The following is a 55,972-nucleotide window of genomic DNA, read 5'->3' as shown; positions in this document are numbered from 1 at the left end:
GCACATATATCTGGAGTCCGCAGGAAGATATGTAGATGCGCCCCTCCGAGGCGCATAAAGCCCCTGTTCTTTGCGCAGCTGTTAGCTCCTTATCTTCCTTAGCTATTCTAGTTATTATTGATTATCAACGTCGATGGAGCCGTTGAGCGTCTTGATAGTGACAATGGCTGCATTAGGATCGTTGGTTGCAGTATTCAGATGATTGTTTACATCGCCGTGCATAGTATTTGTAGACACTGCGGCAACATCACCTTTGGGCAAACGCACGCTGACACTACCGTTATAGGTCTCGAAATCATAGCTGCCTTTAGGGTCAAGCGAGCCATCGAAGCGGATCGGCCCATTGGCGGTCTTCAACGTCGAACCATCGTGCAGGGTAGTGTTGTTAACGCTGATTTCGCCATCGCCAGCTGAGATATTTAATTTGCCAGTCACCCCGTCGATATCCACAGGGCCGATGGGCATATCGACAGTGAGCTGCATATCCTTTGGTACTGTTAGATCGATATTTCCACCGTCGTTTGAGCCAAAGTCTGATTTGCCAGACATGACCTGCTGCAGCGTGATGACGCCATTATCGCTGCTCCCCTTGACGTTTATATTGCCGCTAGTATTCACCTGCACCTGGCTTGTATTGCCAGTATGGATATGTACGTTGCCTTTTATACCATGAAATATCAACTGGCTACCAGTATAGCTAAATGAGGTGGTAACTGGCTGAGGTTTGCTCTCCATATTCATTGGGTGATGAACACTCCTCACGGAGGCGCTCGCCCCCCACACTAAAGCCAGCACCACAATGATGCCGATAATCCAGTTACGCGTGCGGTGCGTGCGTCGAGGCGGCCGGGGCCTTAGTTTTTCACCCTGACCATAGGAAGCAGTATATCCATCAGGGGGAACTGGTGAATAATACTCCTGTGGCCCCACAGGCTGCTCGCGCGGATCACGATTGATATCGCGCTGAACCTGGCTTTCAGCATAATATTGAGGAGCATACGGGCGCTCCTGCGGCCACTTCTCATCGAACTGGGATTGCTGCTGGGACATGATCGCCCTCCATGCGCTATATTATTCTCTACCAAGCAATCATAAGTCAGTTATAGCTTGTATTGTTTGCAAAATAATAACCGTGACAAGAACTATACGGTTAGCAACTGGTTGAGTTACAAAAAAGGCCAGCGGTCATATGGGCGAGAAATAAGAGCTGAAAAACCAGGTGAGAGAAATTGTATCGCGATAAGCACAAAAAAAGTGGGCCAACTATCAATGTGGCCCACTGGTGGAAAACTATCAGCCTGGGTAGGAAGCGTTTGGGAACGCCACTCACGCACAGGCTGGCTCCGGAGATTTTAGATTTTACAACAGGCCGTCCTGGCCGGATTGCGGGTCATTAACATTGTTGTTACTGCTGCCGCCGCCGAAAGCTCCGCCCAGGTTGCCCATGCGGCTGGCGGCCTCGTTCTCCAGTTGCCTCTGCAAGCCATCCAGAATGCCTGAAACTGCCTGCTTGGCCTCTGGCGTAAAGCGCTCTCCTCCAGGCACGCGACCGGCATATTGATCGATGACATCTCCAATATGATCTTCGAGCTGCTGGCGAGCAGCGTGCAGGGAATCGTCAATAAAGCCCTCTTGTTGTGGATTACCCTGGTTTTGCATCGCTATCCCTCCTACTTGATAATAGAATCTAAAGCTTTTCTTCTATTACGTTCAGGAGGCCCGCCACGCTTCTGGCTCAGGAATAGTCAGTCCATTAAGGCTTCGGCTCTTGCTGGATAAGGGTGCCATCCTCGCCGATCTTAAATATCTGGGCAGCCTCATCAATGTACTGACCATCGGGGGTAATCTGGAATGTGCTGGCAAAGCCCGGTTGCGCGCCAATGGCGCTGATGCTCTTCTGGTAGATGCCCGGCTCTAGATCCGCCAGGTAGTCACCGCCCGTGACGCCACTTGCCAGCACCACATTTTTCCAGCTTGCATCTTGCTGGTTGCTGGAAGCCTGTCGATCGATACGGAACTCACCCGCCGCTGGCAGGCGCAAATCCACTGGAATGTTAACACGTACTTTCATGGGAACACGCCCCTCCCTCTATAATCCTATATTATCTATCCCATTGCTATAGCCGAAAAATAGGAAAATATTATCCTATTGCTCATTAGACTCAAGTATTTCCGCATAAATTCCAGATATACCACAAAATCATAATGCATCTTATATCGATATAAGATGCATTTTACTCTCCTGGCAACCTTATTATACCATGCTCGTCAATTTCCGCACAACGTCCAAATGAGCGATCTATTTTTTCGCGTCTCCGGCTATACTTCTAACGCGTCTGTTTTGTTGTGCCTGTCTCATCACTGTTAGAAAGATACATGCATGTCTCTGCAACAACATTTGCGTCTAACTATTCAACGGCTCTACTCTAGTGGTAGACTCATCTGGTCCGTTGTGCGACTGACCTGGCTGGCCTGTCCACTGCTGGTGGCGGTCATCCTCTTGCTGCTGGCGCTTGAAAGCCTGCTCCCACCCTTGAATCTCTGGCTAACTCGTTGCGTACTGGATAGCATTACCGCCATGATGCACGTCGGCTCGTCGTCCGATCCGCTGGCGACGCGGCTTCCGCTGGCATGGTGGATCGCGCTCGCGGCGCTGAGCATTATCCTCAATCAACTGATCCAGTTGACGGGTCAGAGCCTGCAACACCTGGCCTCCGACCGCGTGACCACGTTTGTGGATCTGCGGATCATCCAAGTCACTAATCGCTGGCAAGGTTTAACGCGTTTTGAAGATCCTACGCTGGCCGACGATCTGATGCGCATCCGTACATCTGCTAATCAGGTTGGCCTGACGTTGGTGATTAAGGGGACAAGAGGCATCGTCAATCTCTTGACGTTACTGACGGTCACAATCATGCTCTGGCAGTGGCAGCCGCTGCTCACGCTGCTGCTGTTGCTGGCATCGCTGCCCACGGCGCTCCTGTTCACCGCCTACTACATAAATGTGGCGCGCCACCTCTACTGGCTGACGCCGCACACGCGTCGCCTCGAATACTACCGCAATACCGTGTTGACCCCCGAGCCCGCCAGGGATGTGCGCTTATATGGGCTGGGACCTTTTTTTCAGAACTGCTACCAACAACTCTATGAGCAGAGCATGGAGCAATTTGAGCACCTGCAACGCCGCTCAGCTGTGCGCATGACGATGGCCCAGGTTCTCTCTACGGCAACGGCGGGCGTCTGCTTCCTCTGGCTGGTCTGGCAGGCGCTCCACGGACAACTGAGCATCGGCGGGCTGGTGCTCTATAGCGGCGCGGTCCTGTTGCTGCAACAGACTCTGCTCGCAAGCGTCGACGTGCTCCAGGCCTTGCCCCAGGAACTGCCCTTCCTACCGGCACTCTTCCGCGTGCTGAAGGCGCCACCAGATCTGCCTGCGGTCCAGCAGCCACTGCCAGCGCCGCGTCCAATGCGCCACGGCATCGCTTTTGAGCATGTCAGCTTTACCTATCCGGGCCAGGCAGAGCCGACCCTGCGGGACGTCTCGTTTCAACTGGCCCCCGGCGAGAACGTGGCCCTGGTTGGCCATAATGGCGCTGGCAAGACCACCATCGTCAAGCTCTTGCTGCGCCTCTATGATCCTACCGAGGGGCGCATCCTCCTGGATGGTCAGGATCTACGCACGTATGACCTGGCCGCGCTGCGCCGGGAGTTCGGGGCGATCTTTCAGGATTTTGTGCACTACGACCTGACGCTGGGCGAAAATATCGCGCTGGGTCAGATCGATGCCCTGGCCGATCAGGAAAGATTACTCCAAGCTGCCAGGCAGGCGAATGCCGGAACGCTGGTAGAGGAGTTATCGCAAGGACTGGATACGCTGCTCGGGCGCTCATTCGGAGGACAGGAGCTGTCGGGTGGACAATGGCAGAAGGTCGCGCTGGCCCGCGCTTTCGTGCGCGATTGCCAGTTGCTGGTGCTGGATGAGCCGACCGCCGCACTGGATGTGCAGACCGAATATGAGCTCTACCAGCGCTTCCATGAACTTACGCATGAACGCATGACCATCCTGATCAGCCATCGCTTCTCCACTGTACGCATGGCCGATCGCATGCTCTACCTGGCCGCTGGTCGTATCCAGGAAACGGGCAGCCACGAAGAGCTGATGGCTCTGAACGGCGAGTATGCGCGCCTGTATCGACTGCAGGCCTCACAGTATCTGGCAGAACAAGCATCCGAGGTGCAAGCATGAAGAAGATGAGCCGCTCGCTGGCTACGGTGATTCAGGACCTGAGCACCCTGCGCCGTGGTCTCGCCCTGCTTTTTACGGCCGCCCCGCTGGCGGCCATCTGCTATCTGGGCTTTATACTGACCGATGGCCTGGCGCCGGTGCTTCAGGTCTGGCTGCTCAAGCTGGTCGTCGATTCACTGACAGGAACGCCCGCACAACCCGCGCGCACCATGCTCTACGCGGGCTGCTATGCCGCGACCCTGATCGTACCGGGACTACAGCAAGCCACCGAGGGTATGCTGATCTCCAGCCTGCAGCGCCGGGCAGCCGCGACCATCGATCGACATATCATGCAGGCAGCCAGCCGGCTGGTGGATCTACAAAAAGTTGAGGGTCCTGGCTTTCAGGACGAGGCGCGCTTGCTGCAAGAGGCGCTACAGCCCCTCTACTGGACCTGGGTGCGCATACGCAATGGCAGCCGGATGACGATCGCGCTGCTTGGATTGCTGTTGCTGCTGGCGCGCTTACAGCCGCTCTTCCCGCTGCTTCTGCTGCTGGCCAGCATTCCACATCTGCTGGCGGAGCGACGCGGCAATCAGGCCATGTGGCAATCGATGGCCGATCGCTCACGACCAGCGCGTGAGATGGACATGTATGTGGGACTCCTCACCGAGCCAACCGCCGCCAAGGAAATACGCGTTTTCGGGCTGGGAGACTTCTTTCTGCGCCGCTTTCAGGCACGCGCCGAGCAGGCCCTGCGCGAGCTGACGCGGCTGCGGCTGGCCGAGATCCGCTACGCCCTGCTCTGTGGCGGCCTCTACATCCTGGTCCTGGGAGGCGGTTTCTGGTATGTGGCGGCCCAGACGGCGGCGGGGCACCTCACGCTGGGAGACGTCGCCCTCTACCTCAACAGCGTCATCCAGGCCCAGGGACGCCTGGCCATCATAGCGGCGGCCGGCGGTGAACTCTACTCATCTATCCTCTGGATGCGCCGCCTGTTCACCTTTGCAGACCAGGCCCAACCAGCCATCCCGCTGGCCAACCCGGGACTAAGCGCTCCAGCCACTCCACAAACGGGCATCCAGCTCCAGCAGGTCAGCTTTAGCTATGCCGAACAGGCCGCTCCTGTACTACATGAAATATATGCCCTGCTGCCCGCCGGCAAGTTGACCGCACTGATAGGCGTCAACGGGGCGGGCAAAAGCACGCTGGTCAAGCTGCTGGCGCGCCTCTACGATCCCGGCAGCGGCGCCATTCTCCTGGACGGACAGGACCTGCGCACCTACGAGCTCGACTCGCTGCGCGGCCAGCTCGCAACGGTGCCGCAGGACTTCGCGCACTTCGCCCTGACCCTGCGCGAGAACATCAGCATCGGTGGCCTGAACAGCAAACAGCAACCGCTCTCGGTCGAGGAGGCCGCCCACTGGTCAGGGGCCGACGAAGTCGCGTGCAAGCTCCCTGACGGCTACGACACCCCACTCACCAGGCGCTTCGATGGTGGCAGCGAGCTCTCAGGCGGCGAGTGGCAGAAGATCGCCCTGGCCCGCAGCTTTATTCGCCAGGCTCCCCTGCTCATCCTGGATGAACCCAGCTCAGCACTGGACGCCGATGCCGAACACCAACTCTTCGAGCGCATCAAAACCCTGGCCAAAGGTAAGACCGCGCTCATGATCAGCCATCGCCTCTCCACCGTGCGCCAGGCCGATCAAATCCTGGTCCTCGACCGCCAGCGCATCGTCGAGTCTGGCACCCACGACCAGCTACTCGCAACCGGTGGCCACTACGCCACCCTCTACGAAATGCAGGCAGGCCGCTACCGCGACAAACCTGAGCGCAGGGAATTCCCATAGGTCCGGACCTTGCGCCCAATACTTTCAACTTTAGACCAAGGTACAAAAACTCTTGAGACAAAAGAGGGGGCCAATGAGCAAAAGAAGTTCGCTGTTCGTCACACAGAAAAAGACCATATATTCTGGTTGTGATGAAAGGAACTTCTTCATGCCTAGTTTACCCATCAAAACCCGGATGACAAGATCTGCTGCCTGATTGATATGAATGTCTTCGAGGCCTGTTTTCCCTCCTCGCTCATCGAGGACATTCTCGCCATCCGTGTTCCCTACGAGCGTGGTGACGGCTGGCGGCGAGTATCTCCTATTCGCCAAAGGCAATCAACCCACCTTGCCGGGGGATCTGCGCCTCTTTTTTCGCGAACCTCCGCTTGATTGCCGCGATTGGCGAGAGGCCAAGATCGTGAACAATTGCGCTTGGTAAAGGCCGTCACTCCGTTCACGAAAAGGGATGTTGGTGCAACTGGAGGATACCAGGTGCAAGCGCGCATATGAAACTCTTTGAAGAAAGGGCTCCCTGTCAATTTGGCAAGGACCCCTTTCTTCAAATCCAGTGGCATATTTGGGTTGGTAGATCAGCCTTAATCTAGCCCTTTTCCCTGTGCGGGGTACCCTTTGCCTGTGGTAATGAGGTCGTGCAAACTCTCGGTGATTAAAGATCCCCAGGCGCCTGAACAGTTATTGTAACACGCGAAGGTAGGAACCAGGCCAACATGCGTAAAGAGAAGTTCGGTTTTGTCGTCCTTCCTGGTAATCTCAAAGACTATATTCGTGTCTGTCCACTCGTCTTTATCTTCGACGAAGTTAAGCTGGCTATCCAGGACGTGCCAGGCAACCTTTTTCTCTGGCACCAATTCAGTGATCTTCTGCGTGCTGTAGTGAATATCCTTGTAGCGGTATGTAAACTCCACGCCGAGTTTATCGGTACTTCCGTTTATTTCTCCTGCCCACCAGCCGCGAACATTGTTCACAGCTGCAAAGACTTCTGCGGGAGATTGGTCTACGGTAAAGGTTATAGTGTAATTTTGATTATTCATGGCTCAATCCTTTCAGAAAGAGACACTACTATTCTGTCTCTTTTCTGGTTATCTAGTTGACCTGATCTACTCTTGTTCATACAATACATGTTTGAGCGAAACGACGAACGGCATCCAGATGAGTCGCATCAGAGAAATCAGCGGGCTCTCATACGACTCTCGCGCAGTCTCGTGATCTTCTCGATGTGCTGGGCCCCTCGAAATGAAAGGGTGGATCTCTGTGCCAGGGAGCTTACTCCTCCCTGGCGCTATGATCTTTCACCTGCGCAGATGGTGTGCTTGGTTCCTCAAGCAGATAGCTCCGCAGGGCCGCGAGACGCTGATCCCATTGGGCTTCAATGGCCCCAATCCAGGTCGTGACGGTCTGTAACGCCTCTGGCCGTGGCACATACCGCCGCTCCCGACCCGTCTCGCGGGCCGTGACGAGACCGGCCTGCTCTAAGGTCACCAGGTGCTTGATGATTGCTTGACGCGTGATAGGCAAACGGGTGGCAAAGCCCGCTGCTGTCCCTGAGCCTTCTTCACACAAGTGTTGCAACAACAGACGACGCGTGGGATCAGCGAGAGCCAGAAAGACTCGCTGCGTCTGTGAATCAGTCATCACCTGTTTCTCCTCTTTTCTTGGTGAACTGCGCTTGTGCATCACCTCCAACAAGCAATACAAACGGGCCAGGACCGCTCAGGCACTACACGACTTCCTGGCTCTGGAGGTAAGCACGCAACCCGTTCAGGCACCCTTGCCAGCCATCCTGGTTGCCGCGATAGAGTTCCTCTGCCGGAACAGGCTGAGGCTGGGAAGCAAACCCCGACTCAACCAGCGTCAAAAGAGTCCCCTCGGCACGTTCTTCCAGGGTAATTTCCACCAATGTGCTGGGTACGATGTCAAATGTGATCTCGGGGTGACCAATAGCATAGGAAGGCCAGCGAAAGGCAAAACGCTGTATTGGCTCGATCACCTCGATCGTACCAGGATAGGGGCAAGGTTTATTTTCCCAGCGAAGTTGGATGGCACCGCCCACGCGAAAATCCATACCACTCACTACCCCAAACCAGTGGGCAAGCTGTTCTGGTTTCGTGACGGCATCCCAGACACGCTCACGCGGGACGGGCAAAAGTATGGTTCGTTCGATACGATCAGAAAGGGTCATAGGATCTCCTCTCAAGTGACGCGAAATGCGCATGTCTTTTTTATATACGCAACTTTCAGGTTGCTTATTCGAGAGTATACCAGAAAAAACCGCAATAAGCAACCCCGAAGTTGCGTTTTTTCGGGGGATCAGAAACAAGAGCAAGATTCGAGAAGTTGTGGGAGCGAACCTATCTGGCTATGAGCCGAATACTGTTGGTATTTACATATAGAGTTGCAACAGGGTGATAGAGTATGCCTAGTACTCAAGGGGCAGTTCTATCAATTCATCATTGGACAAAGGGAGAAACACATGGAAGAACGAGACGAACGAGACGCGCCAAAGATCGGTGAATGTTCCTTTATCGGTAGGCAGGCCGTGGGCGGGAAACCCGCCCACACGGAATCGAAGGAGGACAGGGGAACCGGGTTGGAATCGATACCGCGCCTCCAACTACCTATGCCAGACCTTCAGTTGGTCCGCCTCGACCATGCGCCTGCCCTGCTTGCGTTCGAGCGGGAGAATCGGGCCTACTTCGCGGCGGTGATACCGGATCGGGGGGACGAGTTCTTCGCCGAGTTCGACACGCGGCATGCGCAACTGCTCGAGCGGCAGGCAGCCGGGACGGATTACTTCCACTTGCTGGTGGCCGAGGGCGGCGAGGTGGTGGGGCGGGTGAACCTGGCCGAAGTGGCAGACGGGTCGGCGGAACTCGGGTACCGGATCGCGCAGAAGGCCGCGGGGCAGGGACTGGCCACAGCGACGGTGCGCAAGGTGCGTGAGCTCGCCGTCACAGAGTACGGACTCGCCAGGCTGCGCGCGAGAGTCACGCTGGACAATCCGGCCTCGCGCAAGGTGCTTGAGCACAACGGATTCGTCGCCGTCGGTGAGCTAACGCTCAACGGCAAGCCAGCCATGTCCTACATCTGCGAACTTCGGTGACGCGTTGAGGTGCTCAACCTTCGCGCCAAAATCCCACCCTTCGCACCAAAAAGTGTCTAACCTTCGCGCAAATTACCATTAACAACAAGGCACGCGAAAAATCAAGAAGAAAAGCGATACGTAGGTGCAGACGTTAACGTCTGCATCTACGTATCGCTTTTCTTTTCGCTGCTTTTATCTCTATTATGCTTAAATGAAATTTATTGTTTCTGTAACTCGATTTTTCCTGGTAAAAATAACATGTGGGAATAGAACCACAGCGATATTGTTTATCATATGTGAAGTTCTACTCATCATTTTATGTAACCTTCTTTTACCTACGAGCTGGCATAATGCAGCATAAAACGAATAGCGAAAGGATGACCACATGGGAAATACAGAAATGCAAGGCAAGGTCTGCCTGGTCACCGGGGCAAACAATGGCATTGGTAAGATAACAGCACTGGAGTTAGCCCAACGCGGAGCGACTGTGATCCTGGTTAGCCGCAACCGGGCCAAAGGCGAGGCGGCGCAAGCCGAGATTAAGAGGCTGAGCGGCAACGATAAGGTAGATCTGCTTATCGCCGACATGTCTTCGCTGGCCTCGGTGCGCCAGCTGGCACAGGAGGTCAAGGCAAAGTATCCACAACTGCATGTCCTGCTCAATAACGCAGGCGCCATGTATACGAAGCGCCAGGAATCCGTCGATGGCATTGAGAACTCCTTTGCCACCAACTATGTCGGCCCCTTTCTGTTGACCAACTTGCTGCTCGACCTGCTCAAGGCCAGCGCGCCCGCTCGCATCATCAATGTCAGCTCGATGGCCCACAAAATGGGCAAGATAGACTTCGACGACCTGCAGAGCGAGAAGAGCTACGGCGCCATGCGCGTCTATGGGTCCGCCAAGCTGGCCCTGACGCTCTTTACCTATGAGTTGGCCCGCCGCCTCGCAGGCACAGGCGTCACCGTCAACAATCTCCATCCCGGGGTCGTGGGGACCGGCTTCTTCGGCGATGGCTTGCTTGGTCGCCTGAGCAAGCTCGTCATGCTCACACCCGAAAAGGGAGCCCAGACCTCAATCTATCTGGCCACCTCACCCGACGTCGCCAACGTCACCGGCAAATATTTTGAGAAGAGCAAAGCTACTCCCTCCTCCAAAGCTTCCTACGACGAGCAAGCCGCCAAAAAGCTCTGGCAGATCACTGAACAACTGATCGAACAGAAATCCACCCAGAGCGCAAGCGCATAAACACAAATAATAGTCTGCGCAACTTTTTTGCCCATAGTAGGCGAGAATTACGTGTTTTTTAGAGGATATTGTCGGCGAGGGAGGGCACGTTTTTTGGTACGTGCCCTCCCTCGCCGAGGGTAGCACGAAGTCGCGTTATTGCGAGACGCGCAGCACGATTTTCCCGCGCACACAGGAATTACCAGTGGAGCTTGATATGAGAATATCTCCATCGAAACAATCATGGTATGGCTGCGACAAAACCTCACTCCCCTGGTCCAACAATTCCTGACCGTTGTGCGTAACGTATTGAAAAGCCACGCCAGGTAACGAGAAAACGTAGGTGGCCTTAGACGAGCTTTTTGCTCTATAATAGAGGTATGCCAACTATTTATTTAGAAACTTTGATAAAAGCTCCTGTTGAGCGTTGCTTCGATCTCTCGATCAGCGTTGATACCCATAGTGGTTCTATGAGCCACACGCGTGAGCGTGCTATCGCGGGCGTGACATCAGGTTTGATGCAGTTGGGAGATGTCGTGACCTGGGAGGCGGTGCATTTTGGGGTGAAGCAGCACCTGACCTCGAAGATCACCGCCTATGAGCGGCCAACGCGCTTCGTTGATGAAATGGTACAGGGCATCTTTCAAGAGATTATGCATATACACGAATTCCGTTCTCTGACCAACGGTAGTACCTTGATGTGCGACACCTTCACCTTCCGTGCTCCTCTAGGGATACTCGGCAGGCTGGCCGAGGTGTTCTTCCTCACTCACTATATGCATAAACTCCTGCTGGACAGAAATCAATATATCCAACAGCTCGCCGAGAAAGACACTTAGAGAGCTATGCCTCTCCACCATTCCATCGCGCAAAAGCAACAATAAAAGAGAAAATATGACGATGGCCGCAATTTTAGTGTTGCGTTTGCGTATCTGGTTCGCATGTGGCAATCAGAGTTACGGATGACTCGTGAGGCTGCGAGATGCCTGCATCGCGAAACCCGTAGCGCTCATAAAGCCGCAGCGCGGGATTTTTGCGATCAACGGAGAGGCTGAGGGCTGGCCTGCCCTGCTCAGATGCGGCACGCAGGAGGACCTGCAGCAGCGCACCCCCAACGCCCAATCCACGAGCTTTCTCGTGCACCCCAATCGTCAGCTCTGGAATGGTAGCTGCGACAAAGCCATATCCAGGCGCGTCAGTGGGAAAGAGCCGATACCAGGCCGCACCGAGCGGCACCTGCCGGGCATCAACGGCAATCCAGCCAGTATCTCCTTCTCTCCCCAGCCAGCCAGATATTTCTGGTTGGTTGGTAAGGAAAGAGCCTGCTCGCGTCCAATCGCACGCATCGTCTCGTCAACGGCGACCGCTTCGTACAGCATATCCCAGAGAAACGTCAAATCTCCAGCCTCGACCGGTCGTAGAGTATATATAGAGGACAAAGAAACTTCCTTTCAGCCAAACAACTTTTGCTTGTTTATACAAATATGTTTCCGCATTCTCCACTAAATCGCTTTTAGCGTCAACCACTAGATGGAATCTGTTGATTCCTCTCTACACAACCAGATCAAGGCCAGCGCGTTCTTTACTTTGGCTGGCAAGCCATCAGGATATTGCCATCGGGGTCTTTGAAGGCGAAGAAATAGACGCTACCGATGTCCTGAATCTCGCTGCAAATCTCTGCTTGCTTCTCGCGCAGGAAGTGATACATAGCCTGAATATCTTCTGTTTCCAGCAGGAAGAGTGGATGCCGCCCATCAGCCTCCGTCAGCGCAGTATTGGCGTCAAGCATCAATCCCAACCCCTCAGGCTGCAATGGTAGATCATAAATAGTTCCTTCGTGACTGGGAGTAGAAACAGGCGTTCCCAGCAGATCACTATACCATTGAATGGCATTCGACATGTTTGAGACATGGACACAAATACTGCGCACACGGTTCACAGGCTTATACACTATCGTTTCTCCTTATGTTATGTGTGGAGAAGAAAAATGCATCTCCTCCACAATGCTCGGCAAGCATACGAAACATGCTCGCACACTCACACTATTCCTCCGGCCACCCAAAAAGAGGAAGAGTTTCTGCCAGTGCTTAGCAGTATTGCTGCCACAGTTGCAAGGCGGTATTATCCATGCGATAATCTCTGCTAATATCTGCTACAGCATATATATTGAGAAGGATTATTCATGCAAAATAACTCTTTTGAGAGCATACAGCACACTCTACTAAAAAATAATCTCCAGCTTACATTGCGCCCAGCTCGACCTGAGGATGCGGAGCAACTACTTGTTTTTGTTGAGCAGATAGCGGGCGAGAGCGAGAATATTACTTTCGGTCCAGGTGAGTTTGGGATGACCGTAGAGGAGGAACGAGCTTTTCTCCAGCAGGTCGCTACGATCCCAACCAGCCTTTATCTGGTCGCCGAGGTTGCGGGCGAGATCGCCGGGACGCTGACCTTTAGCACTGGCAAACGTTCGCGCATACGACATGCAGGAGAGTTTGGCGTCAGCGTTTTGCGCAAATACTGGAACCTTGGCATTGGCCGCCATCTGCTCACATACTTGATTAGCTGGGCCAGGCAGACGCGGATTATTCGAAAAATTAATTTGCGCGTGCGCGTCGATAATCTGGCGGCCATTCATCTCTATGAAAAGGCCGGCTTCGTCCAGGAGGGGCGCATCAGCCGCGAGTTCTACCTGCACGACCAGTTCATCGATGTGTATCATATGGGCCTGGAGATTGATCCTCTGCCAGAAACGTAGACAATCACACGATAACAGCTTGCGAATTGCTCAGTGCATTTTTACGTGCAGTGAGCAGATGAAATATTTATTCATTTAAATATTTACACGCATTAGTACTATGCTGTATTGCCTGCCAAATGAGCATCTGTTATAATTCACAACTGTATGCGCCAGCGAGGTCATTGCATTTATACATAACTATGCAATAATTATAAGCCTCAGCATCTTATTACGCGTAAATATTGTACTGCGTCTCTTCTTGTAGAAATCTGTGATTTTTACAGGATATATACACGGTATTGCAAATATAGTGTCTTCATCTAAGTATGTCTCTATTTATTTTGCGATATGGCGTTGTGGAGGAAAAGCGCATGGTTCGTTTAGTCGTCTGGTTAATATATCGTTTCCTGGGCCCAAAAGTCGGCCGCATCATTTCAGGTTCCATCTGTGCTCTATTCGGATTGATCATTTGTTTCGGTCACAATGTACTTCTGGGACTCTTTCTACTTGCCGTTGGACTTATCTTACTGGGACTTGGCATCTTTAAAACGGGTTCATCTTCGCGGGCCGGCGCGGCTGGTTTTGGGCAGCCTCAAACATTTGGTCAAAATGGGCAACCTGCCTATCCCTCCCAACCAGCCACTTCTTATGGCCAGTACCCGGCTCAACAGCCCAATCCATATGGTCAGTATCCTGCTCAGCAGCAGCCTTCATCCCCATATGGTCAGTATCCTGCTCAGCAGCAGCAACCAGCCAATCCGTATGCGCCACAATATCCTGCTCAGCAGCCCAATCCATATGGCCAGGCTCCTTATGGTCAGTACCCGGCTCAATCTGGAGCCAGCTATGGGCAGACTCCCTATGGCCAGCCACCTGCTCAATCCGGAGCGGGCTATGGACAGGCTCCTTATAGCCAGCCAGGCAATAATGCATACGCACAGCCACAGGCGTCCTATCCACCAATGCAGTCAACACCGTATGAACAGCAACCGCGGCCATATCCTGAGCAATAAAAAATAGACATTTGTGCTCAAAACTCAAAAAAAGGACCTTCTGTGTAAAAGAGTTTTCTTTTACGCAGAAGATCTTTGTCTATCAAAACACTCCACCCTGGAGCTTCCCACATATGCACCTGGCAAACTCACCACACATGCACCTGGTAGTAGAAAACTGGCGGAGTGTAAAAAAATGGCGATTATTAGATACAAAAACACTATTAGCGTTGATTGCGTAAGTCACCAGCGCTGTTCTACTAGCTCTGGCCCTGATTGAATCCCATCGCACGAACAACGTCGCTCACAGAATTATATGACTTGTCGGAGAGGCGGCGCATCTGGCTGACCATCTGATCGTCAGCACCCTGGCGCTGAGCCCAGGCAACAATCTCTGCACGATTGGCAGGGAATTTCATATCTTTCAAGCAATCTTCAATGCGTGTTGATTCTACGTTAGCCATGAGAAATCCTCCTTATGTACAAATGACTTTGTACAATAACCTCATTGTTGCATCATCACAACAACGAGCATCTTCATTTCCTCTTCACTATACGCATAACAACAAGAAAAGCATTTCCACCTGCAAATAGATCATTTTTCTTTATTTATAAGAAAGTGCCTGAAGTCCATAACAATGGGAAGCAAAGCGCCCCCGTACGGGCTGGCGCATGCGCGCCCGCACCTGTTTTAATGAGTAGTGCAGAAAAGGCAGAAACTTCTTCCATCTTGCTCTTCTTACTACGTAGGGTTACAGTAACCGCTTTCCAAAACACGGTCTAATACTACAGCACCACTTACGTGAGAAAATTCACCGCGAAGTGGCCTGAGAGCTTGGGTGAGCAATCAGCACATGCCATAACGTCAATCGTCTTCCCAGGCCGTCTTACGAGCCAAGTGGCACTGTAGTACTAATACTACAGTGACACTTAATTGAGAAAAAGTGATAGACTGCTTCAGGAGGGTGAAGCAGATGACCTCAACCAAGCAAGATAAAGAGCCAAAAGAACAGCAAGAAGACCTGTTGCAGCAGATCAAAGAAGAACTGACGAAACTGCAAGCGCGTATTGGGCCACGCTTTCGACGGGCTGAGGTGCGTCAACGAGCGCATCGCTTCCTGGAAGGCTTGTTGACCGATATTCCTCGCAAAAACGGCTGGCAAATGGCTGAACATCTCGGTGAAAGCGGTCCGCGTGGGGTTCAGCGCTTGTTGGGGGAAGCCGATTGGGATGAAGATGCCGTGCGTGACGAGTTACGTACCTATGTGCTGGAGTCTCTGGGGGACACTGAGGGACTGCTCGTCATGGATGAAACCGGATTTCTGAAGAAAGGCAAGAGATCGGCTGGGGTCGCGCGCCAATACAGCGGGACTGCCGGACGGCGAGAGAACAGCCAGATCGGCGTCTTTCTCCTCTATGCGAGTCAGAAAGGATACGCGTTCATTGATCGTGAGCTGTATCTGCCAGAAGAATGGACCTCGGACCGCGTGCGGTGTCGTGAGGCTGGGATTCCTGAGGAGAGAGGGTTTGCCACGAAAGGAGAACTGGCCCAGCAGATGCTGGCGCGGGCTTTTGCCACCGGCCTTCCGGTCAACTGGGTGGCAGGAGATACCATCTATGGTTATGATGAGCTTCGCCTGTTTCTGCAAGGACACCAGAAAAACTACGTCCTTGCGGTGCCCGAAACACATCTGGTTTGGATCCGAGGAGAACCTCAACCGGTGGGGCTGCTAGCAGCCCTCCTTCCGAAAGCATCCTGGGTGATGCTCGCAGCAGGCGAAGGCGGTAAAGGACCACGGCTCTACGAATGGGCCTGGTTGCAATTGCCAGAAGAGACGGACATCCCCAGCGAAAAAAAACACTGGGTGCTCCTTCGGCGCAGTCTTTCCGATCCAAGCGAACGAGCGTATTACCGAGTCTACGCTCCAGCCAACACGCCACTTGCCGAACTGGTCCGCATAGCTGGAAGTCGATGGCGGATTGAAGAAGGCTATGAACAAGCCAAAGGAGAAGTTGGGCTCGATCAGTATGAAGTGAGAGGGTATCGGGCCTGGTATCGACATGTAACCCTTGCGTTGCTAGCACACGCCGTACTGGCAGTGCTGCGAGCGCAGATCAATGCCCAGGAAAAAAAAGGGGAACCGAGCAGGCATGCATCCAGATGAGTGTTGCGGAACTGCGTCGAGTTGTTCAGGTCCTCCGGGAGCCAGAAGCACAGCGAGAACGAGGGTTGCACTGGTCGCGCTTCCGGCGAGAGTATCAAGCAGGAGCGAAGCGCTGCCATATCCAGCGCCGTGCTTGCCAAGCCCCCTTGATGCGAACGGAAGCTTCAGAGGCGCTTGCTGTCTCTGCCCTGCCCAAGCTCACGGACGCTCAATGGGAACGGATTCGTCCATTCCTGCAGTCTGAGAAACCAGCAAAGGGGCGTCCTGCAGGTGATTATCGCCTGATACTGGAAGGGATTGTTTTGGTCCTGCGAACTGGATGCCCATGGCGCGCTCTGCCAGAACGCTTCGGACCGTGGCAAACCGTGGTGGGTGCCTATCGACGTTGGTGTCAGGAGGGACGGTGGGTACATATCCTTCCGATCTTACAAACGCAAGAGGTACCGTTCGCATCCTCGGCTTGACTTTATTAAGTGTCACTGTAGTACTAAGATGGTGTGAGAAGCAAGCTTGATGAAGAAAAGCGGCGCTTGCCAATCTCCGGGACAAGAGGCCCAATACATTTTATTATAGGAACGGGACAAGGAAGCGAAAGCAACCAAAAAGCGGATTCGTAGGTGCGGCCCTCAGCGGCCGCTTGCTGCCCGCCGCAGCGTGGCGGCCCTGTGTCCGTATGACCAAGCTCCGCTTTTTCCCATCACCTCGGCCCACGCGGTGCCCAAAAGCGGACCTTCCTTTTGGGCACCGCGTGGGCCGAGGTGTGATGTCACGAGATACCGAGCGGCGAGCGAGCATGCCGGGGGGCATGACGAGCATGCCGGGGGCATGATCATAACACAGGGCCCCACAAATGGTAGGGCAAATCGGGGGCAAGGAGATGATGTTCCCAACATCCTCGCCCGAACCTATGAATCGCTTTTCGTGTTGCGTTCTCTTTGTGCTGTCGTCTCTCAATGAAATGTATTGCCCCTTGCTGGCACTTCTAGGGGTGGACGTCGGCCAGGGGCTGGGCGGGAGTCGCTACGGCTGGCTCGCTCTCGCCACCCAGGCGGCGACGGGCCGTCTCGCGGCGTCCCACGGCAGGGACATGCTGGGTGGCTGCGGCCAGGCCAAAGACGGGCATGTTGCCATACACAGCCTCATATTTGCCAGCTTCAACCATGTAGGTTTCATGCCAGATGCCGACGCTACCGTCGGTGCCGATCGCCTTATTAAAGCGCTGCCAGGCACGCAGGTGAGGCTCTTCTTTGGAGCGTGCAAAACGTTCAAGGTCCTCAAAGGAGCGCCAGTATTGGATCAGCACCGCTCCGCGCATATTGAAGTAGCTCTCGGCTCCCAGGAAACCGCTCTCGGGATACTCATAAAGGTGGCTCATCATGGGCCTCATAGCCAGAGCGGTGGGGATCCATTTGCGCAGAGCCAGAAACTTGTTGATGCGCATACCAATCAAGAACACAACGAAAGGTTGGTCGGCCTGAGCCGTAAAACGTCCAGGAATAACGGTAGCCATAGAGAAATCCTTTCCAAACGGCGCTAATCCCGCGCCTCTTCGGTCGCCACGATTGCTTGCAACGTATTCAATGTTTCATCACACCAGTTCAACAAAGCCAGGCAGCGATGAATGCCGTAGCGCACCGTAATCAGCGCGTATGCCTGGTCCGGCTGATCCGCATGCTTGTCTTTGAGATGCGCTTCAATGCCCCGATATTTAGCCAGCAATTCAACATTCAGTTGCCGGTAGCGCTGCACATGCTCGATGTTGTCAGACATACTGACCTGCTGGCCAAATAACAGCTTCAACAATAGCTCGTTGCGCTCAGTAGCATACTCGATCGGCTCAACCAGCCAGTGCTGCAGTTCTTCCAGCCCACGATCGGTCAGCGTATAAAGATAGCGCTCAGGCTTGCCCTCTTGCTTCTCGGCGCGGCTGACGGCCAGCCCTTCGTCCACCAGTTTCTTCAGCATCGGATAGATCTGCCCATAACTCTCATTCCAGAAGTTGCTGGTACTCTGCTCCATAAACTTCTTGATGTCATAGCCCGAACCAGGACATACACTGAGGATACCCAGCAAGGCATACTTACTCTTATTTTCCTTTGGCATTATACATCTCCCAGATATATATCTAAGTGATATATAACAGAAAGATATGACAAAAGTCAAGGCTTTTTGCGTGAATAGTATGCTGTAAAAAGCATTTGGAAATGCCGCTTGCTTTGTGCAGAATGGGAGGGAGGGTTCTGTCACATCGATTGAGTTTCGCGCGTCAGAATAGTATGAAGAAACTGGACGAGGGGGTGTGACCGATGGTAAACACAAAGAACCGGCGGAGCTATCCGATCCGCTTGCGGGCGGTGGCCTACTGGATGCTCAGCACTCTGCACATCGGTTGGGTCTCCCCTCGTCGCTACTATGACGGAACTCAAGGAAGGAATGTGACTGATGGATGAACACGAATGGCAGGCGAAGCAATTCGAGGACTATCGCACCCACCTGCGGGCGGTGGCTTACCGCATGCTTGGCTCTCTAAGCGAGGCCGACGACGCCGTGCAGGAGTCCTGGCTCCACTTTAGCCGCTCCGACACAAGCGAGGTCGTGAATCTGGGGGGATGGCTGACGAAAGTGGTCGCGCGAGTGTGTCTTGACATGCTGCGCTCACGCCAGTCGCGGCGCGAGGAGTCCCTGGACGCATATGTACCTGACTCGACGGGGAGCCGTGAGGGCGAGATTGATCCCGAGGATGAGGCGCTGCTGGCCGACTCGGTCGGTCGTGCGCTACTCGTGGTGCTCGACACCTTGAATCCCGCCGAGCGCCTCGCGTTCGTTTTACACGATATATTCGCTATGTCCTTCGAGGAGATCGCTCCTATTGTGGACCGCACTCCGACCGCGGCAAGGCAGCTCGCCAGCCGTGCGCGCCGCCGGGTGCAGGGAGTAGAGACGGTTCCCGAGGCCACCCTTACGCGCCAGCGCGAAGTTGTCGACGCCTTCCTCGCTGCCTCGCGCGCCGGAGACTTTGAGGCGCTCCTCTCGGTGCTCGATCCAGATGTTGTGTTCCGATCCGACTATGCAGGCGCCTCCACGCTGGTACGCGGCGCTGCGGCCGTGGCCAGGCAGTTCTCGGGAAGTGCCCGGGAAGCACAATCGGCGCTCATCAACGGAGCCGTGGGAGTCGTGGTGGCTCCAAGTGGACACCTACTGCTCGTGCTCAACCTGACCTTCACGAGCGGCAAGATTGCCGAGATCAATGTGATCTCCGACCCAGAGGACCTGCACCAGCTCGACATGGCGGTCCTCAACATCTGATGGGACAATCTACGTTGCAGCCCGCATCAGCCTCAGGTGTTGAAAACTGATGCGGGTCGCTCAGGACTGCTCGAGAATACGCGCGAACACCTGGAGATAGCTGGCGTCGCCGCTTTGCTGGCGCAGCATCCAATATTCCGCGCCCCAAAAGAGGTAGGCATATAGGGGAAGCTCTGGCCTCGACCAACCCAGGCAGGTGTTGTAGTTGGCGATGATCTGTTCCGGCAAACAGCTATACATGCCCTGCCCGACTGGATTGGGCGGGGTCGTCACCGTCTCCCACGGCTCGGCCTGCCCCTCGGCAACCATCAGTCGCTGCCGCCGGGCGCGAATCGACGCGAACAATCGCTGGCGTCGGCGTTGCGACCAGATGCTCTTGCTGCCATCCAGATACAGGGTTCTGGCTCCCAGGGATAGCAGGGCATGGCGGGGATAGTAGTCGATGCCGATAATATCGACCAGCCGCTGCGCAACCGCCAGCGAGTCGCCTTGATCGCGCGTGCGCCACCATTGGGAGAGTCCCACCAGCAATGAGGTCGGCAGGAAGCCGTTCATCATGATCGGCCGGCCAGGGTCAGCATTTCTGAGGGCTTCAACCTCTCTGGCGACAAAGGCGGCCGCCAGGCGCCAGCTGTGTTCTACCCCGAGTGGATCAACAGCTTCGTGCTCAAGCTGCCAGGCAACGATACTTTTCCGCGACCCATACCGCTCTACGAGACGCGTTATGAACGCCGTCGCCGCCTGCAACAGCGAGGAATAAGCAGCTGGTTTGATGAGGGTGTGCTCAGGCAAAGGATGGCTCAGCTGGTGCGCCGGCACAAAGAACTCGGGATAGCTAAAGGTCTTTAGCGGACCAACGCATAGGATGATCTGCTTACCTGCCCGCTCGGCGGCATCAAGCTGCCAATCAAGCTCGTCGAAGGAGAAGACACCTGGTGCAGTCTCGATGCGGTTCCAGTAGGCGCCCAGGCGAATGAGTTGAAAGGGATAAGCGAGCAACGTTTGCAGGGTAGCGCGCGCATCTAATTGCAGGGCGTCAACCTGAGGTGAGCGATAGCTGATGCCCAGCAGCGTAGAACCACGCGGGGAGATAGGGAGGTGCTGCCACGCATCAGTCAGAGGCTGTGTAGCCCGCTGCCAGCGAAGCTCTGATATACGCGTGCCCACGCTTTCAGCAACGGCATACACAGTCTTACGCGAAGTTTGCACAGTTCTCATCATGCGTAGCCCTCCATTTGAACGAACTCACTTTATCAAAGTACACAAAAAGTATCATACATCTGCACCATGCTCCTCACTTTGTTGCAGAGATGGTTGGAACACACGGCGAAATAAATTCGACTGGAACAACATCTCAGGATCATATTGCTGCTTGAGTGAGAGAAATGCTTCAACGGCAGCATCTCCTATACTGCGACGATAGAGAGTATTTGTGAGCAGCGAATCTTTAGCGAGATAGAACCTGCCTCCGGCCGCGATCACGAGCTCCATTAATCCCTGCAGCATCTGGCGCAATACCTGTGCTTTCCTGGGAATGATGCGGTAATTGAGCTCCAGCGAGAAACCATCAACCTGGTAGCTGAGCAGGAAAGGGTCCTGGCGGTGCCGCTTTATGATGCACCAGAGGGGGATACAATTGTGCTCCTGAGAATGTCGGATGATTGCTTTAAAAAGAGAGGCGGCCCGGCTAGATGGCACAAAAGCTTGAAATGTTTCGCTACCTTCGGGTAAGAGCGCTCGATACCCTGTGAACATAGCTGGTGCATAATAGGTAGAGCGAACGAGAGATTTTTGCCGCGGCCTTTTACTACCCCACCAGTGGCTCCCCCAGTACGCTACACTATTTGCGCTACGCACACCGCCCTCCACTGCCGGCCGGCAGAGTGTGCCAGCATAACGAGTCAGGCCCTGCATGAACTGTTCGGGGACACGAAATCCCGGGAAACGCGAGCCAGCATCATCAGACACAGCGCTGTGTTTAGTGACCGTGACGATGCCCCGGCCCAGGTCGCGCCCACTGGCGAAGCCATCCACCCAGGCTTCCAGGTAATCGGCAGCCTGCTCTTCCTCAAATATACTGAAAAGCTCGTCCAGTGAAGCGCACGGCCGTATCCATGCATCGACCTGCGCGGACGGTATACGTTGTAGTTGCAGGGTCACAGAGGTGATAATGCCTAATAAACCGGCGCTCCCTACAAAAGCGCGAAAAAGCTCAGGGTCGCTGGTGGGCGAAAGGGTGAGCAGTTGCCCGCTTGCCAGCAACACGGTAAGGGACAGCACGTGTTCGCCAAACGATCCATGTTTCCAGGCATTTTTCCCATTCACATTCATGGCGACGCAACCGCCAACGGTAGCATCCGCTGTGGATGGCGTAACCGCCGGCCACCAGCGGTCCGCCAGGGCGACGCGAACCACCTCACCCAGAGGTACGCCGGGCTCGACCTGCATGATCCCTTGCTCGGGGTTCCAGGCAAGGATACGGCGCATACCTGTGACATCAATAAGCACACCGTTGGTGTTCAATGCCGCATCCGTATAGCTGTGTCCCGCGCCATGCGCAATGACTGATAGGCCCTGCATGCGCGCCGCCGTGAGCGCCTGCTTGATTTCCGAAATATCCCGAGCCTGGAAGACATAGCAAGGAGAGAGTTCAGTCATACTCCAATTAACAACGGAGGTCTGCTTCCAGGCCAGCATCGTCCCATAAGCTCTATTTATGATATCTGTCATATACATAATAAATTTTTCAAAAATAGCAGATTGCTATGATTCAGCTTTTATAGAGAGGACCAGACCGACCTCGCCAGTGCTTGACGAGGTCGGATCGTAATAACGGGAAGGAAACTGAAGTGCCCACGCCTCTCAATAGCGGGGGCGAGCAGAACCCTCCAGGCGCTCGCGCATCTGATCGAAGGTCGTACCATCGATCTCGCCGCTCGCATAGCGGCGGCGCAAGATCTCCAGCGCGTTCGGCTCCATCGACATCTCAAAGGGCCCGCGCCTATTCCTCCAGCCGAACAGGCGAGACGCGCCCCAACAAAAGAGCGCCACAAAACCAATCCAGAACAACGGTATCATAGGCCAGAAGCCATATCCCCAGTGCATATACAATCTCCTTTATCTTTTTATATATTCACCACTTGTAGTTTTTGTGGATAAACACAGTATAGTTTTGCCACATGACCGGGACATGAATTCTAGCATTCAGTTTTGTCATGGATTTGTCATCAAGTTCTCGCCTGTCCGCATTTGAAAAGAAAATCTGTTCAATCCGCGATAAAAAAGGCTTGATCTCCATTATCGCACATCAAGATGACAAGATGATGACAAAATTGGCGCGCCAGGTTCATGTTGCCGTCATGTCACCTGGCTACACTGTAGCTACCAGTGGACTAAGGTGAAACTCCATCACTTCTCTATTTTGCTAAAAACCGAACTGGCCTGGCTGGAACAGTCGCTCAGTATGATGCACATGGAGGCACGCGGCCAGAGTCAGCAATGAACACGTATCAGAAAAAGGAGGATCTATGTGGCAAATCATCTGCCTATGCTTGCCCGCGGTAACCCGCAGTGAGCGGCAGCGCTTCTTTACACTCTTCAGTAATGCGCTGCATGCCCATGGTCGTGAGTTGACCGAGATGGATTTGAGCCTGTTCTTTTTGCATACACTTTCGCTGCCAGAGGCGCTGACCGTGCTGGAGGAACGCCTGCAACTGGTAGTGCGCTCTCAGGAACTGATAGGGCAACCGCCAGAGGCAAAGAATATACAGGATATCAAACAATGGATAATCGAGGGACATCTACACGCCCTGCTGGACGCTGAACGTGAGTGGCTGACACAAACCATTACCCGGTTACAGGGTAATCTGCTTGAACAGCAGGTAGCCGGATCACACAGCATTTCGGAGTAAGCAGGCTCCATTTTTGATCGATATGGTTGGCAACCAGGAAAGAAGCACCTACGTACCCGCCTTCCACTGATACTATTAATGCACGTGAATTTATATAAATCATACTTAATTACTTTTCACATAAAGGAGAGTCGCTATGCAAGTAGCGCCCAACAAAACGTTTATGCCACAGCGCTGGACGCTGTTTGTCTACTTAACACTGGCCGGACTGATTCTGTCTGGCACCTTACTGCAAGGTTTTCTGATTGGAACCTCGCTCTTCGCCGATGCGGCCTGGGGTCAGACGGCCCATAGTATTCTGGGGATGGTGCTGTTGCTGCTAACGCTGCTGCTGCCATTGGTGGGACTACTGGTACGGCTGCCTGGACGCATTACCGTTTTTAGTGCGGTGCTGTTTGTGCTGACCCTGCTCCAGGTAACGCTGGCCGGTCTGGCCAGAAGCGCCCCCTTCCTGGCTGCACTCCATCCCACCAATGCCATGCTGATGTTTGCAGTAAATATGTACCTGTTCATCCAGGTATGGCACATAACGCAAGGGAGGCAGACCGAGTCGGCGCAGCCTCAAGCGGCCAGCGCGGTACCTGATGAGAAGAAGAAGCATAGCAAGGTGCCGCTGGAAATCAATCTGGCAACCGGCAGCTACCTGCTGTATGCCCTGATCAGCGTAGCTGTGCTCACGCTCTTTATCCTTAATCGCCCGCAGGTCGCGAACGCCGTCAGGAGCATGCATCCCAACTTCTCACAGAGCGAAGTCGATGGAGCGGTAGCTTCAATCCAGCTGATCGTTGTAGGCGCGCACATTGTTTTTGGTAGCAGCGCCGCCATCCTTGCCTTCCTGATCCGCACAGGCAAAAACTGGGCACGGATAGTCAGTAGCGTTGTCAGTGGGCTGGTGGTACTGGAAATACTCTATGAGTGGTCCTCGCCAACGGACGTACCGGCTGTCCTGGGCCCCAATCAGCGCATTTACGCCGTCTTCGTCCAGATTCTCATGATCATGATGGTGCTGGCCTGTGCCGCATTGCAGTGGATACCGCAAGCGTCGCGCACCTTCTTCGCAGCAGAGAAAGCGAGCACACCCGGCAATATCCCGGATGCAGCAGGGAGTAATATTGGAAACTAGCAGGCATCAAGCAAAAGCAACACCATCAAATTGATGATGTTGCTGATATATGTCGGTTCTATGTGAAAATCGCTATTGCTTGTCTCTGCCACCGGCCGGGGGCTCGCCACCTGTTTGATCCACATCCGAGGTAGAGGCCGAGCCGCGCTCGCGCGAGTTGGCTTCGCCAGCATGGGTCGGGCTGGTACGGCCAGTATCAACTGTGCTGCTGCTGGTATTGGCGCCCCCGGTGCTGGCCCCCTGCTTGCGCTGATCCGCCTGGGACCCATCGCGCGCCGAGAGATCGCCCAGATTTACCTGCCCATCATGGCGCTCGCCACGCTCATCATCTCGCTGCTGAGCAGACTGCAGGTCATCCGCAGCAGTATCAGTCACCGCTGTCTCGGGCTGCTCCTGCTCACCCCGTGGCTCAGACGTCTGTGGCTGGATCGACTGGACCGGGCGCTCAGACGCATTCTCTGCAGTATCTGTCTCTTCTAGAGGTGCTGGCGGCTCTTCTTCATGGAAAGGACTACTGATATCAGTATTCCTCTTTAACGCCTCCTCAACATATTTTCCTTTGCGAATCTCTTCATCTAATCTATGCTTCAAGTCCGACATCATTATCACACTTTCTATATTGCAGCCAACAGTTTTTAAAGAAACAACGGTCCACTATTTTCTTTCATCACGAATAGCCACAACAAAAAGTTTCCGGTTCCGCTCACTACCATAGTATTATTTAACCTTCATCCCGATATAGCATATAATTCTTTCAGGATAGAGGTTTAGCCGATTCAAGGAGGAAATACAATGGGCAAAGAGCAGGCAACAATTCCCTATCAACAGAGCGATGCACGTTTTATTTCTTTAATAGAGGAACTGACACATATTAAAGAAATGTATGCTTCACGGCAGCTACAGTGGTATAGAGAGCGTGCGCCAAAAGCAAAGAATTATTTTCGCATCTCCAGTGCACTTATCATCATTTTCAGTGTGAGTATTCCTTTTTTAGCTACGCTTGACGGTCTCTGGAGGATCACAGTGCTCCCCATCGTTGCCTTACTGATTGCCGGCCTGACCGGCCTGAACGCTTTCTTTCGCTGGGAAGACAGTTGGAAAGGATATATGCATGCCCAGCTTACGCTTGAACATCTGCTCTGGATGTGGGAGCTAAAAATATCAGAAGCTAAACATGAAATGGATCCCCAGAAAGGGATAGAAATAGCGCTGCACGCGACCGAGCAATTAATCAATGAAACCCAGGGAGCAATCCATGCAGAAGCGGAAGAATATTTTAAGCTCGTGCAGGTGCCACAGATAACGAAAAGTTAGGTAGATTGCTGATTGACTTTTCAGCTGCTTTTGTGTATCTTGGAGGAGCAAACACTATTATTCGCGAAGGAGTAATATGCCCGATCAGCGCTAACGTATGCCAGAACATTCAGCAGGAAAGCAATACTGTCGCCGTCAGAGACACGACGGGCGTTTGTTTTGTCCTGACCTTCCATCTGGCAGAGCGTTAGCAACTTCTCCTTAATGATCGGTATTTTCCTGATAAGCTTCCCTATTCGATAGGTCCGTTGAAGTTGCCTCCCGCTATAGAACCAGGTGCAGGTGCTTTTCTGCGTGCATGGCTGGCATACGATCTATGCTTCATTCACTCTTTAATAGAGTGGCGGATCAATTATTCCAGAAAGAAAAAATGTCAGTAGATTTTCTATCGCAGAGGAAAGATAGCACAATGCTCAAAATACATATTATTGGTGGTGCCGGCAGCGGAAAAACGACTCTGGCCGAAACGTTGGGAAGCAGATTTCATATTCCTCATTATGATCTGGATAAGCTTGGCTGGAAGCATGGTATGGGTCCACTTGCACTCTATGTGGAAGAGGCCCTGACCATCATCGAGCAGCCGGGCTGGGTTACAGAGGGCATCTACCTGTTCTGGACCGACCCCTTTATGCATGAGGCCGACTACATCGTCATGATCGATATTCCCTGGTCGGTGGCCGTCTGGCGCGTGCTGCGCCGTCACGTTGTCAAAACCCTGAACGGCACCAATCCATACGCCACCAGATTTCTCTGGCCGCTCCTCAAAGGAATGCGTCCTCTGTACAATCGAGCGGATCTCCCGCCTTCCGAGTTCGTGGCACGCTACCTGGACACCTATCGCCGCGTCACAGAGCCTCCGGCGAGCGGCTTTACAGCAGATTTCGCGCCCACCTATCTCGACATATATCGCCAGATCAGCGAGCCACCAACCGAAGAATTCAAGCAATGGTATCAAGAGACATATCCAGTTGATAGCGAGGCTGCAGACCTCGACTTTTTGCGTATGTACCACGACAAGTTTCGCGCCACAGTCGAACCCAAACAAACCAAAGGCTTCACCTTTCGCTACCTTGAAAAGTATAAGGAGAAAGTCTATGTGATTAAAAATAACGCCGACCGCGATCATCTGCTCAACCTTTTAGAGAATTTCTGATTTCCAGAGCCCTGGAAATCAGAGCGCCCCCTTTCGGGCGGCAGCATGCGTGCCCGAGCCCTTTTTATTTGTTGGTGCAAACTGTGCGCGGTGCGCACGGTTTGCACCAACAAATGGAAGAAATGTTGGGCGACCCCATCCATTCCTCTTCTACAGGGCTTTATAGTAGCGCACCAGCGGCAAAGGCGTATAGCCAGCTTTCTCATAAGATCTTCTGGCGGGCGCGTGCCCTTGATCCCCACCAGTGCCAACAACGGCAAGCTTTATATCGCTTTCTTTCATCTTTGCCAGCACAAAATTGTTCAATGCCGTACCTATGCCACGATTTTGATAGCTAGGATGCACGGCAAGTAATTCAACTTCCCCGGTTTGCTCCTCGTGGTTCAAGCTATAGACGATAAATCCGGTCACGGTACTATCTAATTCTGCTACCCAGACGACGTTTTTTTCATCGCGACGGGCCGTCTCCACCCCCTCTCGCTGCTGCCTCAACCAATCTGGATAGATAAGCGGATAGATGCGAGGTCCTAGCACTTGCTTAAATGAGCTAAAAACTGGCTCCCACGCCAACAATGATAATTGAACTACGTTCTCAATGTCATCGTTCGACATAGGTCGAATTGATAAATCCATAACCCTCCTCTTACTAAAAAAGTGCAAATCCTACTGGGTAAATTTTTGGTGCAAGGCCTCAACGACAACGGAAGGCAGCATGCCACTGGCATCCCCACCTAGACTGGCAACTTCCTTCAACCTTGATGAACTGACAAAGAGATGCTCCTGGTTAGTAAAGAGGCAAACCGTCTCAATCGCGGGCGCTAGCCGATGATTCATCAACCCCATCTGAAATTCACCTTCAAAGTCGTTGGGAGAGCGCAGTCCCCGGACAATCGCCTGTCCACCCAAACTACTCACATAGTCAACCGTCAATCCTGTGAAGCTCTCGACTCGCACATTTGGAAGATCCGAGCTTTTCACTACGGCGCGACAGAGGGAGAGGCGCTCTTCTAGCGAAAAAAGCAATGCCTTGCGAGGATTAGCATAGACCGCGATGATCAACATGTCAAACAGGCGTGCAGCCCGCCTGGCAATATCCAGGTGCCCATTCGTGATAGGATCAAAGCTTCCAGGATAAACGGCGATCCGCCTGGTTGTTATATTCTGATTATCCACAGCATTCTACTCCTTTAGCTTTAAAGTAGCCGAAAAATCATATTGGGCGACGATTATTGATATGATACATGATTTTTCAGCATATAATAGAAAGCATAAAAGCATCTTAACGTAATTTGCAAGAAAAGTGCACAAGAGAGAAGAAGCCATGCCACAATAACTGGCAAGTACAGCGTTTATCAATAATAATATTAATTATTAGCAAGCTAAATGTAATCGTGTTTTAAGCGCGGTTGATCGCTCAGGCGGCTGCGTTCATCCAAAGGATTGGGATATGGCCAGCGTAACATTGCAATGTGGGGCCTGTGGCGCCGACAATGTGGCGCACGCGGTCTTTTGTCATCAGTGCGGGCAGCCTCTTTCTTCTACAGCTGCCGCGAGCGGCTCGCAGACGCGGCTGTTGCAGGGCGATGTCTTGCTCAATGATCGCTATCGGATTGTGGATCGCGCAGGTATTGGCGGCTTTGGCGCGGTCTATAAGGCGGCCGACACGCGGTTTGGGGGTCGCCTGGTGGCCATCAAGGAAATGGGGCAAAAAGGGCTCAGCGCGCAGGAACTGGCCGAGGCCGTCGAGGGATTCAAGAACGAGGCGCTGATGCTGGCCGGCCTCTATCATCCCCATCTGCCACGCATCCACGATCACTTTAGCGATGGCGGCCGCTGGTACCTGGTCATGGACTATATCGAAGGCGAGACGCTGGAGAACTATCTGGAAAAGGCCGCAGTAGATCCAGCCACCGGCTACAAACACCTCTCCGTTGAAGAGACGCTGAGCATCGGCATGCCGCTCTGCACGGTGCTGGACTACCTGCATACGCGCCAGCCACCCATCATCTTTCGTGATCTCAAACCCGCCAACGTTATGCGTAGCGCTGACGGCCATCTCTACCTGATCGATTTTGGGATTGCGCGCCACTTTAAGCCGGGCCAGATCAAGGATACGATGCCGCTGGGCTCGCCTGGCTACGCGGCGCCCGAACAATACGGCAAGGGCCAGACCACACCCAGGGCCGACATCTATAGCCTGGGGGTGATGCTGCACCAATTTATCTCCGGCCAGGACCCGACGCTGACCCCTTTCCGCCTGGCGCCACTTCACCTGGCCGGACATCCAGCATTGAGCAGATTGGAAACGCTCATTCTACAGATGGTGGATATGGATGAGATGCGGCGACCAGCTACCGCAACCATCATCAAAGAAGAGCTCAGTCAGATCGCCGCCCAGTTGAATAACCAGCGGGTCCTGCAGGCACACGTCGAACAACGATCTGGAGGCATCCATCATGCGCCCACCGATGAGCGGGAAGGAAGCCGCACCATACAGTCAGAGAGCCGCCAGCGGCTGGTCCCGCCCTCACAACGCGAGCGTCTACCACGGAGCGGACCATCGCGGCGCACCTTTATTATCGGCGGCATCGCTGGCCTGCTTGCTCTGGCAGGTGCCGCAACCTACAGTGGACTACATAAAGACAATCCCCAGGGTGGGGGGCTTAACAGGTCAAGGCCGGCTCCAGCAACGCCGGGCAATACCATGCTCTATCATGGGCATACTGGTCCAGTCTACTCGGCCGCCTGGTCGCCAGACGGGCGCAGCATCGTCTCTGCCAGCGCAGACCAGACCGTCCAGATCTGGGATGCCAGTACAGGGAAGAGTCAATTCATCTACCAGAAACAGGGGAGCGAGAGCTACCAGGCCCTCTGGTCGCGTGATGGAACACAGATTATCTCAGGCGGCACAAAAAGTGTGCAGCGCTGGCTGGCCCGCAATGGACAGCATATCTACACCTATAATTCCGCTCCGGCCCAGCCCGGACACGATCTGGCCCTCTCGCCCGATGGCACCCATCTGGCTATCGCCACCTATACAGATGTTGGCAAGAGCACGGTTCAGGTATGGAATACCAGCAACGGCAATCTCGACCATACATACAACACCGACTATATATATTGCTTAAGGTGGGCGCCAGATAATAAGAACCTGGCGATTGGTACTGCAACTGGTGACATCCGCATCTGGAACACTATCACAGGGGATACCCCTCTTATCCTCACGAGCCGCGGCATCGGTATGCTGCGTGATATTACCTGGTCGCCCGATGGCAAACTCCTGGCCGCGACCGGCACCAATGGCAAAGTCTTTGGCTGGGATACAATGAGCGGAAGGCAAATCCTGCCGCTGGGCAACCTCACCGATCGTAGCAACATCTACTCCCTGGCCTGGTCTCCTGACAGCACATATATAGCAACCGGCCATACCGACGGCTCGGTATCCATCTGGCTGGCCAACAACGGGACCCTGATAATAACTCGACAGAGACAGGATGGAATAATCACGACCGTGGCCTGGTCACCCGATGGCAAATCCATCGCCTCCAGCAGCCTGGACCACACCGTTCGGGTCTGGCAGGTATCTGTGCTATAATTGCTTTACATAGATGAAACATGCAATTGACAAGTAAAACGATTATAGACAGAAGATGGCGAAAATATAGTGAATGCACAACAAGCTGCTCAAGCACTAATTGACGAAAAGTTTCCCGCCTGTGATGCTGCTTTCGTTGGAGGCAGCGTCATACGCGGGGAAGGCACAAAGACATCAGACCTGGATATTGTTGTTATCACCCACACCGTGAATACTGCCTACCGTGAGTCTTTCTGCTATGCGGGCTGGCCGGTAGAACTATTTGTAAACACCCCACAATCCTATTTAGAATTCTTTGCCTCCGATAAACAGAGCCGCAAACCGGCGCTGCCCCGCATGTGTGCTGAAGGAATCATCCTGCAAAATCGAGATGGCATAGCCCAACGTATCAAAACCGAGGCCCAGCAACTACTCGCAGCGGGGCCAGAGCCACTGAACACCGCACAGCTTGATCGCTTACGCTACAGCCTCACAGATGCCCTCGACGACCTGGAAGGCTCACAAGACCGGGGAGAAAGCTACTTCATCGCCAACTCGGTCGCCGTGAGGGCATGCGACCTGCTGCTCGGTGCACAAAACCAATGGATCGGCCACGGCAAATGGGTCCTGCGCGCCCTGCGCAACTTTGATCCAAACCAGGCCGAACAACTCACCAGGGCCCTCGAAGCCTACTACCAGCACGGAGACAAACAGGCCCTGATCACTTTTGCCGACGACATCCTAAAGCCGCTTGGCGGCAGGCTCTTCGACGGCTACACCGCTGGCAAACCCTCCACAGATTGAAAAGCTACTATTTTTTCAATAATAGAAGGATAAGCAGACAGCGAACAAACCAGGAGCACGAAATGGCAGACCTTGTAGGACAGCAAATTAGCCTGTATCGCCTGACACGCCGTCTCTCGCAAGGGACATTGGCTGACGTTTATCTCGCAGAGCATATACGGACGCAGCGGCAGGTAGCCATCAAAATTATGCACGCATCACTGACGGAGGATAAAATTGGTGTCTTTCGCCAGGATGTGGAAAAAATAGCAAAGCTGACGCATTTTCACATTATCCCAATCTTACATTTTGGGATATACCAGAACGAAAGACCATTCCTGGTGCAAAGATATGCCTCCAGGGGTTCTCTGCGCGAGCAACATCCCCCAGGCAGCAAGCTTTCCCTGGATCTGATAGTAGGCTATGTTGAACAAATTGCAGATGCTCTTCAATATGCATATCGGTTGGGGCACATACATGGCAATCTGAAACCTGAAAATATCCTGGGGACAGATGATAAAATTCTGCTCAGTGATTTTAGCATGGCAACCGTAAACAAGGGGACAGAAAAGCTCAATCAGATCGAAACGGCTCTGTATGCGGCACCTGAGCTGATACAAAACGAGCCAACACATGCTTCTGATCAATATGCCCTCGCGGCCATGATCTATGAGTGGATATGTGGTGATCCTCCCTTTCAAGGTAGCCCTCTGCAAGTAATACAACAACACATCCATGAAGATCCTCCTTCATTGCGGGAAAAGATACCGGAACTCTCACGCGAACTGGAATGGATATTAATGACCGCCCTGGCAAAGCACCCTGAGCAGCGTTTCAAGAGTATCCAGGCGTTTGCCAGGGCATTTAGCGCGTCCTGTAAAGAGATGGGGTATGTGTATACAGAGAGTACACGCGTCTTCTTTTCCTATGCCCAACGTGACCAGAACCTGCGCGACCAGTTGGAAAATCACCTCAGCAACTTAAAGTATCGCGGACTGATCACAACCTGGAATGTCAGAGAGATTAAAGCAGGCGAGAATGTCATCCAGCAGACGAATATCCATCTCAATGCAGCCCATATTATCCTGTTGCTTATCAGTGCTAACTTCCTGGCCTCCGATTATTGCTATAGCCAGGAAATGATGCAGGCAATACAACGTCACCGGGACGGCAAGGCCCACGTCATCCCTGTGCTCCTGCGTCCCGTGGTCTTCACAGACGCTCCCTTCGCCAAACTCGAACCACTACCAACCAATCGAAAACCAGTCGTTACCTGGCGCAACCGCGATAGCGCTTTTGTCGACATCGCCATGGGTATTGAGAGCATCGTTCTCGAACGCAGACAGGGGATATCTTTAGAAACTATTCCATATATGACAGCTATAGAAGATATAGAAGATATAGAAGATATAGATATAGCAGCACCCGGTGGACCCCCTCCATCTCAATCCACACCACCAGTATCTCGACCTGGATTGCCGCTAACTCCAGAGCAACAGCAACGTATGCGAGAGTTGAATGAACGAAGAAAAGCTGATGAAGAAAAACGCAAACGCGAGTGGGAGGACTACTACCGAAAGGTCGAAGAGGCACACCTGCGCGCAATCCAAGCCAGCGGTCTATCAAGGCCGGAATACGAATATTATGACCAGGCGCTGCAAGCCTATAAGCAAGCAATCTATGAAGATCGTAACGATGCTGCCGCCTATCGAGGTAAAGGCCTCGCCCTGGCTGCACTGAAACGCTATAATGAAGCCCTCCTGGATTTCAAGCAGGCACAGCAGCTCATGCCGCTACCAGCCACATATGTCAGTATGGGCGATGTACTGGCAGCCCTGGGGCGTTGGAACGAAGCAGTTGATGCCTACAACCAGGCGCTCACATTGGATGCCTCATCCGCCACGGCCTATGCTGGACTAAGTGAGGCCCTGGCGCAGCTTGGCCGGACACAAGAAGCGGAAGAAGCATCTGCACAGGCAAAGCAGCTCGGCCTTGAAGATTAACAAGAAAAGAGGACCCTCGTAGGTGCGGCCTTCAACGGCCGTTGAAGGCCGCACCTACGCAATCACTTCTATTGTTTCTTTTACGAGATGGGACGATGGCCTCTATGCTGCCTCGTGCCACCGACAATAGCCGCCAACGGAAAAAAAGCAAGATTGGAGAAGTTTTTTCTCATCACGGACTGTAAACTACTATTACTTGCAAATTGCAAGCAATATCTAGCACGAATAAAGGAGCATCCCTTGAGAAAGATCATTGTCAGCATGCGCATAACGCTCGATGGCTTCGTTACAGGACCGAATGGAGAAATGGACTGGATGGAAGAGTTCATGGATGATGCGCTGGGCACTTATGAAACAGAGCTGCAAAAGTCTGTAGACACGTCATTGTTTGGACGCGAGACGTATCAAGGTTTTGCCAGTTACTGGCCGCAGGTTGCACGCGACCCTGCCTCCCCACAGGGCATGGTTGAATATGCTCAAAAATTGAATGCGATGCGCAAAATCGTCTTTTCTAAGACGCTCTCTCACGCTGAATGGAACAATTCAACCATCGTTAGTGAAATCATTCTAGAAGAAATCATCAAACTAAAACAAGAGAAGGGGCGCGACATCGTGATCCATGGAAGCGCCAGCATTGTGCGCACCCTCACCAACTTGGGCTTGATCGATAGATACCAGCTGCTGGTCTATCCTGTTGTCTTAGGCAGCGGTAAGCCTCTTTTTCAAGATATCTCGCACCAGGTGAAGCTCTCACTGGTAGATACCCAGACGCATCCTTCAGGAGTCGTGGTTCTCTCTTACGAGCCAGTGAAGAACTGATGGTATTTACCTGCTATTACGAGAGGTGTGCTTTTCTGTTAGCTTGCTCGCTTAAAACACAATAATCTCGTTGCCCGCGCATGAGCAACGAGGTTAGGCGCAGGAATCGGCAATAGCGTGAAGTGCTTGCGTTACTGCTTGTCTCATTTCGCTATCATGTTCATAATGGATGGAATGTAACGCGTCTACTATTTTCTGATCTGGATAGGCAATGATTTGCAGTTGTTTTGCGGCAACAAGCGTTGCATTACAATCACTTGTTTGCAATTGCTGCAGGAGATAGTCTCTGTAGAGACCAAGATAGTGATTCTCAAATGCGAGTGTGCGGGCACAAAGATGGCGTAGCCGCAAGCGATCCTCCTCGCCATTGGGGACAAGATAGGCCCATTTTTTGCTGCCATATTCATACATTTCTTCAAGAAATGGGGTCCATGCATCATGGATCAGGTCTCGATACATCTTCACACTGGCGCTTTTCGCCTCGACAGTCTTGCCTGCCTGCCATGCAATAAGGATAGAGGCCGCCCAACATACACTTGAGACGAGCCCCTTAATATTGCGCCTGGCCCCGTTTCTTGGCGGAAAATATGGCTGATCATATCCATAGAATTCCGCAGTGGGATCGGGATACGAAAGAGGAAATGTCGCAGTATCAATATGGCGCAGCACCTGCAACATATAAGAGAGAGGAGCATTCGTATATTTACGCACATAGTAATCAAATGTCTGCTCCGGCATGTTTGCGCGCAGATCCTCGCCCCAGAGGAAACTGCTCGCTGACTTGATCCTGAAATGTCCCTCCTTGAGCAACAATGGCTCATCGAGAACAATCATATCAACCATGATTGGATAGGAAAGAGCACAAGTATCCCTGATATGTTGCACCTTTTTATACGCTTCTGCTACAAAGCGATCCCGTGGAACCAGGCAGAAATCGATATCGCTTGTCATTCTACCGCTACCGTCGGCATAACTTCCAAAGAGGTAATATGCTTTGACCTGGCCAGGAAAAGTTGTCTCGCACAGGCTAATGACATCACAAAGAATATCGTCGATCTGCTGGTTCCCGGTGCTGTTTTGCAGGATAATTGTGCTCAATTCTTTCTCTCCGAATATTAACCAATGAAGAATTCTTTGAGCGCGGGGACGAGGATTTCGTCTGCCGGGCCATGGTCCTGACCAGCGAGGGTGCGGCGCTGCGCGTGGGGGAGGATACTGGCAATCCCTTGCGCCCCGCTGTGCATACACGTGGGGCTAGCGCCACCGTCCATGACAAGCGTGGGAACCGTGACGGACGCCCACTTGTTGAGTGACGACGGGGCGCCGCTCATGGTGTTGCCCATGATGGTACCGTCGTATGCGATTGTGGGGGCCACGCTCTCTAAACCCGGCCACATAGGCGACTGTCGCATCTGGGCCACCATTTCGGCAGGTACGCCCACGGCCGCCGTCATGAAGTATTCGACCGCCTCGCCCCGGCGGCCTGAGGAGGTCAGTTCAATGAGGTGCGGCACGTAATCCTCAGGGATCGGAGGCCGGCTGTCGTCGATGATAAAGGGCGGCTCATATACCGCCAGCTTCTTAATTTTACCGGAGGGCAGCAGGCGCGCGGCCTCCAGAGCCAGCACGGCTCCAGAGGAGTGACCAAAGACGAACGCTGATCCACCGGCTTCATTGATGATGGCCTCAATATCTTCGACCTCGCGCTCGACGGCGTAAGGCGCTGTATCCCCGCTATCACCTCGGCCACGCCGATCGTAAGCGAACACTGTAAAATCAGGTGCCAGGGCCGCGGCCACCGATGCCGCGGCCAGGCGAGTAGCGGTTGCGCCAGTCACCAGGATAAGCGCCGGCCCCTGGCCCGACCGATCAAACACAATGGAAGTCCCATCTTTAGAAATGACTTTGCTCATGGCATTTTCGCTCCTGTGGACCATATGCTGTTTTTCTATTGCAGATAGCAACAGTGTACCACCCCAGCCACAAAAAAACTTCTTCCATCTTGCTCTTCACAGGTTATTGTCTTAATGGATGATGATTCCGGACATCATATCTCATTGGAAACGTTTTCACGCTTCGATACATAAATCGGGTGCAAGAATCGATTCTATGGAACGGAATCGCTTGTCAAAGGCAAAATCGGCCGCAAGGGCCGATTTCTCCTCCACGCACGAAAACGCTCCCGTAGGTTCGGGCCTCGCGCCGGACGGGTTTGCCCGTGTATGGCGCACATCGTAATTATGGTCGCAAAGGTTTAATCCTGCTTTCGTTCGGTGGCCAGCTCGGCAAGGAAGCAGGCTTCGGCCAGCGCTGCGCGTTCAAGCTCTACGGGGTCAACACTCTCGTTGGGAGCATGGATGTTGGCGCTGGCGTCCTCTGCACCCCAGAGGATAATTTCGGCCTGCGGGAACGTACTGGCAAAGGCGTTGATGAGGGGAATCGAGCCACCACTGCCAACCTCCGAAGCCTCTTTGCCGTAAGCGGCCTGCAAGGCACGATAGGCGGCGATATAGGCCGGTCCATCGGTCGCGGCGGCATGGCCTTCACCGGACTCTTGCTCCGAAAATGCGAGCTGCACGTTCCAGGGGGCGACCGCTTTGAGATGTTCGGTCAGCAGTTCCAGGGACTCTTTGCCACTACGTCCAGGCGGCACGCGAACACTGATGCGGGCGCGGGCCACATCGATCAGCGCGTTGCGCGATCCCTGAACCGCCGGCGCATCCAGTCCAACCACATTGATCGAGTAGCTGGAACAGACGCGGGTAGCAATCGAGCCGCTACCGATCAGGTCTACACCGGGCAGGACACCGGCCAGGTAACGAAACTCTTCTTCGGTAACATCGATGCCGTTCCAGGGCTGGCCCTGCATACCATTGACAGCGACATTTCCTTCCGCATCGTGCAAGGTAGCGATCATGCGGATCAGCGCCACCAGGGCATCGGGGGTCGGACCACCAAACGCTCCGCTATGAACCGGTCCCTGCAGGGTACGCACCTCTACCACCTGCGAGGCAAATCCTCGCAGTGTGGTGGTCAGCAATGGTTCGCCCACGCGGTTGTTGCCAGCGTCAGCCACCACCACCACATCGGCCCGAAACAGGTCCTTATGGTCAGGCAGATAGGATCCCAGGCTGTTGCCAAACTCCTCCTCGCCCTCGATCAGGATCTTCAATCCAACGGGCGGCCGACCGGCGAAGCTACGCAGCGCCGCCACGTGGAGCGCGATGCCTGACTTATCATCCGCCGCGCCGCGCCCATAGAGGCGACCATCCTGGCGTGGCGTCAACTCAAACGGGGGCGTCTCCCACTCATCAACCTCCCCGGCAGGCTGGACATCATAGTGGGAATAGAGCAGCACGGTTGGCATTCCAGCGGGGCCAGGAATCTCGCCATAGACCGCTGGATAGCCGCTCGGCATCTCTAGCAGGCGCACATCCTGAAAACCAGCGCGCTGCAAAATATCGCTGGTCGTACGAGCGGCCTCCAACACCGGCTCACGCGGAAAACCTTCGGCAGCCACAGATGGGATGCGTACAAGTTGCGCCAGGTCATCTATAACTGCGGGCATAACCTCGTGGACAGCCTGGCGAAGCTCATCATAAGACATTATTACTCTCTGCCTTTCCACTATTTAATAGCTACATTGCCATGCATTGATATTATCTATATAGCTGTCGTTATAGCAGACCAGTTGTGCTAAAGTCAATGGATAAAGAGGTTTTATGGTAATGCCCCTGTGGTTATGGCTTTCGAGTTTGAACATCCTCTCCCATAGGAAAGGGGGCAAAATCGGGCGCAAGGCCCAATATATTTCATTTATGCAAATGGGAGACAAACGCACCAAGAAAAACGAATTCGTAGGTTCGGGCCTTGCGCCCGATTGGCCGCTCGTGGCGTGACACGGTGCCCAAAAGGAACCTTCACTTTTGGACACCGCGTGGGGCAACGTGATGGTAAAAGCGGAGCCACGTCGTAGGGATACAGGGCCGCCACGCTGCGGCGGGCGGCAATCGAGGGCAAGCCTCGAACCTATGGGGGTGTCGCTTTTCTTGTTGCTTTCTCTTCTTATTGTCGTCTAAATGACCTGAAAGGGCGTCTGCACGCTCAGGACTCCTCTTGCCGGGCGGCCAGCCTATCTTTAATGTCAGGCATAGAGGACACAAGCATGGGATATTCCATTTCTGAGGCGAGGGCGGACGCTTGCTGCGTGTGGAATTGCGCGTTGGCCTGGTCCCCTTTCGCCTGGTAGATGTCTCTGAGCAGAAGGTGATCCAGGGGCTGGTAAGGTTTAAAGCGGGCTTCTTCGCGCAGCTTGAGGGCCTGCAAAGCGAGACTGAGCGCTTGATCCAGGTCTCCTTTCATCAGGGCATGGATAGCAAAATGGCGCGCGGGCTCGGTCTTTTCAAAGGGATGATTATATTGATCGGCTAACTGACGGGCTCGGCTATAATATTCCTCAGCTCGCTCAAATTGCTGCCAGCGCTCGTAGATGACGCCGATTTGAAAGTATGATTCGCTGATCCCTCGGGTGTCATGCAGGGCCTCGCGCAGTTCCAGGGCTTGCTGCTGGTAGGCCAGGGCCTCATCGTACTTTCCGCTTTGAGGGTCGTCCAGCACTGCGCCACTCACTACAGCAGTAAAGTAGTGAGCCTGGCCAAGCAAACTCAAGGCATCAGCAATATCCTGTTGCGACCGGGACGCTTCAGCAACCTGCCTGGCATTCAGTATAGTTGAAAAGAGGAGATCAACGTTGCCGCCGCCGCGCGTCAGCAAGTGATCGACAATAAGAACCTGTCCATACAGGAGCAGTAACTTGAGGCGCTGCTGAGGCTGCACATCGTCCACTTCTAACAAGTGTAGAGATGTACGAAGCAGGTGTTGGGCATCACCTGATTTCCCACAGAAAAAGTATTCTCTCCCTATTTCATAGAGTGCATCAATTGCAGTGGTATAGTATTGATGCATAGGTGCTAATGACTGCATATGTAGCTCCTTTTAAATACTGCAAAAACAAGGCTTTCATGGATAATCGTCTGGCAGTTGCCTGACATTGCAACTGTCGCCTATAATGCTAAGGTCCAGGCATCTAGCAATCAATGCTCAAGAAGGCGTTTTTGTTGAGTATTGAACATAAGAGCGAATTTGTTGAGAAATTGGACGCGATTCTGGCAAAGCTTGAGGAAAGGAAGGAAGAAAAGGACGGTGACAACCCAGAAAAGGAGCGAAGATCGGCGTATCCAGCGCACGCGCCAGGGACTACAGCAAGCGTTCAAGGAAATCGTGCAGGAAAAGGGTCCGGCCGCGAGGGGCATTGGGAGCATTGAAAAGGGCTTTCTGGCAATGAGCATCCAGGATATCACTGAGCGGGCCAATGTCAATCGAGGGACCTTCTACCTCCATTTTGCCGATAAATATATGCTGGTGGATACGATTATCCGTGAGCAGTTTCACCAGACATTGGTAAGCGCGCTTCCACCCTCACCTCAATGGGATCGGCGAACGTTGCAGTTGCTCGTTCAGGCGGTGCTGGACAGCTTTGAAGAAAAATATCGCCATCAGCATCACTCGTCGTTCGTGCTGGCTCCGCTGCTTGAACGGGCCATGCATGAGGAACTAACAGAACTACTCCTGACGTGGCTCAGGCAGAAAAAGGACACAAAGACACAAGGGTCCGTGCCGCTGGAAGCAACCGCCCGCATCGTCAGCTGGGCAATATTTGGAGCCGCCATCCAGTGGAGTCAGGAGGAAGAAACAATACTGTCAAAAGAACAGATGGCGCAGGCGATCTTGCGGGTAATTATGGAAGGAACGGCTGGCCATGGCATCTGATATTTGCTGACGAAGCAGCCTCATCATAAGGGATGGTAGACAGCTTCGTCAGCAAACACACAGCGAAAAAGAGAATTCGCTTAGCGTGGGCCCGCCTGCCGAATGTCATCACCAGGAACAACAAACTGCTCAAAATTCTTTCTGAAGAGTTCCGCTAGTTTGTGGGCCTGCTGATCATAGGCAGAGGGATCATACCAGGTATCACGTGGCGAGAGCACTGAACTGGGCACATCGGGACAGAAGGTTGGGACCTGGAAGCCAAAGACAGGATCGCTCACCATCTCAGCCTTGTCGATCTCACCGCTGATAGCTGCCCGTACCATGGCACGTGTATAGTTGATATTGATGCGCGAGCCGATGCCATAGGGGCCGCCGGTCCAGCCGGTATTGATCAGGTAGCAGCGTACATTATGCTTCTCGATGCGCTCACGCAGCAGGTTGGCATATTCTCCTGGGCGACGAGGCAGGAAGGCCGCGCCAAAGCACGAGCTAAACGTCGCCTGCGGAGTCGTCACACCGGATTCTGTACCCGCCAGCTTGCTGGTGTAGCCCGACAGGAAGTAATACATGGCCTGCTCGGTTGTCAGTTTCGAGATCGGAGGCAACACGCCAAAGGAGTCAGCCGAAAGGAAGATCACGGCGTTTGGATGGCCTGCCATCCCGGAGGAAACTACATTGTCGATAAAATCGATCGGGTAGGCCACACGTGTATTCTCTGTCAGCGAGCTATCGGTGTAATCGGGGACGCGCGTCTTCTCGTTCAGCACCACGTTCTCATACACAGAGCCGAAACGGGCCGCATTCCAGATCTGGGGCTCATACTTCTGCGACAGGTTGATGCATTTAGCATAGCAGCCGCCCTCGAAGTTAAAGACGCCATTCTCGCCCCAACCATGCTCGTCGTCACCCACTAAGAGGCGGCTGGTATCAGCCGACAGGCTGGTCTTTCCGGTACCAGAAAGGCCAAAGAACAGCGCTACATCACCGTCAGCGCCCACATTGGCCGAACAGTGCATAGGTAGCACACCTTGAGCGGGAAGGATGAAATTCAAGACAGTGAAGATAGACTTCTTCATCTCGCCAGCATACTGGGTCCCTGCAATGAGAACCAGGCGCTCTTTAAAATCTATGATAATAGCAGCATCCGAACGGGTTCCGTGGGCGCGAGGATTGGTTCGGAAATTAGGGACGCATAGGATGGTAAAACCAGGGCGATCAGTGGTCAGGTCGTTTTCGGAAGCACGTAAGAACAATTGACGAGCGAACAGATTATGCCAGGCCAGTTCGGTAATAACTTGAATTGGCATACGATATTCCGGATCCGCTCCAGCTGCCGCATCCAAAACGTATACGTCACGACCCTGTAAATAATCAGCCAGACTTCTCCGTACAATTTCAAACGTTTCCGGTGTCATCTGGTGATTGTTCTCACCCCACCAGATCCGTGCTGTTGACTCTTCATTTGAGACAATAAACTTATCTTTCGGCGAACGTCCAGTATGTGCGCCGGTCGTAGCACTAAAGGCTCCATTGGCCGCCAACAAACCTTCTTGCCGTGTCAATGCATGCTCGATCAGTACAGCAGGGGACAGATTCCAGTTGATGGTGCCAAGGTTGACCAACCCATACTCTTCAAGGGCCTTCCTGCTCATCATCATCGTCATAACACACTCTCCTCTGGGGTTTTCTATGAAATCGCGCTGCCCTCAACTTTAATGGTGTAAAGTTCTTTCGGTGAACTTTATTCAACGCGTCAACCCCGAACAACCGTTAGTTTAACAAACCTGCGCCATATGTGCAACCCACTACATAAAACACACTAGTGATATGTAACTTTCGAATATATGGAATATCCGATTCAGTCACTCATTCTTTAGAAGACCTGAGAAGTTTTTTCTGTAGTTATTCTGCATAATAATTGTTCTATTATATTTCTTTGTGGCCTATATTGTACCATTCTTTGTCACCACACGGCATCACGTGAATGACTGAAAGGGGAGGCGATGAGAAACGCTGCTCCCACACCTTCTAACAAGATGCGAGACAGGTTTCACACGTCCTATTTTTTATGCATCTTTCATAACAAGACCCAAAAAATGTACAACATTGTATGGTATTATGGCAAATATGTTCGGGCCTCGCGCCCAATAAATAAGCGAAAAGAAACACGAAACCCATAGGTTCGGGCGGCAAGCTGGGGCAAGCCCAGCACCTACGAACGCCTTTCTTGTTGCGTTTGGCTCTTCGATGTTCTCATAAATGAAATGTATTGAGCCTCGCGCCTGCTTTCCCTTCCATGCACGAGAATCTTGCATCCACTCAACCATAATCGTGCCTTCATATGAAATATGTCATATTTATTTACACGACAATTACTGTGTTATTAACATAGCTGGTAGCGTTAACCCATCACATCCAGGAGCATAGTAAACTATGCTCCTGGAGAGTTTGTGGACGGACTTTAGAGGGCGCGCACATAGGCGACGAATTTATCGCCGCGGTCGAATTCATTGAGGAACATACCAAAGCTGGTGAAGCCGGGCGAGAAGAGGAGGACATCCCCGGGCCGGGCGAGCTGGACGGCGGCGGCGAGCGCCTGCTGGTAATCAGTGAAGATTCCGCGCACCGGATCGCTGGCACCCTGATTGTGTACCTCTTGCTGGATAGCTGGCAGCAGTTCGGTGGTGCCGCTGCCTGCCAGTAAGATGACGTCGCGGCAGCGCTGGACAATGCGCTCGGGCCATTGTTCAAGAGGCAGGTGCTTGGTGTTGCCACCAGCCACCAGGACGATTGGAGCGTCAAAGGCCTCCAGTGCTACCTGTCCTGCCACTGGCGAGGTGCTGGCACTGTCGTTAATGTAGCGCACGCCATTCAGCTCGCGTACCTCTTCCAGACGATAGGGCACGCCATGGAAGCGTCGCACCGCCTCAGCGATCACGTCATCAGAGACACCGAGCAGGCGGGCGGCTGTGGTGGCCAGCAAAATATTCTCCAGATTGTGGCGACCGGCCATGGGCGTCTCGGTAAAACGAAATGGCTCGACCTGCGCTGTATGGCGGGCGAAGCTTCCACCCTTTTCCAGGCTGGTAAACCAGGTCTGGCCCGGTGCCTCCTCACCAAAGCGGCGCGTCCAGGGATTATCATAGTTAAAAATAGCCAGGTCGTCCGGCTTCTGATGGCGAAAAATATTGGCTTTGGCCTCCGCATAATCTTCCATACCCGTATAGGTATTAAGATGATCGGGATAAATATTGGTCATCACAGCAACTGCTGGACTGATTTTGTGCGGGGCCAGGCCTTCCAGTTGCCAGCTCGACAGCTCCAGCACCACCAGCGTCTCGGGCGTAATCTGCGGCAGCAGTGACAATGTCTCCACGCCAGCGACGTTGCCACCGATCAAAGTAGGGGCGCCACTGGCCCGCAGGATCTCATAGATCAGGCTGGCAGTTGTGGTCTTACCGCGCGTTCCTGTGATGCCGATTACACGACCCGGACAGGCCAGCAGGAAGAGCGCGATCTCCATCTCGATGCGTGCCCCGTGCTCCTGAGCCAGGCGGATATAGGGAGAAGTCCAGGGCACACCTGGATTACGAATGACGATCTCCGCCCACCGAAAATCCTCGTCCCGATGTTCACCCAGGATAAACTCGATTGGCAGACCAGCCAGGGCCTGGACGCTAGGAGCCAGCACCTCTGGTGACTTCATATCGGTCACACGCACAATTGCCCCCTGCTGGGCCGCATAGCGCGCCGACGCCATCCCCGAGCCCTGGAGTCCCAGTCCCATAACCAGAACTCGTTTCCCACGTAAATCCATAATAGAGACCTCAATTCCACAGATTTTATCTCACAGATGCTGTTGAATGCTTTTTCCAGCATGATAGCAGAATTCATTTGTGGATACAAACAGGTGAGGTTGGTTGGACCACTTTTGGCGCTATTAGATAACCACTTGCTAGCTATGGTACGCTCAACTTTACCTATAAACACAGAGACAGCCATTCAAAAACGATGTATAATAATTCTAGACCTTAAAAACGGTGAACATGATTTTGAGACAAAATTTTTTTATAATATATAGAGTACTCTACCATTTATAGCCAGCTACAAAAGCAATAGAAAAGGCGGAAGTCACAGTTTCTAGCCCTTCTATCTCCACGTAGCGCTACCAGCATACATCACTGTCTTAAAGCTACTGCAAATGGTACCACGCCAGGTATCTAGAAATAGAATAATGATGCATTCTGGACACGGAGAACAACTCGAATATATTCTGAACACCATGTCGGTAGGGGTCGCCCTGCTGGATAGTAGTGATTTCTGCATCCACTATGTTAATCCATATCTGCAATCGTTGCTGGCCGCCCTCTGGCAGCCACAGGATGTTGTTGGCCGTAGCATCGCCGAGCTATTGCCCACCACGGTCCATGCCGCGCTACTTCCCCTGCTCCGGCAGGCAGCAAGCACCGGAAAACGGATAGAACTGGCGGAAGTGCCATTTGAAGGTTTTCTAGAGATTCGCGGCCGCACGTACTGGCGCATCACCATCGAAAGCCGCACGACAGCCAGCCCGCCAGAACAGTTGCTGATTACCCTGGAAGATATCACAGATGCGGTACGAGCCAGGCTGCATATCCAGGCGGTCCACGCGATCTCGTCCGCCCTGTCGGGTCCAGGCTCGCTCCCTCTGGTGCTGGAACGCATTTTGAACGTGCTGCAGGAAACATTTGGCTCAAAACGCTGCGCCATCATTTTGCGCGATAATTCTGTGCCAGCCATCGAGCCGCGCCTGGCCGATCTGGAGGAGAGCATACCCGAGCAGAATGGTGTGCTCCAAAGCGCCCGCGTGGTCGCACATCTGGGCCTGCACGCGATTTCGCAAAACTGGCAGGCAGAGATAGATGATAAGATCCTGCTGGCAACGGTGGCGCGCGAGCATCGCACACGCATTATCACCGATACCAATACGACGCCTCAGTATATCTTTCCCTATCTGAATCACCAGGGAGAGCCCCATCGTCCCGGCTCGGTGCTATGTGTCCCGATCTTTGAGCCTCATGCCGATGATCCGCTGGCCCCCGGGCAAAGCGAAAACGCGGGGAGCGTCGTCTTTGGCACCATCGAAGTCTATCACCTGCGCGCCCGTGGTTTTCCCGCTGAAGAGGTGGCGCTGCTCGAACAATTCGCCCAGCAGGCGGCCCTGGCCATCCAGAATGCGCGCGTCTTCCGCCGCATCGATCGACTGGCCCGCACCGCCAGCCGCAACGTGCGCCAGAAAGATAACATCATGCAGGCCATGCCTGATGGAGTGATCATCTTTGATCCACGCTGGCGCATCGCCGATGTCAATCAGGCGGCGCGCGACCTTATGGGGTGGAAAGAGAATGTGATCGGGCAGAGTCTGCAGGAGGCCTTTGGCCGCAGCCGCGCCATCTGGCAGCAGGTTCCCTGGCGGCCTGAGCATATAATCGAAGAGTTGGAGCAGCGCGCCCTGACGGGCACAAATGACGAGATCAAGCTAACCGGCGCCAACGGCGTCGCGTATACCCTCCAGGTTTCCTATACGCCAATCCGCGATGAGCTCGGCGATATCTTCGCCTTTATTGTGATCTATCATGATGTAACCGAGCAGGTCGCCGATCGCGAGCGCATCGAGGCCGAGGTTATCGCCCGCACCACCGAGCTGAAGCAGCGCAACCAGGCCCTGCAAGAAGCGCAGGAGGCCCAGGCCATTACCAGCGCCCGCATGGCGGTCCTGCTCGAACGTCTGCCAAGCGGGGTAATCCTGGTCTCGGCCGAAAACAAGCACATCTCGGTCATCAACCGCCAGGCCGTTGAGCTATTACAGCGCCTGGGAGCGCCACTGCCGCCAGCCAGTAATCTCGATGAAGCCCTGCTGCGCACCATTGATCAAGATTGCGCGCAGCTCTTGCAGGCGCTCCCCATGCTGGGTCCCGCCGGCTCCGTAATCCCTTATGAGGAGCAGCCACTCGCGATCGCCCTGATGCAGGGAAGGAGCAGCGAAGCCGAGCTTCATATGCAGACCAGCGATGGGCAGGCCCTCTACCTGCTGGTAAAGGCCGCCCCCCTGCGAGCGCTGGATGGAAGCATCGAAAGCGCCATTCTCGTGCTGCAGGACATCAGTCGCATCAAGCTGCTGGAGCGCGCGCGTGAGGACTTCTTTACGACGATGGCACACGAGCTGAAGACGCCCCTGGCAAATATTCGCGCCCATTTGAGCGCTCTGCTGGCCCCGGACCTGCATTGGACCGCCGAGGCGCAGTATGATTATCTGCAGACAGCCGATCAGCAGGTCGATCGCCTGGTTGGCATGATCAACCACTTCCTGGATGCCTCGCGCATTGAGGCGGGCGCCCTGCGACTGGCACGTGAGCCCATCCTGCTGGCCGAGCTCATTGAGGACGTGCAGGAACGCCTGGAGGCCCTGATCAACTCGGCCAGCTGCGGCTTGCAGATCCAGATGCCCGAGCAGCTTCCTGCCGTCTATGGCGATTACGAGCTGATCCTGAGCGTGCTCACCAATCTGCTCAGCAATGCTTTCCGCTATGCGCCCGAAGGCGACGCCGTTCAGTTGCTGGTCGAACCAATCCCGGAGGAGCAAAAACAAGGGCCGCAATGCGTCAAGATCAGCGTGATTGACCACGGACCCGGCATCAGCCAGGAGCAGCAGAGTGCCCTCTTTACGCGTTTTAGTACCTTTGCGGCCTTGAGTCGCCCTTCGATTGATCGGCCGGGCCAGCCAGAGATCGCGCGCCGCCAGAAGGCGACACGCTGGAGCCCGGCTACCGGCCTTGGCCTCTATATCAGTCGTGGTATTATTGAAGCACATGGTAGTCAACTTGAGGTAATCAGTAGCCCGGGATTTGGTGCGACGTTTGCCTTCACGCTACCTGTCTTTAGGGGAAAGCGCAGGCCCGTGCGCGCCGCTACGCCACCCAATACCGCACTCACCGAGGGGGAGTAAGAGAGCATGTCAACAACAGAGAAAAAGGTACGCATCCTTTGCGTTGAAGATGATCCACAGATGCGCACATTCTTGCTTGCTCAACTCAAGGCCCGTAGCTATCACTGCCAGACGGTTCGCGATGGAGCGCAAGCGATTGATATGGCAGCTATCTTCCAACCACAGCTGGTCTTGCTGGATCTTTCCCTACCTTCACTGGATGGGCTGAGCTTCCTGCGCCGCTTCCGCGAGTGGAGTCCGGCGCCGGTAATTGTGCTCTCAGCCCATGACGAGGAGCCGGTGAAGATCAAGGCCCTCGACCTGGGAGCCGATGATTATCTAACCAAGCCGTTCAGCATCAACGAGCTGCTGGCCCGCGTTCGCGTCGCGCTCAGGCGGGCCGAAGAGACCGAGCGGCTACGCAATAATGTCAACACCAAAGAGGGTCAGCGCCCACTCTACCGCTGCGGAGGCGATAACGGCCTGGTCGTCGACTTCGCCCACCGCCATGTCAGTTCAGGCGGCAACGAGGTCCACCTCACCCCAACTGAATACGACCTGCTCTGCGAGCTCACACGCAACGCCGGCAAGGTCCTGACGCACCGTGAACTCCTGCAGCGCGTCTGGGGACCCGACTACAGCGGCGAAAATACGTACCTGCGCACATTTATGCGCCACCTGCGACGCAAACTGGAGCCGGATCCTTCGCAGCCGCGCTTCCTGCACAACGAGTTGGGCGTCGGTTACTACGTGCCCCCACCCGATGCCGAAAAGAGCCTGACATAACACTTTTACTGAAGAATCAATCGCCGCCCGTACTGCCTACAGGTCAACTATCCATCAAGTTGGATATATTAGACATATACAGATAGTGCAAAACGGGCGATCAGGATGGCTAGAATTAGAGGCTCTGGATACGAAATTGCTCGAATTTGCTGGAGAAACCAGAACCCTGGGGAGCAGCGCACATCAGGCCAACCTCCAGAGTCTCGGTTGGAGTAAAATAAGCCTGGCGCAAGAGCTGGTAGCTGTGCCCATCGAGCGCGTAGGAGATTTCGATAGTTGGCCCCCGGCGCAGCAAGCGTAGCCAGAATGAAGGCGGGCTATTTTCCAGGCGCACAATCGACCAATCAGAATAGTCGCGCGTCACCACCGCGCTGGCATACTGAAAGCCATCCACAAACTCGATGCCGCACTTGATCCAATGAGAGGCATCCAGGCGCACCATCAAGCCTGCCTGATCGTAGAGCGCGCGGTATTCGCCGCTAATCCTCACATCAGCCTGAAAATCGCCTGTCTGTTGTTGATAATAGAAATGTCCATTATCATTGACCGCGCCATTATGCGTGACGCGCCAGAAATCCGTACCGGGACCCGACTGTATCATCACCACATCTCCGCGATCCGACCAGCGGGGAGGCTCATTATACCAGTCCATTAGTCTGCTTCCCTCCTCAATTATTGATGCATGAAACTTATGCCCTAAGTATAGTGGAGATGATTGATTTCGACAACCGCAAGGGGCGCACCTACTGTCGAAGAAAAGGCTTACCTTACCTGTGGTGGCTAGCGCGTGTCTATGAGTCTTTACAGAAGGAGCACATGACACCCCTCTCACTCTTCCTATAAAAATGAGAGGGGTGATGAGTTCTATGCCTCTAGAGCGAATAGTCGCCGTTGTGGGCATCTTCCAGATAACGGGCCAGCAAGGTAATACTCGCTTCCAGATCGGCCTGGTGGATCATTTCGTTGACCGTATGGACGTAGCGGGTAGGGGTCGAGAGCGTGATCGTGGGTGAGCCTTCGCGTGTTCGCTGCATCGCTCCCGCATCTGTCCCGCCCCGTGGCAGCACCTCAAGCTGATAGGGAATGTTGTGCCGCTTCGCCACATCGCGGAAGTGCCGCACGAGCTTATGGTTGGAGATATGCGACGAGTCGAAGATTTTGATGGCGGTGCCCTCGCCCAGTCGTGTGACCGCATCCTGATCAGCGCCACCAGGGATGTCCCCCGCCAGAGTAATATCCAGCGCTACGCTCACATCCGGTTGAACCTGATAAGCGGCAGTGGCTGCGCCACGCAGGCCCACCTCTTCCTGGACCGTGGCGACGGCGAAAATAGTCACCTCATGGTTCCGCAGAGCGCGCAAGGCTTCGAGCATCACAAAGAGGCTGGCGCGGTCATCCAGTGACTTGCTGACGACCATATCGCCAACGACTTCCAGCGTGCGATCCATCGTGATCATATCGCCCACTTCTACTTTTGCGCGCACCTGTTCGTTTGGCAAGCCGAGATCAATAAAGAGATCATCGAGTTTCGCCCCCACGGGTTTCTCATCGCCTAACAGGTGAATAGGCTTGCTCGATGGCATCAGGACTCCCCGTAAGGTCTGGCCTGCAAAGCCGTGGACCAAGACACGCTGGGCAAAGAGCACGCGGGCATCAAAACCACCCACTGGCTGAATACGGATGAATCCCTGGTTGTCAATATGCTTGACGATGAAGCCAATTTCATCCATATGTGCAGCCAGCATGACACGACGCTCACTTTTGCCTCGCTTCAAGGCGATGATGTTGCCCAGGCGATCAACGCTGACCTCGTCGGTAAGTGTGCGCAGTTCTTCCAGGACCAGGGCGCGCACCAGGTCTTCACGTCCTGAAATACCAGGTGTTTCCGCGATTTTTTTCAGCAATTCAATATTGAGTGTCATTCTTCATCTCCTCTTACTTTTTAACTCGATGTATCTCTGTGCAGGACACAGGCGTGGTATATGGCTCTTCAAAGTCATACTCCTCTTCCACAGGTTTACACTACCAGCGAACGTTTGTCCAGCCCATATGCAAGCAAGGCTGGCATGATCTTGCCTGCATAGCCTGCACTATTAAATGAAATGCATTGGTTCTTGACAGCTCATCAATCAGCTGGTAAAGTGTCGTTCAGATAAAAGAATATGTAATGCAATAGAAGAAAGAATATCCGTTGGAAATTTTCGAGGCTATGATCAACGCAACCGCCTGGCCCGCATAAGCGATCACGCCGAGCTTATGCGGGAGGAAACAGGCCGCCAATCCACTACTACTCACCTGTCTGACATTGGTATGTCAGGCCGTTTTCTGTGGCTTCCATCCTCTCTCCCTATCTGTACGTCGTGCATCGCCAGGCATCTCGCGCTCATGAGATGACCCTGCGCTGCGGATCAATCCTTCGCTGCGCCGCATTTCCCAATTCACGCGCGTATGCCTCCTCAACCCCCACCAAAGTAGATGTATGGCCGTGTGGCCTCAATAGAGTCCGTGCATCCACCCCTTGATGCTTGCCTCACCCATGGATGCGGATTTCTCCGAAAGTGAAGGATGACATGATATTTCGTTCTCGAAGAGACAATAAGCAACATTTGCGCCTGGCCCGGCTGGCGGTGGCTACATTCTTCTTTTTGAATGGCGTGATGACGGCCTCCCTGTCAGCGCGCCTTCCAGGTATCCAAATGCAGCTGGTTCTACCGGCGGGCCAGCTGGGGCTCGCTTTACTGGGCTGTACCGTGGGTGGACTGCTGGCAATGAATCTAGCTGGCCGCAGCGCCCGGCGCATTGGCAGCAGCGTCATCACTACTACGGCCGCGCTTGGCATGGCCGGCTCGCTTCCGCTGATGGCGTCCGCGCCCACCCTGCCGCTGCTGGTGCTGGCGCTGATCTTATTTGGCGCTGGCAGCGGTGCCATGGATGTCACCATGAATATCCAGGGCGTAGATGTCGAGCGAGCATATGGACGCCCCATCATGAATTCGTTCCACGCTTGCTTTAGCGTGGGAAGCCTGGTCGGAGCGGTGCTCGGCAGTATGCTGGCGGCTGTGCATGTGAGTCCTGAAGCGCATTTTCTGGCCATCGCGCTTGTGGCTGGGATCGGTATCGCATGGAGCTCGCGTTTCCTCTTACCCGCGATGCCAGAACAGGTGACACAGAAGGCGCTCTCGCTGCATCTTTCGCCCACACTGGTGCGGCTGGGAGTAATCGCTTTCTGCGTCCTGCTCAGCGTGGGAGCGCTGTTCGATTGGAGCGCCGTCTACCTGGCTGGGACGCTCCATGCGGATGCTGGTATGGCAGCCGCCGGCTTCGCGACGTTTCTCGTCTGTATGGCTATGGGGCGAGCGGCTGGCGATGCACTGACAACGCGCTTTGGGGCTGTCGCACTGATGCGAAGCGCCTGCCTGCTCGCGGCCAGCGGGCTGGCACTTGCCTTGCTGTTTGCCTGGACACCAGTGGCATTTATTGGCCTGGGACTGGTAGGTATCGGCCTGTCAGTGCCGTTGCCTCTGGTATTGAGCGCGGCCGGGCGGCTTTCCGAACAAAATACGGGAGCTACGCTCACAGCGGTCACCACGTGGGGCTATGCTGGCATGATTGCCGGCCCGCCAGTCATTGGCTTCGTCGCCGATCGCAGCGGGCTACGTCTCGCGCTAACACTGGTAGTGGTCCTCTGCATGCTGGCCGCACTCTGCGCCCCCGCAGTGCAGACATCCACAAATCAAGAAGACGCTATCGATGAATCAGAAGCAGAACAGGTCAAAGTTAACTAGCCGGCCCAGGAGGAATCGAGCAGGCGTATCATTAGCTTGCCTGCTCGGCCCTCTCAGCACAGACAATTAGCTGAGAACTTTGGCGTTGTAATAGGAAACCTGGCCCGGCGCGGCAGACTGACCACCACCGTGGTGCTGCTTGAACAGATCGTTGTTCGTATACTCTTCCAGCGCCTCCTTGGACTCCCAGCGCGACACTGCCAGAACGGTGTTGTCATCGGCAACCCATAGCTCCATGCCCAAAAAACCCTTGAACTGCTTCATACCAGGTATGGCATGCTCGAAGCCCTTCATCATGGCTTCCTGGCGCTCTGCGGGAACGGTAACTTTATTGACAGCAATAAACATTGAGATACTCCTTCGCTTTTAATCATGGGCGATTAGTCGGATACGACTATCTAACCTGGGTCAGGATACAATCTTTGACCAGTATAGTCAAGTTCGACTATACTATACATACAAAAAACGATGGGAAAAAGCAAGATGGATGAAAGAAGTCTGCTCCTGCTCGGGCTGCTGAAATCCCAGAGCCAGCATGGTTATCAAATCAACGAATTCATCGAAAAAAATTTAAGTCGCGTCATCAATATGAAGCGCTCGACAGCCTATACGCTGCTCGACCGGCTGTGTGAGCAAGGCTATGTTGAACAACGGATGGAACAGGAGGGCCATCGGCCGGTCAGGAAGGTGTATACCCTGACTCCATCGGGCGAGCAGAAGTTCAGCGAGCTCCTGCGCCAGATTCTAGAGCAGGCCGATCCGATGACCTCGCCATTTGAGGTCGGGCTGATGTTTCTGGACCATATCAGCCATGAAGAATTGCTGGCGGCCCTGCAGCTGCACTTGCAACGCACCAGCCAGCAGATTGTGATCTACGAGGCAACGCCCTCGCATGGCTTTGGCAAGGGCGTCGATATCGCCATGCGCCATCGTCTGGCCCTATTGAAGGCCGAGCAGAGCTGGCTGCAGCAAACGCTCAAGCAGTTGCAACAGGACAATTGAGCGCCGCCATCGTCAGCAGCCTTTTTCAGCCAAAAACAACATGCCATACTAAATAGCCGCTCTTTTCCTTCATCTTTGATATACTGCCTCACCTGTAGAAAGGAAGAATCATGCCCGTTTTTGTGTCCGGTCTTGAGCTGAGTCGCCGTTTTTTCCAGGAGGTGGCGCGCCCCTTACTCATCAATGCTTTTCCAGAGCTGCGTTACGCTGCCGCGCTGATCGGGCCCGGCAGCGAGGTGCTTGGCTTCGATAACGAGGTATCGGTCGATCACGATTGGGGGCCACGTCTATTCATCTTCCTGCGCGAAGAAGATGCAGAGCAAGGAGATGCGATTGCCGATCTGCTGAGCCAGCAACTACCCGAAACATTCGCTGATTTTCCTGTCTCGTTCCCCCAATCCGTCGCACCTGGACTCCGTATTATGAGCAGGCCGCTCACTGGTCCGGTGAAGCATCGCGTCATTCCGATTACGCTGCGCAACTTTGTGCGCGTCCAGCTCGGCTACGATCTGGCCCAACCAGTGGAGGCGGCCGACTGGCTCACCTTCCCCTCGCATGCACTGGGCGAACTGGTGAAGGGAGAGGTCTACCAGGACGAGGTGGGCGAGCTCACAGCGCTGCGATCACGTTTTGCATGGTATCCGCATGACATCTGGCTGTACCTGCTAGCCGCTGGCTGGCAGCGCATCGGTCAGGAAGAGCATCTCATGCCGCGCGCCGGCAGCGTCGGCGATGAACTCGGTTCGGCGCTCATCGGCTCGCGTCTCGTGCGCGATATTATGAATCTATGCTTTCTACTGGAGAAGCAGTATGCCCCTTACCCAAAATGGTTTGGCACGGCCTTTGGTCGTCTGCGCAGCGCGCAAGAGCTAGCACCGCTCCTCTGGCGTGCCCAGCAGGCCAGCAGCTGGAAGGAGCGATCAGAAGCCCTCGCCCGGGCCTATGAGGCGCTGGCCCGTCTACAGAACGCGCTACAGATGTGCCCAACCCTGCCGGCAAACGCCACGTACTTTTATGAGCGCCCCTTCCCCGTCATCCACGGCGAGATATTCGCCCAGGCGCTTCTTGAACAGATCACAGACCCGGCGGTCAAGCATATCGCAACACAGCGGCTAATCGGGAACATCAACCAATGGAGCGACAACACCGACATGGAAGGCATAGCGCGCGAAAAGCGCAGACAGCTCTACACGTAGAGGAAAACCTTTTCAGAAACGCTAAACGGTTGTATTCACGAAGGTCATACGCCCCTTACATTGCTTGAGGGCGCTCTCGCTGGCTATCCTGTTTCTGCTGTTTTCCAGGCCCCTCCTGAGTAGTTACAAAATCCATTTAGCTCTCAAAAAGATGATTCGCTAAAGGGATCACGTTGATGAGCGGTTCCTCGTACGGATGTACTTGACGAATAGCCTGAAGCGCATCTGAGACGTAGCGCCGCTCACAGCGAACCTCTACTTTACACTCGGCACCTTCCGCTATCTCACCAATGCGGCCTTCAAATGGAGAGGAACCCTCCAGTGGCCGCCAGTATCCACGCACATTGGTGACCGAGAGGCAATGATCGTAGTTGCCTACTTTTCCAGCATGAGCCTGATGCAATGCATCGCGCAGGCGCTCTATATAGGGCTCAGGAATGTACACCTCTATTTTGACTTCGCGGAATGTTTCCATCGCTCAACTCCTTTCCCTTTCTACGCGCTTGTCTACCCTGATTTTTGCTAAAGCTTTCCTCAATACGTAATTAATGACTGGTGTGTCAGGCACGCCTCTGACAGACATAGATCATGGCGGGCGAAGTGGCGGTCAGAGGATCTTGCTGCCAGTTGCCGTAACACGCACGGATCTGAAACCCATTATAAAAGAGCAAGGCTTCCATCTCCTGGGGAAAGACATAGCGCAGGGCTACGCGCAGCGTCTTCTCTTTTTGCCGGCCTCCTGGCTGAAGGAACGTGAGCTGACGCGTGTAGTGCTGAATCTGCGTCATGGGATCGTAGTGTTGCTGCTCAGTAACCACGAGGTGCCCTCCATCAGGGGTCTCGTACTTATCTCCTCCTGGATGGCGAACTTCCAGAAGATTACGTGGAGAGGGATTGCGTGTTTCAAAGAGAAAACATCCCTCTGGCAGCAAATGTTCCCGGACACGAGCCAGCATCGCTTCCTGGTCCTCACGCGTCAGAAAGAATTGAAAGGCATTTTCCAGCATGTAAATAAAAGAAAACTGCTTCTGCAGATGGAACGTGCGCGCATCAGCCACCACCCAGTCAATAGAGGCATCTTGCTGCTCCGCCTTCTGGCGCGCTCGCGCAATCATTTGTGGAGTGATATCTACCCCCGTCACCTGATAGCCAAGCGCCGCCATGCGCAGGGCCATACGTCCCGTTCCACACGCCAGATCCAACAGAGGCCCACCAAGCTTGCGCGCCCACTGCTCGGTCAATGGATAATCGTCATAATAGCCATTGTCTTGCAAATCATAGATCTGCGCATCTCGAAAATCTTCGAGATTATCGTGGTCAATCATAGTCGTTGTGGCGTGGAGCTCCGTCTGCCTTCAGGCAACGGGAGGAAACGCCGACGCTCCCTTCGTGTACGCATAGCCATCGCTTCGGTGAAGCATCTGGCAGTGACGATAGGAAATGCCTTGCACGGTTCCGGTCTGCGTTCTAATGTCGAATGATCCACTCGCCCGAACCGCGACCCGTCCTGTATAGGTACCTCTCTTTTTGCCTGTGGGGACAATGGCTTTAACCATATCCCCCGTCTGGAACCCCTTCACCTTCTTGCTTCCTTTGGCACCAGTGCGCGGAAACCCATATCTGTCCGGTAAACACATGTGACGGTTCCCGTGCCCGGTTGCTTTGATCACCAGCGGTAACACCCCTGCTATCAGCAGTCGTTCAGGCGTCGACGTTCCCACACAGGCAGCATCCAGCCAGTGCGTCTTCGGAAGCCCCTGGCTTGTCCTATTGAATTTGGTTAAGCCTCCGCTGCCACATTCCACTGGCAAACCAGTTTGCTGTAATTGCTCAAAGAGCGCCCAACGTGTCGCATTGACGGCCGCCGCGTCCTTGAGTGGCACTTTGGCTTGAGCCAGGATCCGTTGTAACACCTCTGGTTTCTTCGTGAGGAACACGGCAATATCCTGGGTCCCTTTGGCGATGTTGCACTTCTCGCAGGCAAGACACAAGTTGCTTATGCGATCGGTGCCACCGTTGGCGCGAGGGTGAATGTGCTCAATCTGCAGAGGGACATCTTGTGCTCCACAGTAGGCACACTGACGGCTCCACTTCTCGAGCAGGTATTCGCGCGCTTCATACCCCTGCAGGGTTCCTTGCTGA

The 55,972-nt window shown here is 53.9% G+C and carries 58 protein-coding genes (1 of these 58 cut by a window edge); 26 read left to right on the top strand and 32 right to left on the bottom strand.

Annotated features, from left to right (window positions below; genetic code table 11):
• Positions 1-35 carry the end of a GNAT family N-acetyltransferase gene (locus JMI88_RS35515; protein ID WP_201366770.1) on the top strand. Its footprint begins 772 nt before the window's first position, so the window shows 35 of its 807 coding nt (coding positions 773-807); its start codon lies beyond the left edge, outside the window; the stop codon is at positions 33-35.
• Positions 36-114: 79 nt separating this feature from the next.
• On the opposite strand, the gene JMI88_RS35510 is transcribed toward JMI88_RS35515, so the two are convergent.
• The 3 genes from JMI88_RS35510 to JMI88_RS35500 all read right to left on the bottom strand — a co-directional run bounded on the left by JMI88_RS35510 (position 115) and on the right by JMI88_RS35500 (position 2,071).
• Positions 115-1,050, bottom strand: a complete 936-nt coding sequence (locus JMI88_RS35510; RefSeq protein ID WP_201366769.1) for a DUF4097 family beta strand repeat-containing protein — start codon at positions 1,048-1,050, stop codon at positions 115-117.
• A 309-nt stretch (positions 1,051-1,359) separates the two neighbouring features.
• A complete protein-coding gene (locus JMI88_RS35505; protein ID WP_201366768.1) occupies positions 1,360-1,659 on the bottom strand; it encodes a hypothetical protein in 300 nt (99 codons plus the stop codon).
• A gap of 94 nt (positions 1,660-1,753) precedes the next feature.
• Entirely contained in the window at positions 1,754-2,071 is a 318-nt protein-coding gene (locus JMI88_RS35500) for a hypothetical protein (protein ID WP_201366767.1), read from the bottom strand.
• 309 nt (positions 2,072-2,380) lie between these two features.
• On the opposite strand from JMI88_RS35500, the gene JMI88_RS35495 reads away from it, so the two are divergent.
• Positions 2,381-4,246, top strand: coding sequence for an ABC transporter ATP-binding protein (locus JMI88_RS35495; RefSeq protein WP_201366766.1), 1,866 nt, complete (start codon positions 2,381-2,383; stop codon positions 4,244-4,246).
• Entirely contained in the window at positions 4,243-6,075 is a 1,833-nt protein-coding gene (locus tag JMI88_RS35490; RefSeq protein ID WP_201366765.1) for an ABC transporter ATP-binding protein, read from the top strand. Before JMI88_RS35495 ends, JMI88_RS35490 begins: the two co-directional genes overlap by 4 nt.
• A 30-nt stretch (positions 6,076-6,105) precedes the next feature.
• On the opposite strand, the gene JMI88_RS35485 is transcribed toward JMI88_RS35490, so the two are convergent.
• From JMI88_RS35485 to JMI88_RS35470, 4 genes are all read right to left on the bottom strand, one after another.
• Positions 6,106-6,387: a hypothetical protein gene (locus JMI88_RS35485; protein WP_201366764.1), complete on the bottom strand. Its 282-nt coding sequence runs from the start codon at positions 6,385-6,387 to the stop codon at positions 6,106-6,108.
• A 266-nt stretch (positions 6,388-6,653) separates the two neighbouring features.
• Positions 6,654-7,109 (bottom strand): SRPBCC family protein, encoded by a 456-nt coding sequence (locus tag JMI88_RS35480; protein ID WP_201366763.1) that lies wholly within the window; start codon positions 7,107-7,109, stop codon positions 6,654-6,656.
• Between the two features lie 232 nt (positions 7,110-7,341).
• On the bottom strand, positions 7,342-7,710 hold the full coding sequence (locus tag JMI88_RS35475) for an ArsR/SmtB family transcription factor (RefSeq protein ID WP_201366762.1): 369 nt from the start codon (positions 7,708-7,710) through the stop codon (positions 7,342-7,344).
• An 85-nt stretch (positions 7,711-7,795) separates the two neighbouring features.
• Positions 7,796-8,257, bottom strand: a complete 462-nt coding sequence (locus JMI88_RS35470) for an SRPBCC domain-containing protein (protein ID WP_201366761.1) — start codon at positions 8,255-8,257, stop codon at positions 7,796-7,798.
• A 291-nt stretch (positions 8,258-8,548) separates the two neighbouring features.
• Here JMI88_RS35470 and JMI88_RS35465 point away from each other — a divergent pair, with 291 nt between their 5' ends.
• The 3 genes from JMI88_RS35465 (at position 8,549) to JMI88_RS35455 (ending at position 11,224) form a co-directional block, all read left to right on the top strand.
• A complete protein-coding gene (locus tag JMI88_RS35465) occupies positions 8,549-9,178 on the top strand; it encodes a GNAT family N-acetyltransferase (protein WP_236023207.1) in 630 nt (209 codons plus the stop codon).
• A gap of 367 nt (positions 9,179-9,545) precedes the next feature.
• Positions 9,546-10,406 (top strand): SDR family oxidoreductase, encoded by an 861-nt coding sequence (locus tag JMI88_RS35460; protein ID WP_201366760.1) that lies wholly within the window; start codon positions 9,546-9,548, stop codon positions 10,404-10,406.
• Between the two features lie 359 nt (positions 10,407-10,765).
• Positions 10,766-11,224, top strand: coding sequence for an SRPBCC family protein (locus JMI88_RS35455; protein WP_201366759.1), 459 nt, complete (start codon positions 10,766-10,768; stop codon positions 11,222-11,224).
• 73 nt (positions 11,225-11,297) lie between these two features.
• Here the strand turns inward: JMI88_RS35455 and JMI88_RS35450 are convergent, their stop codons facing one another.
• From JMI88_RS35450 to JMI88_RS35445, 3 genes are all read right to left on the bottom strand, one after another.
• A complete protein-coding gene (locus JMI88_RS35450) occupies positions 11,298-11,642 on the bottom strand; it encodes a GNAT family N-acetyltransferase (RefSeq protein WP_373323996.1) in 345 nt (114 codons plus the stop codon).
• Positions 11,537-11,824, bottom strand: coding sequence for a hypothetical protein (locus tag JMI88_RS39855; protein WP_236023205.1), 288 nt, complete (start codon positions 11,822-11,824; stop codon positions 11,537-11,539). Before JMI88_RS39855 ends, JMI88_RS35450 begins: the two co-directional genes overlap by 106 nt.
• 143 nt (positions 11,825-11,967) lie before the next feature.
• The gene (locus JMI88_RS35445; RefSeq protein ID WP_201366758.1) at positions 11,968-12,336 is read right to left on the bottom strand and encodes a VOC family protein; all 369 of its coding nucleotides are present in this window, start codon (positions 12,334-12,336) and stop codon (positions 11,968-11,970) included.
• 231 nt (positions 12,337-12,567) lie between these two features.
• On the opposite strand from JMI88_RS35445, the gene JMI88_RS35440 reads away from it, so the two are divergent.
• Positions 12,568-13,143 (top strand): GNAT family N-acetyltransferase, encoded by a 576-nt coding sequence (locus JMI88_RS35440; RefSeq protein ID WP_201366757.1) that lies wholly within the window; start codon positions 12,568-12,570, stop codon positions 13,141-13,143.
• A gap of 353 nt (positions 13,144-13,496) precedes the next feature.
• Positions 13,497-14,138, top strand: a complete 642-nt coding sequence (locus tag JMI88_RS35435) for a hypothetical protein (RefSeq protein ID WP_201366756.1) — start codon at positions 13,497-13,499, stop codon at positions 14,136-14,138.
• A gap of 239 nt (positions 14,139-14,377) precedes the next feature.
• Here the strand turns inward: JMI88_RS35435 and JMI88_RS35430 are convergent, their stop codons facing one another.
• Positions 14,378-14,581: a DUF2795 domain-containing protein gene (locus JMI88_RS35430; RefSeq protein ID WP_201366755.1), complete on the bottom strand. Its 204-nt coding sequence runs from the start codon at positions 14,579-14,581 to the stop codon at positions 14,378-14,380.
• A 510-nt stretch (positions 14,582-15,091) separates the two neighbouring features.
• On the opposite strand from JMI88_RS35430, the gene JMI88_RS35425 reads away from it, so the two are divergent.
• Complete coding sequence (locus tag JMI88_RS35425; protein ID WP_236023204.1) at positions 15,092-16,282, top strand: IS701 family transposase; 1,191 nt, start codon at positions 15,092-15,094, stop codon at positions 16,280-16,282.
• On the top strand, positions 16,279-16,746 hold the full coding sequence (locus JMI88_RS35420) for a transposase (RefSeq protein WP_201366754.1): 468 nt from the start codon (positions 16,279-16,281) through the stop codon (positions 16,744-16,746). The genes JMI88_RS35425 and JMI88_RS35420 overlap by 4 nt, the downstream gene beginning before the upstream one ends.
• Before the next feature lie 518 nt (positions 16,747-17,264).
• Here JMI88_RS35420 and JMI88_RS35415 read toward each other — a convergent pair.
• Together JMI88_RS35415 and JMI88_RS35410 are read right to left on the bottom strand one after the other, a co-directional pair.
• Positions 17,265-17,792 carry a DUF4188 domain-containing protein gene (locus tag JMI88_RS35415; protein WP_201366753.1) on the bottom strand — a complete coding sequence of 176 codons (528 nt, stop codon included), beginning with the start codon at positions 17,790-17,792 and terminating at the stop codon, positions 17,265-17,267.
• A 23-nt stretch (positions 17,793-17,815) separates the two neighbouring features.
• Positions 17,816-18,385, bottom strand: a complete 570-nt coding sequence (locus tag JMI88_RS35410; protein WP_201366752.1) for a PadR family transcriptional regulator — start codon at positions 18,383-18,385, stop codon at positions 17,816-17,818.
• A gap of 203 nt (positions 18,386-18,588) precedes the next feature.
• Here JMI88_RS35410 and JMI88_RS35405 point away from each other — a divergent pair, with 203 nt between their 5' ends.
• Together JMI88_RS35405 and JMI88_RS35400 are read left to right on the top strand one after the other, a co-directional pair.
• Positions 18,589-18,732 carry a hypothetical protein gene (locus JMI88_RS35405; protein WP_201366751.1) on the top strand — a complete coding sequence of 48 codons (144 nt, stop codon included), beginning with the start codon at positions 18,589-18,591 and terminating at the stop codon, positions 18,730-18,732.
• The gene (locus tag JMI88_RS35400; RefSeq protein ID WP_201366750.1) at positions 18,725-19,588 is read left to right on the top strand and encodes a sigma-70 family RNA polymerase sigma factor; all 864 of its coding nucleotides are present in this window, start codon (positions 18,725-18,727) and stop codon (positions 19,586-19,588) included. The genes JMI88_RS35405 and JMI88_RS35400 overlap by 8 nt, the downstream gene beginning before the upstream one ends.
• A gap of 60 nt (positions 19,589-19,648) precedes the next feature.
• On the opposite strand, the gene JMI88_RS35395 is transcribed toward JMI88_RS35400, so the two are convergent.
• The 3 genes from JMI88_RS35395 to JMI88_RS35385 form a co-directional block, all read right to left on the bottom strand.
• Positions 19,649-20,809 (bottom strand): beta-galactosidase, encoded by a 1,161-nt coding sequence (locus JMI88_RS35395; RefSeq protein ID WP_201366749.1) that lies wholly within the window; start codon positions 20,807-20,809, stop codon positions 19,649-19,651.
• 51 nt (positions 20,810-20,860) lie between these two features.
• Positions 20,861-22,318, bottom strand: a complete 1,458-nt coding sequence (locus JMI88_RS35390) for an FAD-binding oxidoreductase (RefSeq protein ID WP_201366748.1) — start codon at positions 22,316-22,318, stop codon at positions 20,861-20,863.
• 132 nt (positions 22,319-22,450) lie between these two features.
• Positions 22,451-22,693 (bottom strand): SHOCT domain-containing protein, encoded by a 243-nt coding sequence (locus JMI88_RS35385; protein ID WP_201366747.1) that lies wholly within the window; start codon positions 22,691-22,693, stop codon positions 22,451-22,453.
• Positions 22,694-23,115: 422 nt separating this feature from the next.
• Between JMI88_RS35385 and JMI88_RS35380 the strand changes: the two genes are divergently transcribed.
• Together JMI88_RS35380 and JMI88_RS35375 are read left to right on the top strand one after the other, a co-directional pair.
• Positions 23,116-23,499 carry a hypothetical protein gene (locus JMI88_RS35380; protein ID WP_201366746.1) on the top strand — a complete coding sequence of 128 codons (384 nt, stop codon included), beginning with the start codon at positions 23,116-23,118 and terminating at the stop codon, positions 23,497-23,499.
• Between the two features lie 136 nt (positions 23,500-23,635).
• Complete coding sequence (locus JMI88_RS35375; protein ID WP_201366745.1) at positions 23,636-24,622, top strand: DUF6220 domain-containing protein; 987 nt, start codon at positions 23,636-23,638, stop codon at positions 24,620-24,622.
• Between the two features lie 72 nt (positions 24,623-24,694).
• Here the strand turns inward: JMI88_RS35375 and JMI88_RS35370 are convergent, their stop codons facing one another.
• A complete protein-coding gene (locus JMI88_RS35370) occupies positions 24,695-25,213 on the bottom strand; it encodes a hypothetical protein (protein WP_201366744.1) in 519 nt (172 codons plus the stop codon).
• A 201-nt stretch (positions 25,214-25,414) separates the two neighbouring features.
• Between JMI88_RS35370 and JMI88_RS35365 the strand changes: the two genes are divergently transcribed.
• Together JMI88_RS35365 and JMI88_RS35360 are read left to right on the top strand one after the other, a co-directional pair.
• The gene (locus tag JMI88_RS35365; protein WP_201366743.1) at positions 25,415-25,936 is read left to right on the top strand and encodes a DUF4231 domain-containing protein; all 522 of its coding nucleotides are present in this window, start codon (positions 25,415-25,417) and stop codon (positions 25,934-25,936) included.
• Positions 25,937-26,345: 409 nt separating this feature from the next.
• Positions 26,346-27,089, top strand: a complete 744-nt coding sequence (locus tag JMI88_RS35360) for a P-loop NTPase family protein (protein ID WP_201366742.1) — start codon at positions 26,346-26,348, stop codon at positions 27,087-27,089.
• Between the two features lie 150 nt (positions 27,090-27,239).
• Here JMI88_RS35360 and JMI88_RS35355 read toward each other — a convergent pair whose 3' ends face one another.
• Together JMI88_RS35355 and coaD are read right to left on the bottom strand one after the other, a co-directional pair.
• Positions 27,240-27,722 (bottom strand): GNAT family N-acetyltransferase, encoded by a 483-nt coding sequence (locus tag JMI88_RS35355; RefSeq protein ID WP_201366741.1) that lies wholly within the window; start codon positions 27,720-27,722, stop codon positions 27,240-27,242.
• 30 nt (positions 27,723-27,752) lie between these two features.
• Positions 27,753-28,262, bottom strand: coding sequence for a pantetheine-phosphate adenylyltransferase (coaD, locus tag JMI88_RS35350; protein WP_236023203.1), 510 nt, complete (start codon positions 28,260-28,262; stop codon positions 27,753-27,755).
• 274 nt (positions 28,263-28,536) lie between these two features.
• Between coaD and JMI88_RS35345 the strand changes: the two genes are divergently transcribed.
• The 4 genes from JMI88_RS35345 to JMI88_RS35330 all read left to right on the top strand — a co-directional run bounded on the left by JMI88_RS35345 (position 28,537) and on the right by JMI88_RS35330 (position 34,268).
• Positions 28,537-30,684, top strand: coding sequence for a WD40 repeat domain-containing serine/threonine-protein kinase (locus JMI88_RS35345; protein ID WP_201366740.1), 2,148 nt, complete (start codon positions 28,537-28,539; stop codon positions 30,682-30,684).
• Positions 30,685-30,753: 69 nt separating this feature from the next.
• On the top strand, positions 30,754-31,467 hold the full coding sequence (locus JMI88_RS35340; RefSeq protein ID WP_201366739.1) for a nucleotidyltransferase domain-containing protein: 714 nt from the start codon (positions 30,754-30,756) through the stop codon (positions 31,465-31,467).
• A 62-nt stretch (positions 31,468-31,529) separates the two neighbouring features.
• Positions 31,530-33,449, top strand: a complete 1,920-nt coding sequence (locus JMI88_RS35335) for a protein kinase domain-containing protein (RefSeq protein WP_201366738.1) — start codon at positions 31,530-31,532, stop codon at positions 33,447-33,449.
• 240 nt (positions 33,450-33,689) lie between these two features.
• Positions 33,690-34,268, top strand: a complete 579-nt coding sequence (locus tag JMI88_RS35330; protein ID WP_201366737.1) for a dihydrofolate reductase family protein — start codon at positions 33,690-33,692, stop codon at positions 34,266-34,268.
• A gap of 93 nt (positions 34,269-34,361) precedes the next feature.
• Here JMI88_RS35330 and JMI88_RS35325 read toward each other — a convergent pair whose 3' ends face one another.
• The 4 genes from JMI88_RS35325 to JMI88_RS35310 all read right to left on the bottom strand — a co-directional run bounded on the left by JMI88_RS35325 (position 34,362) and on the right by JMI88_RS35310 (position 39,251).
• Entirely contained in the window at positions 34,362-35,366 is a 1,005-nt protein-coding gene (locus JMI88_RS35325; protein WP_201366736.1) for a nucleotidyltransferase domain-containing protein, read from the bottom strand.
• 17 nt (positions 35,367-35,383) lie between these two features.
• Positions 35,384-36,181: an alpha/beta fold hydrolase gene (locus JMI88_RS35320; RefSeq protein ID WP_201366798.1), complete on the bottom strand. Its 798-nt coding sequence runs from the start codon at positions 36,179-36,181 to the stop codon at positions 35,384-35,386.
• 341 nt (positions 36,182-36,522) lie between these two features.
• Positions 36,523-37,875: a dipeptidase gene (locus JMI88_RS35315; RefSeq protein ID WP_201366735.1), complete on the bottom strand. Its 1,353-nt coding sequence runs from the start codon at positions 37,873-37,875 to the stop codon at positions 36,523-36,525.
• A gap of 497 nt (positions 37,876-38,372) precedes the next feature.
• Entirely contained in the window at positions 38,373-39,251 is an 879-nt protein-coding gene (locus JMI88_RS35310) for a tetratricopeptide repeat protein (protein WP_201366734.1), read from the bottom strand.
• A 219-nt stretch (positions 39,252-39,470) separates the two neighbouring features.
• Here JMI88_RS35310 and JMI88_RS35305 point away from each other — a divergent pair, with 219 nt between their 5' ends.
• Entirely contained in the window at positions 39,471-40,097 is a 627-nt protein-coding gene (locus JMI88_RS35305; RefSeq protein ID WP_201366733.1) for a TetR/AcrR family transcriptional regulator, read from the top strand.
• An 80-nt stretch (positions 40,098-40,177) separates the two neighbouring features.
• Here the strand turns inward: JMI88_RS35305 and pckA are convergent, their stop codons facing one another.
• Entirely contained in the window at positions 40,178-41,761 is a 1,584-nt protein-coding gene (gene pckA, locus JMI88_RS35300) for a phosphoenolpyruvate carboxykinase (ATP) (RefSeq protein ID WP_201366732.1), read from the bottom strand.
• A 797-nt stretch (positions 41,762-42,558) separates the two neighbouring features.
• Positions 42,559-43,914: a UDP-N-acetylmuramoyl-L-alanine--D-glutamate ligase gene (murD, locus tag JMI88_RS35295; RefSeq protein WP_201366731.1), complete on the bottom strand. Its 1,356-nt coding sequence runs from the start codon at positions 43,912-43,914 to the stop codon at positions 42,559-42,561.
• A 417-nt stretch (positions 43,915-44,331) separates the two neighbouring features.
• On the opposite strand from murD, the gene JMI88_RS35290 reads away from it, so the two are divergent.
• Together JMI88_RS35290 and JMI88_RS35285 are read left to right on the top strand one after the other, a co-directional pair.
• The gene (locus JMI88_RS35290) at positions 44,332-47,082 is read left to right on the top strand and encodes a PAS domain-containing protein (protein ID WP_201366730.1); all 2,751 of its coding nucleotides are present in this window, start codon (positions 44,332-44,334) and stop codon (positions 47,080-47,082) included.
• Positions 47,083-47,088: 6 nt separating this feature from the next.
• Entirely contained in the window at positions 47,089-47,847 is a 759-nt protein-coding gene (locus JMI88_RS35285) for a response regulator (protein ID WP_201366729.1), read from the top strand.
• 115 nt (positions 47,848-47,962) lie between these two features.
• Here JMI88_RS35285 and JMI88_RS35280 read toward each other — a convergent pair whose 3' ends face one another.
• The 3 genes from JMI88_RS35280 to JMI88_RS40325 all read right to left on the bottom strand — a co-directional run bounded on the left by JMI88_RS35280 (position 47,963) and on the right by JMI88_RS40325 (position 50,289).
• On the bottom strand, positions 47,963-48,499 hold the full coding sequence (locus JMI88_RS35280; protein ID WP_201366728.1) for a DUF1349 domain-containing protein: 537 nt from the start codon (positions 48,497-48,499) through the stop codon (positions 47,963-47,965).
• A 220-nt stretch (positions 48,500-48,719) separates the two neighbouring features.
• On the bottom strand, positions 48,720-49,769 hold the full coding sequence (locus JMI88_RS35275) for a M42 family metallopeptidase (protein WP_201366727.1): 1,050 nt from the start codon (positions 49,767-49,769) through the stop codon (positions 48,720-48,722).
• A gap of 391 nt (positions 49,770-50,160) precedes the next feature.
• A complete protein-coding gene (locus tag JMI88_RS40325) occupies positions 50,161-50,289 on the bottom strand; it encodes a hypothetical protein (protein ID WP_268906055.1) in 129 nt (42 codons plus the stop codon).
• Between the two features lie 128 nt (positions 50,290-50,417).
• Here JMI88_RS40325 and JMI88_RS35270 point away from each other — a divergent pair, with 128 nt between their 5' ends.
• Positions 50,418-51,632 (top strand): MFS transporter, encoded by a 1,215-nt coding sequence (locus JMI88_RS35270; protein ID WP_201366726.1) that lies wholly within the window; start codon positions 50,418-50,420, stop codon positions 51,630-51,632.
• Positions 51,633-51,698: 66 nt separating this feature from the next.
• Here JMI88_RS35270 and JMI88_RS35265 read toward each other — a convergent pair whose 3' ends face one another.
• Positions 51,699-51,980 (bottom strand): antibiotic biosynthesis monooxygenase family protein, encoded by a 282-nt coding sequence (locus tag JMI88_RS35265; protein WP_201366725.1) that lies wholly within the window; start codon positions 51,978-51,980, stop codon positions 51,699-51,701.
• A 135-nt stretch (positions 51,981-52,115) separates the two neighbouring features.
• Here JMI88_RS35265 and JMI88_RS35260 point away from each other — a divergent pair, with 135 nt between their 5' ends.
• Both JMI88_RS35260 and JMI88_RS35255 read left to right on the top strand, forming a co-directional pair.
• On the top strand, positions 52,116-52,634 hold the full coding sequence (locus JMI88_RS35260) for a PadR family transcriptional regulator (protein ID WP_201366724.1): 519 nt from the start codon (positions 52,116-52,118) through the stop codon (positions 52,632-52,634).
• Positions 52,635-52,744: 110 nt separating this feature from the next.
• Positions 52,745-53,830, top strand: a complete 1,086-nt coding sequence (locus tag JMI88_RS35255; RefSeq protein WP_201366723.1) for a DUF4037 domain-containing protein — start codon at positions 52,745-52,747, stop codon at positions 53,828-53,830.
• Positions 53,831-53,966: 136 nt separating this feature from the next.
• Here the strand turns inward: JMI88_RS35255 and JMI88_RS35250 are convergent, their stop codons facing one another.
• From JMI88_RS35250 to iscB, 3 genes are all read right to left on the bottom strand, one after another.
• Positions 53,967-54,305 carry a YqfO family protein gene (locus tag JMI88_RS35250; protein ID WP_201366722.1) on the bottom strand — a complete coding sequence of 113 codons (339 nt, stop codon included), beginning with the start codon at positions 54,303-54,305 and terminating at the stop codon, positions 53,967-53,969.
• Positions 54,306-54,390: 85 nt separating this feature from the next.
• Positions 54,391-55,155: a class I SAM-dependent methyltransferase gene (locus JMI88_RS35245; protein WP_201366721.1), complete on the bottom strand. Its 765-nt coding sequence runs from the start codon at positions 55,153-55,155 to the stop codon at positions 54,391-54,393.
• 30 nt (positions 55,156-55,185) lie between these two features.
• Positions 55,186-55,972 (bottom strand): RNA-guided endonuclease IscB (iscB, locus tag JMI88_RS35240; protein WP_201366720.1); only part of this gene is annotated, 787 nt, incomplete at its 5' end.

The sequence above is a fragment of the Dictyobacter formicarum genome (assembly GCF_016587435.1).
This window is presented reverse-complemented; position numbering and strand designations above follow the sequence as displayed.

What these genes read in the sequence shown, in the direction of transcription:
- JMI88_RS35510 (WP_201366769.1), bottom strand. Translation starts at nt 1,050, where the DNA reads ATGTCCCAGCAGCAATCCCAGTTCGATGAGAAGTGGCCGCAGGAGCGC.
- murD (WP_201366731.1), bottom strand. Translation starts at nt 43,914, where the DNA reads ATGGATTTACGTGGGAAACGAGTTCTGGTTATGGGACTGGGACTCCAG.
- JMI88_RS35470 (WP_201366761.1), bottom strand. Translation starts at nt 8,257, where the DNA reads ATGACCCTTTCTGATCGTATCGAACGAACCATACTTTTGCCCGTCCCG.
- JMI88_RS35505 (WP_201366768.1), bottom strand. Translation starts at nt 1,659, where the DNA reads ATGCAAAACCAGGGTAATCCACAACAAGAGGGCTTTATTGACGATTCC.
- JMI88_RS35500 (WP_201366767.1), bottom strand. Translation starts at nt 2,071, where the DNA reads ATGAAAGTACGTGTTAACATTCCAGTGGATTTGCGCCTGCCAGCGGCG.
- JMI88_RS35405 (WP_201366751.1), top strand. Translation starts at nt 18,589, where the DNA reads ATGGTAAACACAAAGAACCGGCGGAGCTATCCGATCCGCTTGCGGGCG.
- JMI88_RS35275 (WP_201366727.1), bottom strand. Translation starts at nt 49,769, where the DNA reads ATGACACTCAATATTGAATTGCTGAAAAAAATCGCGGAAACACCTGGT.
- JMI88_RS35455 (WP_201366759.1), top strand. Translation starts at nt 10,766, where the DNA reads ATGCCAACTATTTATTTAGAAACTTTGATAAAAGCTCCTGTTGAGCGT.
- JMI88_RS35475 (WP_201366762.1), bottom strand. Translation starts at nt 7,710, where the DNA reads ATGACTGATTCACAGACGCAGCGAGTCTTTCTGGCTCTCGCTGATCCC.
- JMI88_RS35375 (WP_201366745.1), top strand. Translation starts at nt 23,636, where the DNA reads ATGCAAGTAGCGCCCAACAAAACGTTTATGCCACAGCGCTGGACGCTG.
- JMI88_RS35290 (WP_201366730.1), top strand. Translation starts at nt 44,332, where the DNA reads ATGATGCATTCTGGACACGGAGAACAACTCGAATATATTCTGAACACC.
- JMI88_RS35415 (WP_201366753.1), bottom strand. Translation starts at nt 17,792, where the DNA reads ATGGCTACCGTTATTCCTGGACGTTTTACGGCTCAGGCCGACCAACCT.
- JMI88_RS35460 (WP_201366760.1), top strand. Translation starts at nt 9,546, where the DNA reads ATGGGAAATACAGAAATGCAAGGCAAGGTCTGCCTGGTCACCGGGGCA.
- JMI88_RS35410 (WP_201366752.1), bottom strand. Translation starts at nt 18,385, where the DNA reads ATGCCAAAGGAAAATAAGAGTAAGTATGCCTTGCTGGGTATCCTCAGT.
- JMI88_RS35360 (WP_201366742.1), top strand. Translation starts at nt 26,346, where the DNA reads ATGCTCAAAATACATATTATTGGTGGTGCCGGCAGCGGAAAAACGACT.
- JMI88_RS35320 (WP_201366798.1), bottom strand. Translation starts at nt 36,181, where the DNA reads ATGAGCAAAGTCATTTCTAAAGATGGGACTTCCATTGTGTTTGATCGG.
- JMI88_RS35425 (WP_236023204.1), top strand. Translation starts at nt 15,092, where the DNA reads ATGACCTCAACCAAGCAAGATAAAGAGCCAAAAGAACAGCAAGAAGAC.
- JMI88_RS35245 (WP_201366721.1), bottom strand. Translation starts at nt 55,155, where the DNA reads ATGATTGACCACGATAATCTCGAAGATTTTCGAGATGCGCAGATCTAT.
- JMI88_RS35310 (WP_201366734.1), bottom strand. Translation starts at nt 39,251, where the DNA reads ATGCAGTCATTAGCACCTATGCATCAATACTATACCACTGCAATTGAT.
- JMI88_RS35490 (WP_201366765.1), top strand. Translation starts at nt 4,243, where the DNA reads ATGAAGAAGATGAGCCGCTCGCTGGCTACGGTGATTCAGGACCTGAGC.
- JMI88_RS35380 (WP_201366746.1), top strand. Translation starts at nt 23,116, where the DNA reads ATGTGGCAAATCATCTGCCTATGCTTGCCCGCGGTAACCCGCAGTGAG.
- JMI88_RS35465 (WP_236023207.1), top strand. Translation starts at nt 8,549, where the DNA reads ATGGAAGAACGAGACGAACGAGACGCGCCAAAGATCGGTGAATGTTCC.
- JMI88_RS35395 (WP_201366749.1), bottom strand. Translation starts at nt 20,809, where the DNA reads ATGATGAGAACTGTGCAAACTTCGCGTAAGACTGTGTATGCCGTTGCT.
- JMI88_RS35285 (WP_201366729.1), top strand. Translation starts at nt 47,089, where the DNA reads ATGTCAACAACAGAGAAAAAGGTACGCATCCTTTGCGTTGAAGATGAT.
- JMI88_RS35440 (WP_201366757.1), top strand. Translation starts at nt 12,568, where the DNA reads ATGCAAAATAACTCTTTTGAGAGCATACAGCACACTCTACTAAAAAAT.
- JMI88_RS35255 (WP_201366723.1), top strand. Translation starts at nt 52,745, where the DNA reads ATGCCCGTTTTTGTGTCCGGTCTTGAGCTGAGTCGCCGTTTTTTCCAG.
- JMI88_RS35345 (WP_201366740.1), top strand. Translation starts at nt 28,537, where the DNA reads ATGGCCAGCGTAACATTGCAATGTGGGGCCTGTGGCGCCGACAATGTG.
- JMI88_RS35280 (WP_201366728.1), bottom strand. Translation starts at nt 48,499, where the DNA reads ATGGACTGGTATAATGAGCCTCCCCGCTGGTCGGATCGCGGAGATGTG.
- JMI88_RS35265 (WP_201366725.1), bottom strand. Translation starts at nt 51,980, where the DNA reads ATGTTTATTGCTGTCAATAAAGTTACCGTTCCCGCAGAGCGCCAGGAA.
- JMI88_RS35400 (WP_201366750.1), top strand. Translation starts at nt 18,725, where the DNA reads ATGGATGAACACGAATGGCAGGCGAAGCAATTCGAGGACTATCGCACC.
- JMI88_RS35355 (WP_201366741.1), bottom strand. Translation starts at nt 27,722, where the DNA reads ATGGATTTATCAATTCGACCTATGTCGAACGATGACATTGAGAACGTA.
- JMI88_RS35430 (WP_201366755.1), bottom strand. Translation starts at nt 14,581, where the DNA reads ATGGCTAACGTAGAATCAACACGCATTGAAGATTGCTTGAAAGATATG.
- JMI88_RS35260 (WP_201366724.1), top strand. Translation starts at nt 52,116, where the DNA reads ATGGATGAAAGAAGTCTGCTCCTGCTCGGGCTGCTGAAATCCCAGAGC.
- JMI88_RS35435 (WP_201366756.1), top strand. Translation starts at nt 13,497, where the DNA reads ATGGTTCGTTTAGTCGTCTGGTTAATATATCGTTTCCTGGGCCCAAAA.
- JMI88_RS35365 (WP_201366743.1), top strand. Translation starts at nt 25,415, where the DNA reads ATGGGCAAAGAGCAGGCAACAATTCCCTATCAACAGAGCGATGCACGT.
- JMI88_RS35270 (WP_201366726.1), top strand. Translation starts at nt 50,418, where the DNA reads ATGATATTTCGTTCTCGAAGAGACAATAAGCAACATTTGCGCCTGGCC.
- JMI88_RS35390 (WP_201366748.1), bottom strand. Translation starts at nt 22,318, where the DNA reads ATGACAGATATCATAAATAGAGCTTATGGGACGATGCTGGCCTGGAAG.
- JMI88_RS35385 (WP_201366747.1), bottom strand. Translation starts at nt 22,693, where the DNA reads ATGCACTGGGGATATGGCTTCTGGCCTATGATACCGTTGTTCTGGATT.
- JMI88_RS35420 (WP_201366754.1), top strand. Translation starts at nt 16,279, where the DNA reads ATGAGTGTTGCGGAACTGCGTCGAGTTGTTCAGGTCCTCCGGGAGCCA.
- JMI88_RS35315 (WP_201366735.1), bottom strand. Translation starts at nt 37,875, where the DNA reads ATGTCTTATGATGAGCTTCGCCAGGCTGTCCACGAGGTTATGCCCGCA.
- JMI88_RS35495 (WP_201366766.1), top strand. Translation starts at nt 2,381, where the DNA reads ATGTCTCTGCAACAACATTTGCGTCTAACTATTCAACGGCTCTACTCT.
- JMI88_RS35480 (WP_201366763.1), bottom strand. Translation starts at nt 7,109, where the DNA reads ATGAATAATCAAAATTACACTATAACCTTTACCGTAGACCAATCTCCC.
- pckA (WP_201366732.1), bottom strand. Translation starts at nt 41,761, where the DNA reads ATGACGATGATGATGAGCAGGAAGGCCCTTGAAGAGTATGGGTTGGTC.
- JMI88_RS35335 (WP_201366738.1), top strand. Translation starts at nt 31,530, where the DNA reads ATGGCAGACCTTGTAGGACAGCAAATTAGCCTGTATCGCCTGACACGC.
- JMI88_RS35250 (WP_201366722.1), bottom strand. Translation starts at nt 54,305, where the DNA reads ATGGAAACATTCCGCGAAGTCAAAATAGAGGTGTACATTCCTGAGCCC.